This window comes from Methylobacterium sp. Leaf361, from assembly GCF_001424445.1.
Lineage (GTDB): Bacteria > Pseudomonadota > Alphaproteobacteria > Rhizobiales > Beijerinckiaceae > Methylobacterium.
This window is the reverse complement of record NZ_LMPY01000025.1, coordinates 1-45,529: the sequence shown is the minus strand read 5'-3', so window position 1 is coordinate 45,529 and position 45,529 is coordinate 1. Positions and strand designations below refer to the sequence as shown.

Here is a 45,529-nt window from a genome sequence, read left to right as displayed (position 1 = left end):
TTCGGCGGGTCCGTAGAGGTTGTGCACCCGCGCGCCGGTGCGGGCGGCGACGGCGCGGGCGAGGTCGGGCGGCAGGGCCTCGCCGCTGGCGACCAGTCGGGTGAGGCTGGCGGTGTCGTCGAGGGCGCCGGCGGCGAGGGCGGCCGAGAGCTGGGCGGGCACGAAGTGCAGGAGGGTGACGGCGTGCCGGCCGATGAGGCGTGCGATGGCGTCGGRGTCGCGGTGGGCGCCGGGTGGCGCCAGGACGAGGCGTGCGCCGGTGACGAGGGGCAGGAGGATCTCCCAGACGGCGACGTCGAAGGAGACGGGGGTCTTGTGCAGGATGGTGTCGTGGGCACCGACGCGCAGGTGGTCGGCCATCCAGGCGAGGCGGTTGGCGAGGGCGGCGTGGGTGTTGGCGCAGGCCTTGGGGGTGCCGGTGGAGCCGGAGGTGTGCAGGACGTAGGCGAGCGCGTCCGGGTGGGGSGCGCGGGTGCGGGGCCGGACGGGCCGGGCGGCGTCCGTGTCGGCGTCGGCATCCGGATCGGCATCCGGATCGGCGTCCGGATCGGCGTCCAGGACGAGGGGCGCTCGCCCTGCGGCGTCGGCGAGGGCGGGGTGYYGGTCGGCGAGTTCGGGCTGGGTGAGGAGGAGGYCGGCCTCTGCGGCGAGGGCGGCGAGGCGGGCTGSGGGCAGTTCGGGGTTGAGGGGGAGGATGRSGGCGCCGGTCCTGAGGACGGCGAGCCAGGCGGCGGGCAGGTCGCAGGTGCGCTCGAGGAGGAGTCCGACGACGCGCTCGGGTCGGGCGCCGGCGCGGGCGAGGCGTCGGGCGATGGCGGTGGCGCGGGCGTCGAGGCCGGCGCGGGTCAGGCTGGTCCGGGCGTCGGTCACCGCGATCGCGTCCGGGTCTTGCGCGCGGTGGCCTGCGAAGGCGGCGAGSACGTCGCCGGCGCCGTCCGGRTAGGCCCGGGCGGTCGCGTTCGCCGAGTCGATCACCGCCCGGTCGGAGGCCGTGAGCGCGCTCGCCGCGTGGATGGGCCGGTCCGGCGCCGCGACGAGGGTGCGCAGCAGGGCGAGGAACCCGTCGCGCCAGCGCCGGGCGGTGGCGTCCGCGATCAGGCCGGCATCGTACTCGAGCTGGCAATCGATGCCGGTCCCGTCGGCGGCGACGTCGAGGGCGACGTCGAACTTGGCGCTCGCCACGTCGACGTCGATCCGCGCCGCCGCGACCCCCGCGAGGTCGAGGGGGGCGGTATCCCGGCTGGGGCGGAAGTTGAACGCCGCCTGGAAGACCGGCGTGGTCGCGGCGTCGCGCGCGATCCCGGTCTCTGCCACGAGGCGCTCGAAGGGGACGTCGTCCTCGGCCAGGAACGCCATCGCCTCGCCGCGCAGCCGCGCGCAGAGATCGCGGAAGCTCCCGCGCGGATCGAGGCGGACGCGGTAGACCTGCGTGTTGACGAGGAAGCCGACGAGGTCCTGCAGCTCGGGGCGGGTGCGGGCGGCGTTCGGCACGCCGACGGCGAAGTCCGTCTGGCCGCTCAGGCGGGCGAGCAGCACCTGCCACGACGCCAGCAGCGCCACGAAGGGCGGGCACGCCTGCGACCGGCAGAACGCGGCCACCGCGCCGGCGAGGTCGGCGGGCAGGGTGAAGTCGACCCGCCCGCCCGGGCGGTTCGCCAGGGGCTGGCGGGGATAGTCGAGGGGCAGGTCCAGGGCCGGGACGGCGTCGCCGAGGTAGCGGCGCCCGCGCGCGATCGCCGCGGACCCGGCCGCGCCGTCGAACCGGGCGCGCTGCCACGCGGCGAAATCCACGAAGCGCAGGCGCGGGGCGGGCAGCGGCTGCCCGATCCGCGCGGGATCGGCGAGGGCCGCGCGGTAGGCCTGCGCCAGATCCCGGAAGAGCCGCGCCGTCGACCACGCGTCCACCGCGATGTGGTGCATCACCACGAGGAGGACGCGCCCGCCCGCCGGATCCGCCTCCGACAGGACCGCGCGCAGCGGCGGCGCGCGGGTGAGATCGAAGGGGCGGCGGCTCAGGGCGCGCAGCGCCGCGCCCGGGTCACCGTCGAGGGCCGGGACGCGCTCGAGTTCGAACGGCACGTGCGGGTGCAGGATCTGGCGCGGGCCGTCGGCGGTATCCGCCAGCGCCGTGCGCAGGACGTCGTGACAGGCGATCAGGCTCCGGAACGCGCCCTCGAGCGCCGGGACGTCGAGAGGGCCGGCGAGGCGGAAGGCCCGGGCCGAGTGGTAGGCCGGGCTCTCCGGGTCGTAGCGCTGGTGGAACCAGAGCCGCGCCTGCGGGAACGACAGGGACGCCGGGCCGCCGGCGTGCCGCGGGATGCCGTCGGCCGCCTCGGCGTCCTCCCGCAGCAGGCGGGCGAGGGCCGCTTGCCGCGCCGCGTCGCGCGCGCCGACCCCGGTCACGCGCCCACCCCGGCGAGGCCGGCGCGCTCGGCCTCGCTCAGGCCGGCGATTTCCAGGCGCAGGCTCGCCGTCTCCTCGATCGCGTCCGGCGGGGCGTAGGGCCCGAGCGCCGCGGCGAGGGTCGCGGGCGTGCTGTGGTCGAAGACCAGGCTCGGCGGGATCTCGACCTTGAGCAGCTTGCGGATGCGCGCCGTCAGCTTGATGACGAGGAGCGAGTTGCCGCCGGCCGCGAAGAAGTCGCCCGCGGCCCCGAGGCGCTCCGCCGGGAGGCCCAGCAGCTCCGCCATGGCGTCGGTGAGCACGGTCTCGAGCGCCGTGCGCGGCGGGACGCCCGTGCCCCCGTCCGGATGGGCGTCCGGAGTGGGCAAGGCGGCGCGGTCGATCTTGCCGTTGGCCAGCCGCGGCAGGCTGTCGAGGCGCAGGATCGGGGCGGGCAGCCACGCGGCGGGCAGGGTTTCGGCCAGCGCCGCGAGGAGCGCGGCGGGTGTCCGCTCGGGGTCGGCGACCACGTAGGCCGCGAGTCCGGTCGCGCCGTCCGGCCCCGTGAACGGGCGTACCGCCGCCTGGCTCACGCCGGCGAGGCCCGCCAGCGCGGCCTCGACCTCGCCCGGCTCGACGCGGTGGCCGCGCAGCTTGATCTGGTCGTCGGCCCGCCCGGCGAGCACGAGGCGGCCGCCGGGAAGCAGGCGGGCCCGGTCGCCGGTGCGGTAGAGCCGCCCCGCTCCGAAGGGGTTGGGCGAGAACGCGCCCGCGCCGCCGGCCTCCGTGCCCGGGAGGTAGCCGCGGCAGATCTGGGCGCCCCCGAGGTGGAGCACGCCGACCGCGCCGGTCGGCGCGAGCGCGCCCGCCGCGTCGAGGATGTAGGCCTCGCTGCCGGCGAGCACGCGGCTCAGCGGCAGGCTCTCGTCCGGCGGCGCGGTGGCCGCGTCCGGATGCACCAGCACGCCGACACAGGCCTCGGTGGGACCGTAATGGTTGGCGATCCGCGTCGTCGGCGCCGCCGCCCGGATCCGCCGGACTAGGGCGGCCGGCGTCGGCTCGCCGCCGAGCACCAGCAGGGCGGGCAGCGCGGGGTCCTCGACGCTGTCGAGGAGGGCGGCGAGGTGGGACGGGACCAGTTTCGCGCAGGCGACGGCGTTGCCGCGCAGGAAGCGTGCGAAGGCCGGGCCGTCGGCCATCTCGGCCTCGTCGGCGACCACGAGGCAGGCGCTGAGGCGCAGCGCCGCGAACAGCATGGTGTTGCCGAGGTCGGCCGCCACCGTGGAGGTCAGCGCGAAGCGCCCGTGACCGGACAGGTCGAGGGCGTCGATGACGGCCTCCGCGTAGGCGCGGATCTGGGCGTGCTCGATCACCACGCCCTTCGGCGTCCCGGACGAGCCGGAGGTGAAGAGCAGGCAGGCCATGTCGGAGGGGTCCCGGGCCTCGGCGGGGTGCCGGGCCTCACCGAGGCCGTCGAGGATCGCCCCGAGGGCGTGCCGGCCGGCCGCGGGGTCGGCCGAGAGCGCCACGGTCAGCGCGGGCCGGGCGAGCGCGATCAGGCGGTCGCGGCGGGCCTGCGGCCAGGCCGGGTCGAGGGGCAGGTAGGCGCCCCCCGCGCGCCAGACCGCGAGGATCGCCACCACGAGGTCGACGGAGCGCGGCAGGTCCAGGGCGACGACGCGCTCGGGACCGACGCCGCGCGCGGCGAACCAGGCGCCGAGGCGCGCGACGCGGTCCTCCAGCGCGGCGTACGACAGGGTGCGGCCGGCGCCCACGAGGGCGGGGGCGTCCGGCGCCGTCGCCGCGTGGCGGGCGACGAGGACCGGAAGGGTCTCCGCCGGCAGGGCGCGGGCGGCCGGGCGGCCGAAGGCGCGCAGGCGCACCTCCTCGCGCGCGCCGACGAGCGGGTAGGTCGCGAAGGGCGTCGCGGCCTTCGCGGGCAGGCGGGCGAGCAGCGTCTCGACCTGATCGAGCAGGGTCTCCAGGGCCTCCACCGCGTAGCGGCGCGGGTCGGCGTGCAAGGTCAGCGCGGCGAGGTGCCCCTCCGCGTCGAGGGCCGGCTCCAGGCAGAGCTCGAACCCGGCGGGTCCGGGCAGGAGCCGGTCCTGCGCGGCCCCCTGAGCCGCGAGCGCGAAGCCGACCGCGGGGCGGCGGTCGTCGCCGGCCGCGTCGAGGGGGCAGAGTTCCTGGAAGGCGCGGTGCTCGTCGAGCCGTGCGGCGAGACCGGCCGCGGCCTCCGAGACGCTGGTCTCCGGCGGGAGGACGAGGCGCAGGGGCAGCGTCTTGGTGAAGACGCCGACCGTGCCGGCGAAGACCGCGTAGTCGCGCCGGCAATCGTGCGCCCAGCCGCCGAGGATCTCCGTCCGCTCGGCGAGGCGCGCCACGAGCAGCCACCACGCGGCCTGGAGCACGGCCTCGGCGCCGGCCGCGGCGAGGTCCGGCCGGGCCAGCGCCCGCGCGAAGGCGTCCGTGACGGCGGCGTCGACGGCCCGACTCAGCCGGATCGCGGCGGCCGGCTCCTCCACCGCGTCGGCGGCCGCCCCGCGGCGATAGGGCAGCCGGAGGGGCGCCGCGCCCGCGCCGATCTGGTCCCGCCAGTAGGCTTGGCCCTCGCCGTCCGCGTCGTCGGCGGCGACCGCCTCGCGCCACTCCGCGTACTGGGCGTAGGTCGCGGCCTCGGGATCGGCGCCGGGCGCCGCGTCGTCCGCGCAGGCGGCCGCGACCTCCGACAGGACGCGGTCGAGGCTGCCGGCATCGACCGCGAGGGCGCTGGCGACGAGGCGCAGCCGCGGCGTCGCGCCCGGCAGGAGGACGGCCGCGAGGGTCCGGCCGCGCTCCGGCGCGAGGCCGACGGTCCCGACATCTCCCTGCGGCGCGCCGGTATCGAGCGGGATAGCGGGCGCGCCGGCCTCGGCCTGCCGCAGGCCGCGGAAGCCCGGTTCGCGCACGAAGGCGGTGCGCAGGACGTCGTGGCGGGCGGCGACCGCGGCGAGGCCGCGGCGGAGGCGGTCTGCCTCGACCGGCCCGGGCAGGTCGATCTCGGCGACGAGATTCGGCGCGGTGCCGGTCTCGTCGAGGCAGGCGCGCTGCTCGGGGGTCAGCGCCCGGGTCGGCGCCGCGAGGGAGGCCGGCGCCCCGGTCATCGCCGCGCCGGTCATCGCCGCGCCGGTCATCGCCGCGCCGGTCATGCCGCCGCTCCCGTGACCGCGCCGCGCTCGACCATGTCGCCCATGGCGACGACGATCCGGCGCGGCCCCTCGTAGGGGTCGCGGGCATGGGCGGCGAGCATGTTGTCGAGCATCACCACGTCGCCGGGGCGCCAGTCGAAGCGCACGGCGATCGCCTCGTAGAGGCGGCCGACCTCGTCCATCACCGCGTCCTCGATCGGCGTGCCGTCGCCGTAGTGCACGTCGCGCGGCATCCGCTCCGGCCCCACGAGGCCGAGGAGGTCGGCGCGCACCTCGGGGTCGAGGCAGCGCGGATGGTGCAGCTGCACCTGGTTGAAGAACGACTTCTCGCCGGTCAGCGGGTGGGTGATCACCGCCGGGCAGCGCGTGCGGGTCTGGAGCGTGTCCGCGTCGAGCCAGGCGAAGTCGACGCCCTCGGCCCGGCAGCGGGCCTCCACGGCCGCGCGATCCTCGGTGTGGAAGAACCGGCGCCAGTCGACGTCGAAGCGCTCCGTGAAGGTGCGGACGTAGATCAGCCCCAGGCGCTCGAAGCGGTCGGCGATCGCCGGCGGCAGCTGCCGGTACAGCGCGCGGCAGTCGACGATGGGCGTCGCGCCGCCCACCGGCGACGGCTGCTGGCAGAAGAACCACTGCTTGCGCGGCCAGGCATGCAGGTGGCTGCTCTCGTTGTGGTAGAGGATCATCTCCCGCTCGGGGTAGGGCGTCGAGCGGTAGGTGTTCTTCCCGCCCTCGTTCTTGGGTAGGTCGCCGTACCCGCCGTAGAGGCCGGGCTGGAGCGCCTCGGCGAAGGCCTCGAATTCCTGCGGGGTCGCGATGCCGAAGCCGCGCAGCAGCAGGCCGGCGTGGCGGCGCAGCTTGCCCTCGACCCAGTCGCGCTGGGCGGTCGCCCAGGCCACCGCGTCGACGTCGGCCGACAGCGGCTCGATCACGAGGGGGAAGTCGCGCCCGGGCGCCAGGGTCGAGAGGCGGGCCGGCTCGCCCGCGGCGGCGGCGGGTTTGCCGGCGCCCAGTCCCTTGAGCTTGTCGAGCTTCGCTTCCAGGCGGCCGGTGCGCGGGAGCGACGGGGCGGTGTTCGACATGACGGGGTCCTCCGGGTCTCGTGAGGGCGGGAGCGCGGGCAGAAGGTCGGGCAGGCCGGGCAGCAGGGTCGGGAGCGGGGCCGCGGGCGCGGCGGCGGCGGCGGCGAGCAGGGTCGCGTAGGCCTCCGCGAGGCGCGCGACGCGTTCGGGGGTGAACAGGGCCGTGGCGAAGACCCACTCGGCCGCGATCCCGCCCCCCGGCGCGGGCGGGTCGAGGAAGAGCGCCATCTCGAATTTCGAGCCGTGCGCGCTGGCCGCCCGGGCCTCGGCCGCGAGCCCCGGGACCCCGAAATCGCCGGGCGGCGCGTTCTGCATCACGAACAGGGCCTGGACGAGGGGGGGACGGGCGCGGGCGCGCGGGATGTCGAGGGCGTCGACGATCCGGTCGAAGGGCAGGGTGGCGTGCTCGAAGGCGGCGAGGACGTCCTCGCGGACGCGCTCGATCAGCGCGGCGAAGGACGGGGCGCCGTCGAGGCGCGCCCGGATCGGCAGCACGTTGACGAAGAAGCCGATCAGCCCGGCCAGCTCGGGGTGCGGCCGGCCCGCGACGTCGGTGCCGACCACGAAGCGTTCGGCCCCGCTCAGCCGATGGAGCAGGGCCTGGAAGCCCGCGAGCAGCACGACGAACGGCGAGGCGCCGCGCGCCCGGCCCAGCTCCGCCAGACGGGCGACCAGCGGCCCCGGCAGTTCGAAGCGGACGGAGCCGCCGGCCTGCGACGGGACCGCCGGCCGCGGCCGGTCCGTCGGCAGGGGCAGCAGGGCGGGCACCTCCGCGAGGTGCCCGCGCCAGAACGCGGTCTCGGCCGCCGCCGCGCGCTCCACGGCCGCCCGGTGCCAGCGCGCGAAATCCGCGTACTGGACGGGGAGGGGCGGCGCCTCCGCGCCGCGATAGGCGGCCCCGAGTTCGGAGAGCAGCACGCCGACCGACCAGCCGTCGCCGACGAGGTGGTGGAGGGCCAGGACGAGGCGGTGATCGTCGGCGGCCAGGCGCAGGAGCCGGGCGCGCAGGAGCGGCGGCACGGCGAGGTCGAACGGCGCGGCCGCCTCCGCGGCCTCGCACGCGGCGACCCGGATCTCGCGGGCGCCCGGATCGAGGTCGGTGAGGTCGTCGACGGGCACGTCGAGGGCGACCGCCTCGGCGATCCGGGGCTCCGGAAGGCCGTCCTCGCCGGTCGGATAGCCGGTCCGCAGCACGGCGTGCCGGGCGACGACCCGGCGCAGGGCCGCGGCGAGCCGGTCGGGCTCCAGCGGACCTTCGAACCGGATATGTCCGACCATGACGTAGGCGCCGCGCCCGGCCGGGTCGCCGAGCCGCTCGGCCAGCCAGAGCCGCTGCTGGCCGAGCGACAGCAGGGGCGGGCCCGCGCGCGGCAGGAGCGCGGGCGCCGGCACCGCGTCGCGGGGCAGCGCGTCGATCCGCGCCGCGAGGTCGGCGAGGGTCGGGGCCGCGAACAGGTCGCGCAGCGGCAGGGCGACCCCGAAGGCGGCGCGGACGCGGTCGACGGCGCGCATCGCCAGGAGCGAGTGGCCGCCGAGTTCCAGGAAGCCGCGCCCGCGCGAGACCTCGTCGAGGCCGAGGAGATCGCACCAGATCGCCGCGAGGGCGCGCTCCGTCGCGCTCCGGGGCGGCTCATCCGGCGACGCAGCACCCTGCGGCCGCCGGTAGAGGTGGAGGGGGGTGAGGTCGCCGGCCGCGAGGCCGTCCCGGCACGCGCCGCGCCGGAGCTTCCCGCTCGTGGTCTTGGGCAGGGTGCCCGGCGCCAGCAGGGCCACGAGTTCCGCCGGCTCGGCCAGCACCTCCGCCAGCGCGGCGTCGACCGCGGCGGCGATCTCCGGCGCGCGGGCGGCGGCGCTCCGGCCGATCTCGGCGGCGATCCCGATCGCCTCGCCCGCCGGGCCCTCGACCGCGAAGGCCGCGACCCGCCCCGGGCGGAGGGCCGGCACCCGCGCCTCGACCGCCGTCTCCACGTCCTGCGGATAGACGTTGTGGCCGCGCAGGATGATGAGGTCCTTGGCGCGCCCGGTTACGAAGAGCTCGCCGCCGTCCAGGAAGCCGAGGTCCCCGGTCCGCAGCCAGGTCGCGCCGTCGCGGGGCACGAAGGTCGCCCGGGTCGCCTCCGGGTTGTTCCAGTAGCCGCGCGCGACGCAGGGGCCGCTGAGCCAGATCTCGCCGACCGTGCCGTCGGGGCAGGGGAGGCCCGAGCGCGGGTCGACGATCCGCAGGTGCTCGGGCCGGACCGGCCGGCCGCTGCTCGCGAGGGCGGTCCCGGCCTCGTCGGCGACGGCGCGGCCGGCCGCCAGCGCCGCCGGCGCCACGCTCAGCCGGCGCCACGGCGTGCCCAGGGGCTTGGCCGCGACGAGGAGGGTCGCCTCGGCGAGGCCGTAGGCGGGGCTGAGCGCCGTCGGCGCGAAGCCCGCCGGGGCGAAGCACGCGGCGAAGCGGGTGAGGGTCCGGGGCCGGATCGGCTCGGCACCGCTGTAGGCGACGCGCCACCCGGCGAGGTCGAGCCCCGCCAGCGCGGCGGCGCCGACGCGCTCGCAGGCCAGCCGGTAGGCGAAGTCCGGGCCCCCGCTGATCGTGCCGCCATGCGCGCCGATCGCCTCGAGCCACGAGGCGGGCCGGGCGAGGAAGGCCTGCGGGCTCATCAGCACGAGCGGCGCGCCGGCGAAGATCGGCTCGATCAGCCCCGCGATCAGGCCCATGTCGTGGTAGAGGGGCAGCCAGGAGACGAAGACGTCGTCCGGGCCGGGCGCGATCGCCTCGGCGAGCCAGCGGGCGTTGGCGACGATGTTGCCGTGCGTGACCTCGACGCCCTTGGGATTCGCGGTCGAGCCCGACGTGTACTGCAGGAAGGCGAGGGTGTCGGGCGGGCACGGGACCGGCCGCCACGCCTCCGCCCCGGCGCTGCCGACCGCGTCGACACAGACGATCGCGCTTACGGAGCTGCCCGCGCAGGTCGCCGTCACGGTCTCGCGGTTCGCCCGATCGGTCAGGACGTGGCGCGGTGCCATGTCGGCGATCATCAGGGCGAGGCGGGCCGCGTGGTGCGGATCCCGCGTCTCCGGCGGGAAGGAGGGCACGGCGACGAGGCCCGCGTAGAGGCAGGCGAAGAACGCCACGACGTAGTCCGGCCCGCTCGGCAGGGCGATGAGCGCCCGCGCGCCGGGCTCGGCGTCGCGCTGGAGGCGCGCCGCGAGGGCGCGGACCCGCCGGTCGAGCTCCGCGTAGTCGAGGGACGCCCCGACCGCGCGCCCGTCCGTGAGGAAGCGCAGGGTCAGCCGGTCGGGCGTGGCGGCCGCCCGCGCCCGCAGGATCGCCACGAGGCTGTCGTCCGGCGCGGGCCGGTGCGGCGACGGCGCGCGGTGCGCGCGGCCCACGTGCAGGCTCTCGTGCAGGCTCACGTGCAGGCTCCCGCCTGGCGGCCGCGCGGCGCGGCGGCGCGGTGCTCCACCACGAGGCCGCGCTCGAGCTTCACGACCTGGTCGGCCCGGTCGAACCAGCGGTCGTCGTGGGTGACGACGAGGATCGTCCGCCCCTCGGCGGCCAGCTCCGGGAGGAGCGTCTCGTAGAAGGCCGCCCGGGAGTCGGGATCCTGGTCGGCGGCCCACTCGTCGAAGATCATCACGGGCCGGTCCTCCAGGCAGGCGACCAGGAGGGCGAGCCGCTTGCGCTGGCCCGTCGAGAGATCGCGGGTCGAGAAGACCCCGTCCCGGAGGCTGACGCGGCCGTCGAGGCCGAGGCGCGTCAGCCACGCGCGCGCTTGCGCCTCGCGCGCGGCGTCCGGCCGGCCGAGCAGCGTCTCGAACAGGTGGAAATCGGAGAAGACGGCCGCGACGTGCGCGCGGTAGCCGGCGAGGGCCGCGCCCGCCACCGGGCGGCCGTCCAGGCACAGCGTCCCGCCGGTCGGCGGGTGCAGTCCGGCGATCACCCGGGCGAGGCTGGTCTTGCCGGAGCCGTTGCCGCCGACCAGGAAGGTGATCTCCCCGGGGCGCAGCGTCAGGTCGACCGGGCCGAGGTCGAAGCGGTCGCCGGTCTGCGGATCGGCCCGGTGATGGGTCACGCCCCGCAGGGTCACGGTGGCGTCGCGCCGGGGCGCGGCCGGGCCTGTCCCCGGATCGCCGACCGGCTCGGGCGGCAGCTCGGCGAAGGCCGCCTCGATCCGCCGCGCGCCGACGCGGGCGAGGTTGACGAGCGGCATCGTGTTCAGCACCGCCTCGAGCGGCCCCATCAGGTAGAGCAGGGCGATGACGTACCCGGTCGTCACCGCCGGGCTCTGCGCGCCGGTCCCGGGGACGAACAGCGCGAGCCCGATCAGGGCCAGGAACAGGATGCGGCCCCAGCCCGCCGCCAGCGCGAGGAGGGCGAGGCCGCGCCGGCGGTGGTCGGCGACGCGGGCGATCGCGGTCGCCAGGACCGCGTCGAGGAAGTGGCGCCCCTTCTCCCGGTTGAGGCGCAACTCCTTGGCGCCGCCGTGCAGCGCCTGGAAATGTCCGACGAGGCGGTCCTGCTCCGCCCCGGCCCGGGCGAGGTGGCGCGTGACGCGGCCGTAGCAGGCGGAGTAGCCCGCGGCCCCCAGGGCGATCGTGAGGGCCGAGGCCAGGAACAGGGGGAACGACAGGTAGCCGAGATACGCGAGGGTCGCCGCGACCACCGCGCAGTTGGTGACGAGCACGGGCAGCGCCGTGAGGAAGTTGGCGACCTGGTTGGCGTCCTCGGTCACCAGCGCCTGCACCCGGGCGCTCCCCACAGCCTCGAGATCCGCGAACGCGGCGGCCTGGACGCGCGCGGCGATCGCGGACCGGAGATCGGCGAGCCCGCGCTGCCCGAGATCGGCGAAGAGGGCGCGCGAGACGACGAGCGCCGCGCAGGCGAGGAGGGCGGTCGCCGCGAAGGCGGCGACCCGGTCGGCCCGGGCGGGCTCGGACGCGTGGAGCGCCCCGTTGATGAGCACGATCAGGCCCGTCGTGGCGATCCCGCCGACGAGGCTCGCCGCGCCGGCCAGCACGAGCCGGGCGCGGGCGCCCCGCGCGAGGGCGCGCCACAGCGCGGTCCCTGGCGCGGACCCGGGCTCCGCGAAGGCGAACGCCGCCGCCATCACTGCGCGCGGCCGGCTTGCGCCATCGCCACCACGACCTTGCGCGGGCCCTTGAAGGGTGTCCGCGCGTGGGCGGTCAGCATGTTGTCCAGCATCACCACGTCGCCGGACTGCCAGGGGAAGACGACGGTGTGCGCGGCGAGCACGGCGCGGATCGCGTCGAGATCCGCGTCGGGGATCGGGCTGCCGTCGCCGTAGTAGACGTTGCGCGGCAGGTCCGGCTCGTCGACGAGGTCGAGGAGGGTCGCGCGCACCTCCGGCTCGAGGTTCGAGACGTGGAACAGGTGGGCCTGGTTGAACCACACCGGCTCGCCGGTCTCGGGGTGGCGGGCGGTGCCCTGGCAGACCTGCCGGGTGCGGAGGTCGCCGTCCGGCTTCCACTCGCAGGTGATCCCGTGGCCGGCGCAGTACGCCTCGACCGCCCCTCGGTCCTGCGTGCCGAATACCTGCTCCCAGGCCACGTCGAGCCCGTTGCCGTAGTTGCGCACGTACATCAGGCCCCGCTCGGCGAAGCGCGCGCGAATCGGCTCGGGCACGGCGCGGTAGATGGCGCGGCTGTCGGCCAGCGGCGTCTCGCCCCCCTCGGGCGCCGCCTGCTGGCAGTAGAACCAGATCTTCATCGGCCAGTCGCGGGCGTAGGCCTGCTCGTTGTGCAGCGGGATGTGCTGGTGGGGCGGGTACTCGGTCGAGGTGTAGACCCCCTGGGTCACGGGGCTGCGCGGCGTCGAGCCGAACTCGTAGCTCAGGAGGTCGTGGCCGAAGCCCGCCGCGAAGCTGCGGAACGCGTCGGGCCCGTCGAGGCTGAAGCCGCGGAGCAGCAGGCCGCCCGCGGCGTGGAGGTGCGCCTCGGCCGCGGCCCGGATCGCCGGCAGCGCGTCCGCGAGCGCCGCGCCCGCGGCGCCCTCCGGCGGCGTGACCAGGAGCGGCAGAGGACCCTCGTCCCGCAGGGGCTTGGTCACGAGTTCCATCACGGCGTCCTCCATGGTGACATCCCGTTCGTTCGCGCCGCCGGCCCGCGCGCCGCCGATGGGCGGGCGCGGCCGCCTCAGGCCGCGACCTCGGCCCGCGCGCCGATCCGCCGGCCGACGAGGTCGAGCACCGGCCCCCGCCGCGCGTGGATGAAGAAGTGGTCGCCCTCGAACAGCGCGAGGTCGAAGGGGCCGCGCGTCTCGCGGCCCCAGGCCTCGAGGTCGGCGCGGGCGACGTCGTCCCGCGTCCCGCCGAGCGCCTGGATCGGGCAGTCCAGCGCCGGGCGCGCCGCGTAGGTGTAGGCGCCGCGCAGCCGGAAATCGGCCCGGAGCACCGGCAGCACCAGGGCCATCAGGGCGGGATCGGCCAGCGCCTCCGGCGGCGTCGCGCCGTAGGCGGACAGCGCGTCGCGCAGGTCCGCGTCGCTGCGCGGGCGGCGGAAATACGCCCCGTCGCACACCGCCGGTCCGGCGCATCCGGAGGCGAACAGCGCGCGCGGCGCCGCGATCCCGCGGTCGCGGAGTTCGTGCGCCAGCTCGAAGGCGAGCAGCGCGCCCAGGCTGTGCCCGAACAGCGCGTAGGAGCCCGTGACGGAACCGGCGACCTCGTCCGCGAGGCGCCGCGTCAGCGCCCGCGGGTCGGTGCAGGGCGCCTCGCCGATCCGGGAGCCGCGCCCCGGCAGCTCGACGGGCCTGACGTCGACCGCGTCGGGCAGGCCGCGGCGCCACTGCGCGAACACCGCGGCGCTCGCCCCCGCGTAGGGCAGGCAGAACAGCCGGACTCGTCCCGGCACGGTCACGCCCGCGCGCCGCCCGCGTCCCGCTCCTGTGCCTCCATGTGTCGGCGCAGGCTCAGGGGCCGCATGTCGGTCCAGACCTCGTCGATGTAGGCCAGGCAATCGGCCTTCGCGCGCGGATCGCCCACGGCGCGCCACCCGTCAGGGATGTCGCGGTAGCTCGGCCAGATCGAGTATTGCTCCTCGTGATTCACCACCACGTAGAACAGCGTATCTTCGCGATCGAACGCCATCGATGCATCCCGTTCAGGTGAAAGCTGCGAGCAGCCTCGCCAATGAATCAATGAACTTCGCTTGTCGGCGCATAACATGGCCGAAAGATCGCCGGACTCAAGGGCCCTTTTACATATTTGAAATGTTCTAATTTAATTCATTACTGCTCGATCGTCAGAAGTGTTTTCCGGAGACCTTGAATCACTGTGGCGGTTCGCGCTACGCAGTGCGGCCGGCGGGTGTTCTGTGGTCCGGGGCTTGGCGGGGGACGCGGTCAGTGGCGTGTGCGCGAACCAGCTTCCGGTCGCCTGCGAGCGGTCCCGCCGGGGGAACGCGCGGCTCCCCCGAGGGAGGCGCCGCCCCCGTGCGCCGCGGCGGCGAGGATCGCTGCGCATCCCGGCGCGCACCCCGGCGTGCGGACGAGGAGACGATCGGATGACCGCGCGCGCCGCACCGCTCTGCGACGTCATCGGGGTCGGCTTCGGGCCGTCGAACCTCGCCCTGGCGATCGCCCTGGCCGAGACCCCGGCGGCGCGCGGCCTCCGGTACCGCTTCCTGGAGCGGCAGCCGCACTTCCGATGGCACGGCGGCATGCTGCTGCCGGGCAGCGACATGCAGATCTCGTTCCTCAAGGACCTCGTCACGCTCCGCAACCCGACGAGCCCGCTGACCTTCGTGAACTACCTGCACAGCCAGGGTCGACTGCACGATTTCATCGATCTCGGGACGTTTCATCCCAGCCGGATCGAGTTCAACGACTATCTCCGCTGGGTGGCGGACCATTTCGCCGACCGGTGCGACTACGGCGAGACCGCGGTCGCGGTGGAGCCCGGGCCGGGACCGGACGGGACGGTCGAGACCCTGTGGGTCGTCACCCGCGACGCCGCGGGCCGCGAGATCCGCCGCCAGACGCGCGACCTCGCCCTCGCGGTGGGCGGCGCCCCGCACGTGCCCGCCGCCTTCGCCGCCCTGGCGCGCGATCCCCGGCTCTGCCATTCGAGCCGCTACCTCGACCACGTCGACCGGCGCGGCCCGGGCAGCCCGCTCGACCTGTCGCGCCCGGGCGCCCGCGTGGCGGTGATCGGCGGCGGCCAGAGCGCCGCCGAGATCGGCCACGATCTCCACGCCCGCTTCCCGCAGCTGCAGGTCGATCTCGTCTTCCGCGGCCACGCCCTCCGACCGTCGGACGCGACGCCGTTCGTCAACGAGATCTTTCACCCCGACCGCACCGACTTCGTGTACGCGCAGCCGAGCGAGCGGCGGGCGGCGATCGTGCGCAGCTACCGCAACACGAACTACGCGGTGATCGACGCCGACCTGCTCAAGGCGCTCCACGTCATCGTCTACCGGGAGAAGGTCTCCGGGCCGCAGCGCCTGCACCTCCGGCCGCGCAGCGAGATCCTCTCGGCCGTCGGCGACGCGAGCGGGATCAGGCTGCGGACCGTCGACCGCTACGCCGAGGTCGAGGCGGAGCGCAGCTACGACGGCATCGTCCTGGCGACCGGGTACGCGCGCGACCCGAACCCGGCGATCCTCGAACCGCTCGCGCCCTACCGCGACGGGCCGGACCTGGCGCGCGACTACCGCGTGCCGACCCGCCCAGGCTTCGTCCCGCGCATCTACGTCCAGGGCTACTCGGAGACCTCGCACGGTCTGAGCGACACCCTGCTCTCGGTCCTGCCGGTCCGCGCGCAGGAGATCGTCGACAGCCTGCTCGATCAGGACGGGCACGGGGGCGCGGTCGCCCCGGCGCGCGCGCCCGCCGCCGGCGGGATCCGCGCCTGGGAGCGGCAGGGAGCGCATCCATGAGGCTCGCCGTCCCGCGGACCGGCCGGGCGCGGCGCGCGGAGGCGTGCCGCGGGCGGATCCGCCGCCCGCTCGCCCGAGTCGGCGCACGGGTCGGCGCATGGGGATGAGCCGCCCGCGCGGCGATCGTCGCGCCCTCCTCGCAGGCCTCGCCGCGGGCGTCCTGGGTCTCGTCCCGGGCGGCTTCGCCGCGTCCCCCGCGGGTGCGTCCGAAGACCCGCGGCGCGCGGAGACGGGCGGCGCGCCCGCCGCCCGCGTGGTCGCCCTCGACGGGTTGTTCGCCGAGACGCTCCTCGCCATCGGCCTCGTCCCGGTGGCGATCGCCAACCGGCCGCTCTACGAGAAGCTCATCGCGCAGCCGCCCCTGCCGGACTCGGTCCTCGACCTCGGCCCGCTGCAGGAGCCGAACCTCGAGTTCCTCAGCCTGATCGCCCCCGATCTCATCCTCGCCGCGCCGTGGCAGGCGCAGATCCAGGTCGCGCTGACCCGGATCGCCCCGGTCGTGGCGCTGCCCATCGTCGCGGGCGCGCGGGAGCCGATCGACCACCTCGACGCGCTGACCCGCGACCTGGGGGACCGCGTCGACCGCGCCGCGGCGGCGCGGGCGCTGGTCGCCGGGACCGACGGGGCGCTCGCCGAGGCCCGGGCCGCGCTCGCGGGCCGGACCGGGCGCCCGGTCTACATCTGCCGCTTCCGCGACGACGGGCGGCAGCTGGCCGTCTTCGGCACGCGCAGCACCGTCGGTGCGGTCGCCCAGCGCCTCGGCCTGACCAATGCCTGGACCGGCCGGCAGAGCGGCGCGGGCACGGTGCTCGCCGCGGTCGAGGACCTCGCGGAGGTGTCCGACGCGACGCTGATCCACTTCGACCGCGGCGCCGAGACCGCGCGCGCCCTCGGGCGCCTCGACGACAGCCCGCTCTGGCGGGCGCTGCCCGCCGTGCGCGCCGGCCGCGTGATCCGCATGCCGGTCGTCCATCCGAACGGCGGCCTGCCCTCGGCCGCGCGCTTCGCCCGTCAGGTCGCCGCGGCGCTCGGGAAGGCCCCGGCGTGAGCGCGGCCGGGGCCGGAGCGCGGCGGGCGCGAGCCGACGGGTCCGGGGCCTCGCCGCTCTGGCGCGGGGCGGGGCTCCTCGCCCTCGCGCTGGCGGTGAGCGCCGCGCTGCTGCACGCCAACCTGGCGGCCGTCCTGCCGCCCGGGCAGTGGTGGGCCGCCCTGCTCCACCCGACCGACGGCGACATGCCGCAGCTCGTCCTGCGCGACAGCCTGCTGCCGCGCCTCGCCATGGCGGTCCTGGCGGGCGGCGGCCTCGGCCTCGCCGGCGTGCTGTTCCAGCAGGTGCTCGACAACCCGCTGGCCGAGCCCGGCACCCTCGGCGTGTTCGCGGGGGCGAAGCTTGCCCTGGCCCTCGCGACCCTGTGGTGGCCGGCCCTCCTGATCTACGGCTACGAGCCCGTCGCCGGCGCCGGGGCGGCCCTGTGCACGGGCCTCGTGCTGCTGCTGAGCGGGCGCAGCGGCTACGCGCCGTCCACCGTCATCCTCGCCGGACTGGTGGTCGGGCTGTCCGCCGAGGCCGCCAACCGGATGCTGGTGCTCGCGCATTTCGACGCGCTCTCCGACCTCTACACGTGGCAGGCCGGCGCGCTGAACCAGAACAACTGGGACGGCGTCCGCGGCCTCGTCCCGCGCCTCGCCCTCGCGGCCCTCGCGGCCGGCCTGCTGGCGCGCCCGCTGACCCTGATCGAGCTCGGCGATGCCGGGGCGCGGGGCCTCGGCGTCTCCACCGCCGGCACGCGGCTCGCCGCCCTCGCCCTCGGCGTCGCGGTCGGCGCCAGCGTGACCGGGTATCTCGGGGTGATCGGCTTCGTCGGCCTGGCGGGGCCGGCCCTCGCCCGCTACGGCGGCGCCCGCCGGCTCCGCGACCGCCTGCTCTGGGGGCCGGTCGCCGGGGCGGTGCTGCTCGTCCTGACCGATCAGCTCGTGCAGCGGCTCATCGGCCGCAGCGGTGTCCCGACCGGCGCCGTCACCGCCCTCGTCGGCGCACCCCTGCTGGTCGGCCTCATCCTGGGTCTGCGCACGGCGCGCGAGGCGCCGCCGGCGCCGGGGCCTATCCCGGTCCGTCTCGCCCGGCCGTGGCCCGCCATCGGGGCGCTCGCGATCCTGGCCCTCGCGGCCGTCGGCCTGTCGCTCACCCTGGGGCGGGATGCCCAGGGCTGGCTGTGGAGTCCCGATCCGGGCGCCCTCCTGGCCTGGCGGGCGCCGCGCGCGCTGGCCGCCCTGGGGGCCGGGGCCATGCTCGCCTACGCGGGCGGGCTGCTGCAGCGGCTGACCGGGAACCCCCTCGCGAGCCCCGAGCTGTTCGGCGTCTCCGCGGGCGCGGCCCTGGTGGTGGTGCTCGTCCTGTTCCTCGCCCCCGGCCTCGGTCCGGCCGCGATGCTGGCCGCCTCCGCGGCGGGCGCGCTCGCGACGCTGCTGGCGATCCTGGCCCTGGGCCGCCGGGCGCGCTACGCCTCCGCCCGGATCCTGCTCGTCGGCGCGGCGCTGACCAGCCTGATCGGCTCGGTGATCGCGCTCCTGCTCGCCACGGCCGACCCGCGGACCGCCGCCCTGCTGACGTGGCTCTCGGGCTCGACCTACAACGCCACCGGGACCGAGGCCGGGCTCGCCTGCCTCGGCGCGGCCCTGGTGCTCGCGGGCACGCCGCTGCTCGCGCGCTGGCTCACGATCCTGCCGCTCGGGGCGGAGACGAGCCGGGCCGTCGGGCTCCAGGTCGCGCGGGCGCGCCTGACGGTCCTGTCGGTCGCCGCGATCCTGACCGGCGCCGCGACCCTGCTCGTCGGCCCCCTGAGCTTCGTCGGGCTGATGGGCCCGCACCTCGCCCGCAGCCTGGGCTTCAGCCGGGCCGCCGAGCAGCTGGTGGCGGCGACGCTCGCCGGCGGCCTGATCATGGTGCTGGCCGACTGGCTCGGGCGCGTCGCGGCCTTCCCGTGGCAGTTGCCCGCCGGCCTCGTCGCGACGGTTCTCGGGGGCGCCTATTTCGTCTGGCTGATGCTGCGCCGATGATTCTCTCCCCGCTGAACGCCCTGTTCGTCGGCCCCCTCGAGGGCTACCGGGATCGGATCGTGTCCGCGGAGGATCCGCGCCCCTCCGTGAGGGGCGCCGACCTGCTCGATCCGCGCGTCCTGACCGACCAGCTCGACCGGTTCGCCCGCACCTTCGCGGCGCCGGAGCCCCGCGCCGTCGCGTCGATCTGGGCGAAGCAGCACTTCTCGATGCTGGTGGTGCCCGCGCTCGCCGCCAACATCGTGCTCGACCTCGTCCTGCCCGTGGCCCTCGACGCCGTCGAGATCGTCCCGGACGACGGCGGGCTGACGCGGGCGCTCAAGCTGCGCGACCCCGCCGCGGGGAGCGACGGGCCCGGCGGGCAGACCCAGGAGAGGGCGCCGGCGGATCGCTTCGGCGCGCTGATCGACGCGCACCTGGCGCCCCTGGTCGGTGCCCTGGCGGCGGTCTCGGGCGTGGCGCCGCGCGTGCTGTGGAGCAATGCCGGCAACATCTTCGAGTTCGTGGTGCGCCGCACCGAGGGGCTCCCGCAGGCGGGCCGGACCGGACACGCGGCCGCCGCGAGCGTCCTGACGAGCCGCCGCCGGTCCGGCGCGCCCAACCCGCTGTTCGCGCCGATCCGCTACGTCCCGGAGGGGGGGGACGCGCCGGCGGGCGCGCCGCCGCGTCGGGTGCGGAAGGTCTGCTGCCTGCGCTACCTCATCCCCGACCAGAGCCTCTGCGGCGCCTGCCCCCTGCCGGCACGCCCCGAAGCGGGTCCGGCGGGAACGGACGGCCCGAGGAGGCCCGCATGAACGGTCCCGATGCGCCGGTCGTCGCGCGGCCGCGGGGCGCGCCGACGGCGGAAGCCGCGGGCGCCCCCCCGCTCTTCACCCTGCAGGGCGCGAGCTTCGGTCTCCCCGAACGCACCCTGCTGCATCCCCTCGACCTCGTGATCCAGCCGCGGCAGGTGGTGGGCCTGATCGGCCATAACGGGTCCGGCAAGTCGACCCTGATCAAGCTGCTGGGCCGCCAGCAGGCGCCGACCGCCGGCCGGATCGCGTTCGCGGATCGCGCCCTCAGTGCCTGGGAGGACCGCGCCTTCGCGCGCGAGGTCGCCTATCTGCCGCAGGCGCTCCCGCCGGTCCCGGGCATGACCGTGCGCGAGCTCGTGGCGCTGGGGCGCTATCCCTGGCACGGCGCCCTCGGCCGCGTCGCCGACCGGGATCGCGAGGCGGTCCGGCGGGCGCTCGCCGCCACCGGCGTCGCCGCCTTCGCGGACCGCTTCGTCGACACGCTCTCGGGCGGTGAGCGGCAGCGCGTCTGGCTCGCGATGATGATCGCGCAGGAGCCCGCCTGCCTGCTGCTCGACGAGCCGATCTCGGCCCTCGACGTCGCCCACGCCGTCGAGATCCTCGCCCTCGTGCGCGATCTCGCCCATCGTGACGGGCTCGGCGTCGTGGTGGTCCTGCACGACGTGAACATGGCGGCGCGCGTCTGCGACCGCATCCTGGCGCTGCACTCGGGACGCCTCATCGCGGACGGGCCGCCCGGCACGCTGATGAACCCCGACACGCTGCGCGCCGTGTACGACATCCCGATGGGCGTCATGCCGCATCCGGATACCGGTCGGCCGCTGAGCTACCTGCGCGGATCGTAGGCCGGCGCGCGACGACCAGCTGCTCGCGATCCGGCACGCTCGGACCCAGGGTCCGAGCGCGAATCGGCCGGACACTCGGGTGGCGGCGCGCCGCGGACCTCGTCGCCGCCCGGCGGTGACCTCGTGTCGTCTGGACGATCGAGGCGTCGGGAAGAGCGCGGCCGTTGCGGCGGCTCCGACAACGCTGGCGGGGACGGAGGGATTCCGAGACGGTGACCGGCCCCCGCGGGGTGGTCCCGTGTCAGGCTTGGGTGCGATCGGAGTGGCGGCTCTGGGCGGTTTCCTGCCGGTGCGCTTACCGACGGCATTGGTTGAGACGCGGGCAGAACCGCCGCGAAGCACCCGGCACCGCGGCGTTGAGATAATAGATTATATACAATAACTCTCCGGATCCGCAGTCGCGCTTCGGGACGGCGCGCTGCGTGCCGAGGCTACGCATGCAACCCTTCTTCTCGACAGAGGGAATTCACCCCAAGGACGCGTTCCGGCGCTGGCGCGAGACGATCTGCGAGCGATTGATCCCGATCGACCAGCAACCCCTTCACGGGGTTCCGTTTCAGGGCAGGCTGGACGTCACCAGCATCGGGCCTGTGCCGATCTCCAAGATGGCACACACCGCCATGCGGACTGAAGCGACCCCCGACGCGATTCGGCGCTATGGGCAGCCCGACCGCCTCTACGCGTCCATGAAGCTCTCCGGCCAGGACGCCATCCAGCAAGGCGATCGGGAGGCTGTATTCCGGACGGGCGACTTCGTCGTTATCGACGCACGCCCGGCCGTCTGCGAGGCCGACACGGGCATCTCCCTCGTCATCGATCTGCCGCGCGAGCGCTTCGAGGCCATGCTGGGCCCGTCCCGGCTGTAATGTGCACTCACGGTCGGCGCGGACCTCGCCTCCACGACTCTGGCAAACACCTTCCTCCAGGAGCTGGTGCGCATGGGCGATCAGCTCACGCCCGACGCGGCCGCGCGCATGGCGGCGATCGGAACGGACCTGATCATAGCGAGCCTCGCCGAACGGATGGCGCAGGAGGTACCCCGTTCCGTCCACGGCAACGTCACGGTCCAGCGCGCCAAGGCCTATGTCGAGGCGAACCTGAGCGACCCGAACCTGGATCCGCCGCAACTCGCCGCCGCGATGGGCGTGTCGCTGCGCCGGCTCCAGGAACTGTTCCACGAGCGCGGCCGGCACATCTCCGACTACATCTGGGAACGCCGCCTGGAGGCGGCAGCCAAGCGCCTGGGTGATCCGGCCTGCGCCCACCTGTCGATCGGCATGCTGGCTTACGGCTGCGGCTTCAGCAGCCAGGCGCATTTCGCGCGCCGCTTCAAGGATCGCTACGGCATGAGCCCGCGTGACTACCGGCAGGCGCACAGCCGAGACACGTAACCGGGCGCGTCCGCGTCCCGGCCGTCATTCTCGTGACCTGAGTGACCGGTTCGGGTCGAGGCTGTGTCAAAACTCGGATGTGCTGGGAAACCGTAGAACTGATGGCAACACGAGGTCCCTTAGCCCGATGTCACCCTGCTTCGAGAGAACGTTTTTCTACGAGGGCCGATAGCGTTCGGGTTTTGACACAGCCTCGGTCGCTCCCGGAACGGCAGTTCGGGGTGGTCTTCCGCCTGTCCGCTTCTGGGCATCAAGTGTGGGAAAGCCGACCTCGGCTTCCATTCGCGCCCAATCTCGAGAAGCGGCGGACTCCGCCACGATCCGGCGCAGGGGATTTCGCATCGCGCTTCGACTGTGCGCGGCGAACGCGCACCGTGTGCGCTGGCTTGCGGTACCGGTCATCCAACCCTCATTCGCCGAGGGCTGTCGGGCGCGATAAGGTTGATACCCTGCGGCGGGTCGCATCCCGGTCAGGGCAGGCGACGGTAGACACGGGCGAATTCCGTGCCGCGCCGGATTTCGCAGATGCCGGCTCGGCTGACCTTATCGAATACGCGAAGGGATGACTTCACCGTGCGGCGCGGACCTTCCGGATCGGATTCGCGGCCTTCTGCTCCTCTTGGTAAGCGGCGATAGCCATCGAGCAGTTCGGTGTCAGGAGGCCGGCTCTCTCGCGGAAGCAGGCCTGGACTTCCCCGCCGTCGGGCGAGAACTGGCCACAGTGTTCCAGGTAATCTCCTATGCAGTGGCGCTTCAGGTTTTCCTGGCTCGCCTGTGGCTGGGCAAAGGCCATGTCGGAGACGAGGCCGAGGACAGCGGTGAGGCAAGCGGTCTTCGAGATACTCATGGTCGGCTCCGTAGGGTGAGAGATCTACCGAGGAGACGCCTTCAGGCTCCGGTCATCGCCAGATACGGGATGAGGGAGGCGCAGGCGAAGTTGCCGGCGATGACCAGCAGGATGACGGACTGCATGCCCATGACGGCTCACCTCGTCTGCGCGAGGAGACCGGCTGCGGATGCGGGCGTCAGCATCGGCGCGCAGGCGATGGCGCCGATCACGCTGATGACGATCAGCAGTCGTGCGATGATGGTGGTCATGTCGGTACCCCCTCGTGGCCGTTCGGGCCTTTGGTTAATGAAGAATTTAAGAGCTCGGCCTTACGCGCGTGTTGCTTCGATTGTTGCGTCGAGCAGGGGCCGGCAGACACCGCTGGCGCGACCGCTTGCCGACCGCTGTGGGACAGGCCGCAAACTGACACGTGTCGTGAACGGTCAAGCATTCGCTCCGCCGTGCACTCTGCCGAAGGAGGCGGCGACCTGGCCGACCAAGGTCGCCCAGGGCATGTCCAAGGCCGCGTAGACCGGGCCCGCCTCCGGGCGGGCGTTGTCCTTCAGGATCTCGACCATCAGCGTCGCGTAGTCGGACAGGACCACGCCCGCCTGGGCCATACGGAGAAGGCCGGCCTGGCGCTTGGTCTCGCTGAACGTCCCGGAGGCGTCGACAGCCACGTAGGCGTCGAGGCCGCGGGCGACGGCTGTCATGGCCGGGAAAGCCGCGCAGACCTCCAGCGAGATGCCGGCGAAGATCAGCTTCTCGCGGCCCGTGGCCTCGATGGCCCGGGCGACGCGCGCGTCGTCGTAGGCGTTCACCGACGAGCGGTCGATGATCTCGTTTCCGGGCAACGCCGCGACCAACTCGGGGAAGGTCGGACCCCATAGGCTGTCGCGCGCCGTCGTGGTGACCACGATGGGCAGGCCGAGCGCCGCGGCGGCCTTCGCCAGGGCGATCACGTTGTGCTTGAGCTCGCCCGTCGAATAGTTCCGCACGCCCGTCATCAGGCCGACCTGATGGTCGACAAGGACGAGGGCTGCGTTCTCGGCGGTGAGCGGTTCGTAGGCGCGCGCGGTCATCGTGTCCTCCTGCTCAAGGCCCGTCGGGGCCGGCGACGAGCAAGAGCTATCGGCTGGACCGGCGGCCCAGAAGCCGCAACAATCTGAACCCAGCGTCCATAGGTTTGGACGATAAGGGGGCGGCGTGCTCGACCTGAACGACTTCTTCTACTTCGTGCAGGTCGTCGATCGCGGCGGCTTCACGGCCGCGGGGCGGACGTTGCGCGTGCCGAAATCCACTTTGAGCCACCGCCTCCAGCAGCTGGAGGGCGCCCTCGGCGTCCGGCTGTTGAACCGGACCTCGCGCCGGTTCGGCATGACGGATGCGGGGGAGGACTTCTACCGCCACGCGGTCGCGATGCTCAGAGAGGCGGAGCTGGCGGAGACGACGATCCGCCAGCGCCTGACGGAGCCGACCGGCACGGTGCGGTGCACGGCCGGCGTCGCGACCATGCAGTTCGCCCTGGCGGACATCATCGCGGACTTCCTCGTCCGCCACCCGAAGGTGAATGTCGTGGCCCACGGCGCGGACCGCACCGTCGACATCGTCGGCGAGAACTTCGACATCGCCGTGCGGGCCCATACGGACCCGCTGCCGGACTCGAACCTCGTCCAGCGTACCCTGGCGCCGGCGCCCTGGTTCCTGTTCGCGGGATCGGCATACCTCGACGAGAACGGCGCTCCGGACAATCCGGACGCCCTTCGGGACCATCCGTCCCTGTTCATGATGCGGACCGGGGTCGCGCCGGTCTGGCGGCTGCGGCACGCGAGCCGCGCCGGGGACGAGGCGGTACTGCCGTTGAGCCCGAGGCTGATGGGCGATGACATGGTCGGGCTGCAGCAGGCCGCCATCCGCGGCATCGGCGTGGTCGCTCTGCCGAGCTACATCTGTCGTCAGGCCGTCCGCTCAGGTGCCCTGCGGCGCGTTCTGCCCGACTGGGTCGCGGGCGACTCCACCCTGACGGCCCTCATTCCCTACCGCCAAGGCCTGCTTCCGTCCGTGCGGGCCTTTCTCGACCACCTCGCGGCGGAGTTTCCGAAGGCCGTGCTACTCTAGGCGCGGGCGATCTCGACGGGGTCGGTTGAGGGTGTGCGGGGCCGGGGCCGGTCGCCATCCGCCGCGAGCGCCACCGGATGCCGGATCCCGGCGTCCAAACGATCGGACGATAGGTCCGAAAATAGCTGCCTTCTCGGCCAGCGTTTGTTGCCACACCATCGGCACATCCACGCAGCGAGGCAGGACATGACAGCTCTCGAGACCATCCACGGGGCCGACGCGCTCCACCCGAGGCTCGGCGAGACCGTTCTCGGAGAGCCCCACCGCATCGGCTCGAACTTCTCCGCGACGCACTTCTCCGAGGAAGTCTTCGACGGGCGCATGGACCCGCTCCTGATGGTCGACCACTTCGTCATGACGGGGCCGACCTTCGAGCCGCACCTCCATGCCGGCATCTCGGCCGTGACCGTCATGTTCGAGGACGCGACCGGCCACTTCCTCAACCGGGACACGCTGGGCCGAGACGTCGCCCTCGAGCCGGGCGACCTCTACTGGCTCGCGGCGGCGTCGGGCGCCGCGCACGAGGAGAGGCCGGCCGAAGGGGCACGGGTCCACGCCCTGCAGGTCTTCGTCAATCTGCCCGCGCGCCTCAAGGCGCAGCCGGCGCGCGCGCTGCACGTTCGCGCGGCCGACATCCCGGTCCTCGAAGGCCGCGGCCATCGCGTCCGCGTCGTCCTGGGGCAGAGCGGCGACGTTGTCGGCGCGGGTGGCACCCCGGAGGAGATGACACTGCTCGACGGCTTCCTACAGCCGGGCGGCGCCTTCGCCCACGCCCTGCCCGAAGGGCGGCAAGCCTGGATCTACGCCGTGTCGGGGCGCGTGTCCGTCCGCTGCCGTGAGGAGGAGCGCCTCCTGCCGGAGGGCGGCGCCCTGGCGGTGGGCGCCGGTTCCGCCGCGGAGATCATCCTCGAAGCCGCCGAGGCTGCGCATGTCGTGCTGATGGCCGGGCGGCCGATCCGCGAGCCCTTCGTCAAGCGCGGTCCGCTGGTGATGTCCACGGTCGCCGACGTCGAGCGCGCGCTCGCCGGCTACGCCCGGGGCGCGTTCGGCCGCATCCCGGCCTGAGATCCGATCGTCCGACATACGAACCCCGCGCGGCGCCGAGCGACGCGCGGACGGCGGAGCCTTGCCCGGCGGCGGTCGGGCCGATGCACCAGCGGGAACTGCGATGCGCGACGACACCTTCGGCCCCGATCCGGCGCCAGGGACGATCACCATTCCGCTCGCCGACGATGAACGGCGGCGCGAGGACGCCCTGCGGGACCTGTTCGCGCGCTTCTGGGGCAACGCGACGGGAGAGCCGCGGGCCGTCTACGACACCTTCATAGCCGGCAGCCCGCGCGCGGACGGCGTCGCGTTCGACCCCGTGGACGAGGCCGGCATCCGCGGCTGGTGGGTGCGCCCCGCGGATGCCGCGCCCGGCCAGGCGATCCTCTTCCTGCACGGCGGCGGCTACGTCCAGGGCACGGCCGCGGCCTATCGCGGCTTCGTCAGCCAGATCGCGAGCCGGGCCGGCGTCGCCGCGCTCGCCATCGACTATCCTCTGGCGCCGGAGGCGACGCTGCCCGCTGCCCCGGAGGCGGCGCTGGCTGCCTGGGATTGGTTGATCGGCCAAGGCTACGACCGGATCGCCGTCGTCGGGGACTCGGCCGGGGGCGGGCTGAGCCTCGTCACCCTGGCGAGCCTCGCCCTGCGCGCGAGCGGCCCTGCGCCGGTGGCCGGCGTCGTCTTCTCGCCCTGGACCGACCTGACGCTGTCCGGCCCCTCCATGAACGATCCTTCGGTGCAGGACCCGCTCATCGGCCGTGCGTACCTGCAGGACTGCGCGCGCAAGTATGCCGGCGCGCGCGATGTCCGCCACCCGCTGGCTTCACCGCTCCTCGGCGACCTGCGCGGATTGCCCCCGCTCCTGATCCAGGTCGGCACCGACGAGCGCCTCATCGACGACGCGACGCGCTACGCCCGGCGCGCCGAACAGGCTGGCGTCGCGGTGTGGCTGGAGGTCTGGGAGGGCCTGCATCACGTCTTCCAGCTCGACGTCGCCCACCTCGACAGCAGCCGCCGGGCCCTCGACCGAGCCGCCGCCTTCCTGCGCCGCGCCTCCGCATCCTGACCATCGCCGCTCTCGAAGAGGACATGTCCGCCATGCCCACCCGCGCCCCCATCCCGGATCAGGCCTTCGACGTCGTCATCGCCGGCGGAGGCTCCGCGGGCGCCGTGCTCGCGCGCCGGCTCAGCGAGAATCCGAACCGGACGGTTCTTCTGCTGGAGGCCGGACCGGCCTACGCGCCGGGGGCGTATCCGGACGTCATCGCGAACGCGAACCGGGTCGGCGGCGACGCGGCGCACGACTGGGGCTACCACACCCAGGACCGCTCCGGCCTCGGCCACGACGTGCGCGCGATCCGCGGCAAGGTGCTCGGCGGCAGCTCCGGCGTGAACGCCGCAGTCGCCATGCGGGCGCGGCCGTCCGATTTCGCCCGCTGGACCGCGCGCGGTCTCGACGGCTGGTCGTGGGACGAGTGCTCCCGGTCTTCAGGGCACTGGAGAACACGCCGGCCGGCGACGACGCTCGGCGCGGGCGCTCCGGGCCCTTCCCGATCCGCCAGCGCACGATGGAGGAGATCACCCCCTCCATGCGCACCTTCGTGCTGGCCGCGGAGGCGGCCGGCCTGTCCCGCATCGCCGACTTCAACGGCGCGGAGCAGCACGGCGTCTCGCCCTACCCGCTGAACGTGGTCGAGGGCCGACGCGTCAACACGGGCATGGCCTACCTGAGTGAGGAGGTTCGGCGCCGACCGAACCTCGCCATCGTCGGGGGCGCCGAGGTCGACGCCGTGCTGTTCGACGGCCGGCGGGCGCGCGGCCTCCGGCTTCTGGACGGCGCGACGGTGGAGGCCGGACGGGTGATCCTCTCGGCCGGGGCATTCGGCAGCCCCGCCATCCTGATGCGGTCGGGCATCGGGCCGGCGGCGCACCTGCGCGACCTCGACATTCCCGTGCTGCAGGACGCGCCGGTCGGCGAGCGGCTCAAGGAACATCCGTTCTACTACAACGTCTACGCGCTCAAGCGGGAGGTGCGGGCGATGGACCCGGTCGCGGGCGCGATCATCTGGACGCAGTCGCGTGAGGCCGCCCCGGACGAGTTGGACCTTCACATCTCGGGGACGCACATCTTCGATCCGGCGCAGAGCCCGACCGGCGGGGCCATCGTACTGGCCTGCTCGGTCACGCTGCCGAGGTCCGTCGGCTCGGTTCGGCTGGCGAGCCGCGACCCCCGCGCCATGCCGCTCATCCGCTACAATTTCTTCGAGGACCCGGCCGACCTGCGGCGCATGTTGGAAGCGGTACACCTGTCGCGGCGCATCGGCCGGACGGCCCCGTTCAGCGACGTGGTCGCGGCGGAGATGTATCCCGGTCCCGATGTCCGTGACGACGACGCGCTGCGGCGAGCCGTGCTCTCGGCAGTCGACGGCTACGCCCACCCGACCTCCTCCGTCCCGATGGGCGGCCGCGACGACCCGTGGGCAGTGGTCGACGGGAGCGGGGCGGTGCGCGGGGTGGACGGCCTGAACGTCGTCGATGCCTCGATCATGCCCGACATCGTCTCGGCGCCGACGAATGTGACCACGATCATGCTCGCCGAGGCGATCGGCCGGAGGCTCGGCTAGAGCCGTGCCCGATCGCGTTGCAATCGGGCACGGCTCTAAACCTTTGTCTCGACGCGCTCTCTTACGCCGAACCGGTATCCACTTCGGCGGAGAGCGCTCTAGCGCTCGGCCGGGGGACGGCCGAAGTCGGGACGCCGCCTTCGAGAAGCCGGGCCGCGCGCCTCGGCACGTCCGGCCCACCGCCTCCCCCGGCTTCACACGAGAACGGTCACAGACATGGCGCGCTCGACCTCGAAGCGTCTTGCCCCAACCCGCTCCCGCACGGGAGCGGGGGCATGGCGCGGCTGCCTCGAACGAGGCGCCTTCCTGATCGTCGCGATACGGTCGGAAGCGGCGCCAGCCGCATGACCGTCCGCGCAGACCCTCGCAGAGGGTGCTTGCGCGGACGGCGTCCGCTACAATCGGCGCTTCCGGCAATGGAAAAGGGCGATCCAGGCATGGGCGACATCACGACGGTAGCAAAGGCCTTCTTCGACGCCTGCGAGACCGGCGGAGGCTGGGAGGCGTGCGCGCGCTACTGTGCCCCGCATGCGACCTTCTCCGCCCAGGCCGATGCCCTGGCCGGCGTGACCTCCCTGCGGGACTACACGGAGTGGATGAAGGGGCTCCTGACCTTCATCCCCGACGGTCGGTACGAGGTGCGATCCTTCGCGACGGACGAGGAGCGCCGGAACGTGACGGCCTACGGGGTCTTCCACGGGACCCACACTGGCGAGGGCGGACCCTGCCCGCCCACGGGCAAATCCACGTCGACCGACTACGTGTATGTCATGCAGTTCGAGGGGGACCGCATCATCGGATTGACGAAGATCTGGAACGACGCCCGGGCCGTGAGAGAGCTCGGCTGGGCTTAGCCATCGCAGCGGCGAGCCTCGTCTTCCGCTGAACAGCGTGACGAGGCCGCCCGACAGATGCGCATCGCGCGGACGAGCTTCCTGGCCTGCCGCTTCTCGCAGGTCTCCGTGACGGCACGACCGGCGACCTTGACCATGAAGTGCCCATCAGCGGCCTTCTCCTCGGTGACGTGAGACATGCCGGCGGTCTCCTGTCGTTCGGGGCTCGGATGTCGGGCGGCCCATCTCCGGGGCTGGGTCGGGTGCGGCAAGGGCCCGTGCGCGGGTGCCCAGGATTGCCTGGGATCGCGGTTGGACAGGCGGGTTCGCCCCGCAACCCGCCTCCCGCCTTCGTGATCCTGCGTCAGGAGCCTTCGCCTCACCGACCGGAGGCGCCGCCGTGGGCCGCGACTTCAGAAGCCGCCCGGGCGAGATCGCGTTCGAAGCGCGGGTCGTGGAACAGCGCCTCGGCGATGACGGCCGCGGCGATTTTGCCGGCTTCGAGGTCGGACGGGAAATGGGTGCCGGCGATCACGCGGTTCTCCCCGTAGGTCTCGGCGAACGCGAACAGCGCCTGGCGCTTCTCGGGCACGAGGCGCGACAGCACCGTGGCCGCGAGATACCCGAACGTGGCGTGGCCGCTCGGGTAGGACGTGCTGTCGGAGCGATGTCCGAACGTGGCGAGGTCCGGCTTCACCGTGTAGGGCCGCGGCCGCGCGATGGCGGCCTTCGCCGCCAGCACGGCGAGTTCCCCGTCCTGGAACACACTCTCGATCAGCGCCGCGGTGTCCGGCATCGTCTCCGCCGTGAAGGCTGGGCCGAGCACACCGGTGAAGCGGTCGAGGGTGCACGGCAGGTTCGCGGTGATGCGCCGCTCGTCGTCGGGCGTGCGGGCGCGGACCGCGGCCTCCACGGCCTGCATGTCCGCCTTGGCCGATTCCGAGCCGGCTTCGGGCGGGGGCGGCAGGACGCGCTGCAGCGCCATCGCCGCCGGGTCGACGTAGGTGCTGTGGAGCGTCGCGGCGGTGACGGGCAGGGCAAGGGAGAGGAGCACGGCCAGCGTCGCGGTGAGCCGCCGGACGCCCCGGCCGGAAATCCGATCTTTCACCACCCCTCCTCAAGCCGTGCCAGGTCTCACCGCTCGCAGCCACGCCGCCGGGCCGCCCCGAGGCTTCTCCGGGGCTTCTCCGGGACTGTCTCGGGCAGCAGCGTCACGAGCACCCCGAGCGCGACCGCCGCGACGGCGGCGCACGCGAGATAGGCGGCATCGAACCCCGCCTGCTGGACCAAGGTTCCGGCGATCACGAACGACAGCGAAGCGCCGGCGCCCTGCACGGTCCCGATCAGGCCGTGGGCGGCGTTGTAGCGGCCGGTTCCTCGGGTGATGTCGGCTATGACCAGAGGCTTCACCGCGCTGAGCAGGCCGGCACCGACGCCGTCGAGGCACTGGACCGCGATCAGCCAGTACGGGTCGCGCCAGACGAGATAGAGCAAGGCGCGCACGGGCAGCGCGGCGAAGCCGATCACGAGCAAGGGCTTGCGACCCCAGCGCTCGGCCCGGCGGCCGACGATGAGCCCCATCGGCACCATCACTCCCTGCGCGCCGACGATGCAGACGGAGACGATGACGGACGACCAGTCCGGGCGCGCCTGTCCGATCTCCTGGGCGACGAGGGTCAGCAGCGGCGCGTTGGCGAAATGGAAAAGCCCTACGCTGGCCGCGAAGACCATGAGCGGCCGGCAGGTCAGCAGGGTCCGCAACCGGGCCGGGGCTTGCTCCCCCTCGCCGCCGCCGCGGGCCCGGCGCGCGTCGATGGCATCGCGCGGGATGGAGTAGAGTGCCGCGGCCGAGACGATGGCGCAGGCCGGGACCAGGAGGAACACCGCGCGGTCCGGGAACAGCCAGCCGACGAGCCCGATCAGCACGGCGATGGCGACGTTCCCGGTCCGCTCCAGGGCGGCGTTGCGGCCGAAGCGCCCGGCGATCCGGTCGGATGGGAACAGGCCGAGCGTGAGCGTCGCGATGGCCGGGCTCAGCATGCCCCCGACGGCGGCCAGCACGCAGGAGGCCGCGAGCACGGGCCAGAAGTACGGGAAGAGCGCGACGAGGAGCGTGGCCAGCGAGAGCGCGACCAGGGCGCCGAGCAGGATCACGCGCTTGTCGCGCACCGCGTCGATGGCGGTCCCGATGGGCGTCTGCACCACGATGCCGACGATGCCCGACACCGTGCTGACCAGCCCGACCGAGGCATCATTCCAGCCGCGGTGCACGTAGAGGTAGACGTTGAGGTAGGGCTTGATCGCCCCGTTCACGTCGATGAGCAGGAGGTTGAGGAGGTCCAGGGACCTGGAGACGGATGGCCGTCGCGAAGCGGGCGGCCGCTCCCCCTCGCCGATGTCCTGCTCCATGCGGTCCGCTCCCCTTTCAGCCAACCTAGAGCGGCGCGGCACCGAACCGAAGTGACCCCGCCCCGAATGAGCGTGACCGCCGGTAGAGGCGCTCCGGCCCGGCGACCGCGGCGCCGACCCGCCCGAAGCCCGCGACGCACGCGACCGTCCCGGCCTATCGCGTTGAGCCTCCGGACCTGTTGGCGGAACACGACAAGCATCCGCGTCCTGGCCTGGACCGGCCGTCACGCCCCGGAGGGAGCATGGCTGCGCGCACCGGAAGCCGCCGCGGCGAGGTCGTCGCCGTCGGGGGGGGGGGCGAGAGCCCCGGCATCCGACGCCCAGCCCCGCGTCCGCGCTGCTCCCGGAGGGTGGCTCGTTGGCGGTGCTTCATGCGAGACCCGGAGCCGGCCCCGCATCGCAAGTCCGGGCTCGACCTCCCGGTCGCCCGAGACCGTCACCTTGGGACCTGCCTCGTGGGCAAATCCGGCGTCACGCCTCGGCGACGAGATCCCGGATACGCGTGCCGAGCGCGTCCATGGCGAAGGGCTTCGTCAGCACCTGCATGTCCGGCCCGAGGCTGCCTCCGCCCATGACCGCGCACTCGGCGTAGCCGGTGATGAACAGCACCTTGAGGTCCGGCCGGCGTCCGCGGGCGGCATCCGCCATCTGGCGTCCGTTCATCCCGCCGGGCAGGCCGACGTCGGTCACGAGCAGGTCGATGCGCGCGTCGGACTGGAGGATTGTGAGCCCCGCGGCGGCGTCGGCGGCCTCGACGGTGGCGTAGCCCATCTCGGTCAGCAGATCGACGACCAGCACGGTCTCCCCCCGACCGACGCGTGCGAGCCGGGCGGCCTCGCCGGCGCCGTCCTCGGCAACGGCCTCGCCGTGGTGGCGCGGCAGGTAGAGGCAGACGGTCGTGCCCAGCCCGACCTCGGACTGGATGCGGACGTGGCCGCCGGACTAGCGGGCGAAGCCGTAGATCATCGACAAGCTCATCGACAAGCCGAGGCCCGTCCCTTCGCCCAGGGGCTTGGTCGTGAAGAACGGTTCGAACACCCGCGCCACGACCTCGGGCGGCATGCCGGTGCCGGTGTCGGTCACGCAGACGGAGAGGTACTGGCCCTGGGGTATGTCGTAGCGGCTCGCGTAGGACGGATCCACGAGCCGATTGCCCGTCTCGATGGTGATGCGCCCGCCGGTCGGCATCGCGTCGCGGGCGTTGATGCACAGGTTGAGCAGCGCGTTCTCCAGCTGGGTCGGGTCGATCAGCGTCGGCCAGAGGCCGGCCGCCCCGACCACGTCCAGGGCGACCTGCGGCCCGATGGTGCGGCGGACCAGTTCCTCCATCCCCACCACCAGCCGGTTCACGTCGGTGGGCTTCGGGTCGAGGGTCTGGCGCCGCGAGAAGGCGAGCAGGCGGTGGGTCAGCGCGGCGGCGCGCTTGGCCGCCCCCTGCGCGACCGACATGTAGCGCCCGACGTCGCCGAGCCGGCCCTGGCCCATGCGGGTCTGCATCATCTCCAGCGAGCCGGAGATGCCGGCGAGCAGGTTGTTGAAGTCGTGCGCCAAGCCGCCGGTCAGTTGCCCGATGGCCTCCATCTTCTGCATCTGGCGGAGCTGCCCCTCGGCAGCCAAGAGTTCGTCGGTCCGCTCCCGGACACGCGCTTCGAGCGTCTCGTTGAACTCGCGCAGACGGGCCTCGGACTGCCGCAGCCGTTCCTCGCTCGCGCGCAGGGCCTCCTCCGCCATGGTCCGTTCCAGCAGATCGGCGGCCTGCCGGGCCAGGATGTCCAGCAGACGGAGATCCCGGTCGGTCGGCTCGTGCGGCTCGACCCAGTGCGTCGATATCATCCCCAGCAGCCCGCCGTCCCGGGATAGGAGCGGCGTCGTCTGGGCGGACCGGATGCCGGCGCGGCGGAAGGCGAGCAGGTCGTCGGTGCCGGCGATATCACCCCACGCCTCGAAATCCGGGACGACAAACCGGGCGCTGAGCCTCAGCGCGGCCGTGCAACTCGTGATCGCCCTGGGATCGACCCAGGCCCAGTGGCCCTCGGCCTCAGACGTCAGTCCGCGCGCGTACAGCAGTTCGAGGTGGCCGGGATGGGTCGGATGGTCGGGCGGGCAGAGCCGCTGCATCGTCCCAAACTGCGAGCCGGTGATCCTGACGGCGGCATCGACGATCTTGCCGCACAGCGCCCCGAGGTCGTTCTCCCCGATCAGGTCGACGCAGAGCGGGTGATCAGCCGGCGCGGCCAGCCACCGCGCTTCGGTCCGGACTGCACGATGAGCGGGTCCTCGACGGGGCCGACGCGCGTGGAGCTTTCCCGTGCCCATCATGCCCAGGATCAACGACGCCCTCTCTGCCGGCGGCTTCGCCGGCTTCGTGGCGCGACAGGCGCGCGGTCTCGGGTGCTCCGGCCTGCCGGGTCTCGAACGCCTCCCTCGACCTTTCGGGCCCGGCGCCGTGACTCACGAACCGCCGTCGTTCACCCCGCCTTCGGGCGAGGAGCCGCGCCCGACATCGCCCCAACCACCGGTAACCTGACCACCGACCCGTCAAGCACCGGCTCGCGGGCTCAAGCCGGGAAGGCGCGCAGGAGGTCCTCCGCCCCGTAGGGCTTCTTCACCACCGGCACGGCGGCGAGGTCTTCCGGAATGCGGAAGCCGTCGCCGTAGCCGGTGGCGAACGCGTAGGGGATGCCCAGTTCGAACAGCCTGCGCGCGACGGCGATGCTGGTCTCGGAGCCCAGGTTGACGTCGAGCAGGGCCCGGGCCGGCGGCGCCGCGTCGATCAGCCGGAGCGCCTCGCGCGTCGACGAGGCCATGTCCACGTTCGTGGCGCCGAGCGACGTGAGCAACTCCTCGGCCTCCAGGGCGATGATCATGTTGTCCTCGACGACCAGCACGGACCCGGCGAGACCGCGCAGCGCCTCGGCGTGAACCGCCCTGACAGCCTTCGGCGCGGCGCGTGAGGCATTCTGGACGAAGGCCGGGGGGATGGTGAAGCGCGCCTCGACGCCCGCCAGTTCGTAGCGCACCTCCGCCTCGCCCTTGAGTTCGTACGGGATCGACCGCTCGATGATGGTCGTGCCGAAGCCGCGCCGGGTGGGCGCCCGCACGGCCGGGCCGCCGGTCTCGCGCCATCGGATCACCAAATGGTCGAGGGCGTCCCGCTCCCAGCGCAGGTCGACCCGCCCGAGGCTGTCGCAGAGCGCGCCGTACTTGGCCGAGTTCGTCATCATCTCGTGGACGACCAGGGCGACGGTCGAGAACGCCTGCGGCTCCAGCAGGACGTCGGCGCCGTCGAGCACGACCCGGCCGGCCTTGGGTCCGAGGTAGGCGCCGGCCTCCAGCATGACGAGATCGCGCAGGGATCCCGGTCCCCAGTTGCTCGAGGTGATCTGGTCGTGCGCCCGGGCGAGCGCCTGGATGCGGTCGCCGACCGTGTTCGCGAAGGCGCTGTCCGTCCCGTCCGCCGGCCGGCTCTGGGTCACCACTCCGCGGATCAGGTTCAGGATGTTGCGGACCCGGTGGTTGAGCTCGGCGATGAGAAGTTCCTGACGCTCCTGCGCGACCTTGCGCTCCTTCTCGGCGGAGTCGGTGAGGCGCAGGATCACCTCGAGCAGGGTGATGCGCAGGGCCTCGGCGGTCCGCATCTCGACCTCGGCCCAGGGGAGCGAGCGCCCGTGCACGGTCTCGCGCCACGCCTCGAAGCTCTTGCGCGGGGTCAGGCGGACGCCGTTCGGCCCCGGGGTCGCGGGCTTCACCGGGTTGCCCGCCCAGGTCACGGTCCGCGAGACCTCGCGCCGGAAGTAGACCAGAAAATCCCGGGGCGTGCGCGACACCGGGATGGCGAGCATGCCGGCCGCCCGCTCGGTGAAGTCGCGGCCCGGTTCGTGGACGCGCCCGATCTCGTCGGTCGCGTAGGCCTTGCTCGCGGCTGTGCGGTTGAGGAAGCGCACCAGGCCGGCGAACTCCTCCGCGGTCGGGGTCGAGCCCTGGAGCGTGATCTCGCCGTTCACCCACAGGCCGATGCCGTCGCAGGGCAGGATCGCCGCCAGGTCGTCGAGGAAGTCGGAGAGGCTTTCCAGGTTGGTGCCGCCGGTGGCCAGCGCGCCCAGCAGGCGATTGTGCAACTCGCGCGAACGGACCTCGCGCTCGGCGTCGGCCTGCCGCTCGCGGGCCTCCAGCAGCCAGGAGAACATCTGGCCGAACAGCTCGGCGCCGGTCCGGCGCTCGAGGGAGATGTGGCGCGGCTCGGTGTGGTGGCAGGCGAACAGGCCCCACAGGCGACCGTCGCGCAGGATGGACACGGACAGCGAGGCCGCCACGCCCATGTTGCGCAGGTATTCGAGGTGGATCGGCGAGACCGTCCGCAGGGTCGACAGCGACAGGTCGAGGGGCTGGCCGGCCGGATCGCGCGGGGGCAGCACGGCGGCGCCGGTGTCGTCGACGTCGGCGATGATGCGCAGCCAGTTGCGCGCGTAGAGGGTGCGGGCCTGTTTGGGGATGTCGGAGGCCGGGTAGTGCAGCCCCAGGTAGGGAGCGAGGCCGGACCGGGCCGCCTCGGCGATGACCTCCCCCGAATGGTCCGCGGCGAAGCGGTAGACCATAACCCGGTCGAACCCGGTCAGCGCGCGCATCTGGCGGGCGGCCTCGCGGCAGAGGGGGTCGAACCCCACGGTCTGCTGGAGACGGGTGACCATGCTGCGCACGAGGTTGCCGGCGCTGAGGTGTTCGGTGGCGCTCGGCTCGGCCTCGATGACGATGGTGTCCCCGGACCGGTGGAGGGCCACGTCGAACGGCTCGCCGCCCGGCACGAGCCGGAGGCCGAAGACCCGGTCGACGGCGTCCGGCCCGCGCAGGGTCTGCAGGTGCCCGCGCAGGGTGTGGATGGCCTCGCGGTCGAGGACGGCATCGAGGGGCAGGCCGAGAAGCGCCGCCGCACCCTGGCCGAGCCAGGTCGCGACGTTGTCCGAGGCGCGGGTGACGATCCAGTCCGGGGAGACCCCGATGAGGAAGCCGAACCCCTGCACCGCGCCGAGGATGTGGATGGGCTCGCGGTCGCAGGACGAGAGGTCGATCTCCGGCGTCGGTTGCGACGCGTTCAGCTGGTCCATGGGCCCACGATGCTGTGCGCAGGCAAGGGTCCGGCTGCGGTTCGGATATTGTCTTCGCAGATCAACGCGGCACGGCGCACGGGCGTTGCAGGACCGGCCTATGCCAGCACCCACGATCCTTTCCTTCGACGCGTTGCCGCGACCTCGGGATGCCCGGAGCGTGGAACCGCCCCGGGCGGCCGGATCAAACCTTGCCGGTGAGCTTGTCGGCCACGTGCTTGGCGCCGTCCTTGACGTTCCCGGGCGTCTTCTGGGCTTCGCCGTTCAATTCCTGCGCCATGCCCTCGGCCTTCAGCTTGTCGTTGTCAGTCGCGCTGCCGATGCCCTGCTTCACGTTGCCGACGGCCTGGCTGGCCAGGCCCTTGATCGTGTCGGTGCTGCTGCTCCTGGCGGTTCTCCTTCGCGACCAGGCCTTCGCGACCAGGGCGGCCACGGGGATTGGGAACGGCTCCCGCCCGGGCGCCGTTCCACGCCGTCGGTCACGGTCACGGTCACGGTCACGGTCACGGGAGGGTCGTGACGCGTGCCCAGCGGGTGCCCGGATCGACGCGACGGTCTGATCTCGACTGGCCGGTAGGGAAGGGCCCTCCGCGCGAGCGGGATCCGCTAGGGATGTGCCTTCGCCCTCGCGCGCGCGCCTGTTCAGTGCGGCTCCTTCTGACGCGACTACGCCCATGTCAGCCGGTGCCGGAGCCGGCGTACCCGCCTGGACGCCACCGGGACGGAGCAATCCGACGCGCATGCCGGGTGACATCATCCCGCCTCCGGATCGCAGGCAGGACGACGGCACCGGCGCGGCGTGGTTCTCGGAGTCGGTACCTACGCTGACGATCTGGCGACCCGGGCAGTCAGGTCTCGCAGAGAATGCTGCCGAAGCAGGATGCGACGATTCGGTCGATCACATTTCTTCGGACGGAGCTCTTCGCAAGCGAGCCAGGAAGCAGTCGTTCCTCCGCTTAAGCTCGAACCACACTCCGTCGTGAAGATCGGGCGCGCCGAGTGGGCATTCCTTCGGCCGTTGGCCGAGCCAGTTTCCGCGGGGAGAAATCAAAACTCGACGTGCGGAAAATCGCTGTCAATCCAGCGACTTAGATCGAGTTGAGCAGTGCTGGCGTAGAAGGGGAATTAGCCGCTGTCGGCTCATCCCTCCGTCTCCGCCATAAAGCCCTAAGACGTTGTAGAACCAGGGTTTTTCTCGCTTCTCCCAACCAGCTTTGGTGACACAGTGTCACCGTAGCCGAGACGGGATGAGGCCAGCGGTGCGGCGCGCCGACCACCTGCAATGCCGCCGTGGGCGCTGGTCCGTGCGACTCAGGGTGCCTGCCCACCTCGTCGCTACGGTCGGTCAGACCCATCTCGTCCGATCTCTCGACACCAGCAGCGAGGCTGTCGCGCGACAGCGACGGTGGATCGCGCTCGCGCTGCTCTGGGAGTGGATCGGTGCGCAGACCGTTTCGGACGGTTGGGAGCCCGCCTGGGCGGCTACCCTGACCGGTTTAGGACGGTCCCGCGATGATGACGGACGAGAGTGCCCGGACCATGCTCCTCGTTCTCCTCCCAAGAGACGTCCGCGAAAGGGTAGCCAGGATCATGCTCCCCCAGCGGGCTCATCGCGCCAGACCACGATCCTCACGACGATGGAGCGATGGTTGAAGGAGATCGAAGGGGTCAAGCGTCTTGGGATTTGCCTCTGGTAGGCGAAGCTTGACGCTGGGCACCTACCGCGAGCGTCCGCTGTCGACCGAGGCTGTGTCAAAACTCGGATGACACGAGGTCCCTTAGCCCGATGTCACCCTGCTTCGAGAGAACGTTTTTCTACGAGGGCCGATAGCGTTCGGGTTTTGACACAGCCTCGACCCAACCCCGTCGTGCACAGTCGACAGTGCGGCTCCCAAAAGCAGACCCGCAGCTTGCAGCCATTTTCGCCCAACGTCCGCCTCGTTGACTGCACGGGCGGCAGCTCGGTCCCGGTCGCCGCACAAATCCGGACAGACTGTGATCGATTTCAGTACGTATCGAACATCCGCTGCATCTCGCCCGCGTCATTCGTCTTCGTCAGGCCCAGCATGACCAGCACCCGCGCCTTCTGAGGATTAAGACTGTCGGCCGTGACGGTACCCAGCAAAGCGTCGTCGTGCTCGCCATTCCGCTCGACCACGCCGCCATTTACGCGGGACGCCCGGACGACGACGACACCGCTCTTGGCGGCCGAGGTGGCGGCGGGCTGGAGCACCTTCGGGATGCTGCCGTTCCCGGTCCTAGCGTATACGACGCCCTTGGACCCGGACTTCACTGCCGCCTCGAACGGTTCAGCGTCCACGCCGACGTAGGAGTAGACGATGGCGACCTTGGGGAGAGCGGTTAGGCGTCGTTGGTCGACTGCGCCATGTTGACGTCGTCGTTGGGGTGAAGCGCGGCGTAGTCGCCGGGCTTCCTGCCCATCAGGCCGAGGGCGACGTTGGCGATGACCTCGTTGGCGTTCATGTTCGTCGAAGTGCCGGCCCCGCCCTGGATGGCGTCAACGACGAAGGATTCGGCGTAGCGGGCCTCGGCCGCGACCTTGATGCAGGCGCGATCGATGGCGTCGGCCTTCGTCGCATCGAGATACCCGAGGCGCTTGTTGGCTCGGGCCGCCGCTTGCTTGACCAGCGCGAGGCCCCGGACGAACTCCGGAAAGTGAACGACCGGGACGCCGGTGATCGGGAAGTTCGTCACCGCGCGCTTGGTGTGGATGCCCCAGAGGGCGTCGGCCGGGACATCGCCGTCACCGAGCAGGTCGTGCTCGGAGCGCGTCTTGGCGGTGTCGAGATCCACGGTGCGGACGGTGGCGACCGCGAGCTCGGTGGGCGGATTTCGCTCCATCGGGACTTCCGCGACCGGAGCACTTTCGTCCTGGCTCACGTCAGTCTGTGTCTTGGACATGTGGGTGGCCCCCTGTCGGAAATGCTCGGCCCGCAATCGCCGCGTCGAACCCATCGTCGTCTGCCGCCGGTCAGAAATCGACCGAGTCGCTCGGGTGCGAGACGCGCTCCTTCAGGGCGTCGGACATCGGGAAGTTCAGGTTCTCGTTGTGGGGCGGGATCGGGCTCTCGAACCACTTGGCGTAGAGCTTGGTGAAGGCCCCGGAGGCCATCATGCCCTTCAGGACGTCGTCGGCGAGCGCCTTGAACTCGGGGTCGTCCTTGGGCAGCATCAGCCCGTAGGGCACCAGCGCGTAGGTCTCGGGCAGGAAGGCGTACGCGACGGGATCGGGCGCCCGAGCCTTCAGGCTGGCGAGCAGGATGTCGTCTTCCATGAAGGCGGCGGCGCGCCCGCTCTGGAGCGTCAGCATGGACTCCGCGTGGTCCTTGCCCTGGATGATGTTGAACGTGCCGCCCTTGTTCTTGATGCCGAACGCGAAGCCGGTGGCGTTCGAGCCTTGCGTGACGACCACGGTCTTGCCGTCGAGCCCCTTCACGTCGTGGATGCCGGAGGAGACCTTGGTCAGCCACCGCGCCGACGAGACGAAGGTCGCGACCGTGAAGGAGACCTGCTTGAGCCGGGCGGGGCTGCTCGACGTCGCCCCGCATTCCATGTCGATGGTCCCGTTCTGGATGAGCGGGATGCGGTTGGACGAGTCGACCGGCTGAAGCTTGACCGCGAGCTTGTCGAGCTTGAGATCGGCCTTGATCCTGTCGACGACCTGCGCGCACAGGTCGAGGGAGAAGCCTACGGGCTTCTGGCCGTTGTCGAGATAGGAGAACGGGATCGAGGACTCCCGGTAGCCGAGAGTCACGCTGCCGGTTCGCTTGATCTTGGCCAGCATCGGGCTCTCGGCCGATGCCGCCGTGGCGGCGAGGCCGAGTGCGAGCGCGCAAGACAGCCGTACGAAGTCCTTGCCCTGAAACATCGATCATCTCCTCTGGATGGATGCGGACCTCGGTCGGGTCTCGCGGGGCCTGAGCACGCGGCGCGCGCCGCGTGACAGGTTTGGTCGGCTAGGCTGAAGCACCTTGGGCCGCGCCGGTCGGCGTCACGACGCCGACCGGGGACAGGGACTCGGCATCGTCCTCGACCGGGGCGCCGAGCTCGTTCTCCCACTTGGCGACGACGGCAGTCGCGACACCGTTGCCGATGACGTTCGTCATGGTGCGCCCCATGTCGAGGAAGGCGTCGATGCCGACCAGCAGGACGAGACCGGCGGTGGGGAGATTGAACGAGGGGATCGTCGCCGCCACCACGACCAGGGAGGCCCGGGGCACACCGGCGATGCCCTTGCTGGTCACCATCAGGACCAGCAGCATGGTGATCTGCGTCGAGAGGTCCATCTCGATGCCGAAGGCCTGCGCGACAAATAGGGCCGCGAAGGTCTGGTACATCATCGAGCCGTCGAGGTTGAACGAGTAGCCCAGCGGCAGCACGAAGCCGGTGATGCGCTCCGAGACGCCGAACTTCATCAACTGCTCGACCATCTTAGGGAAGGCGGCCTCGCTGCTCGACGTGGAGAAGGCGATCATCATCGGTTGCCGCAGCAGGCGCAGCAGGGTTTTGATCGCCCCGCCGAGCACCACGGTCCCGGCCGCGATGATGACGACCCAGAGAACCGCCAGGCCGAAGTAGAAGGCGCTAACGAACTTCCCGTAGGTCACCAGCACGCCAACGCCCTGCGTGGTGATGACGGCCGCCATCGCGGCGAACACGCCGACCGGCGCGAAGCGCATCACGTAGTCGGTGAACTTGAGCATGATCGGCACGATCTCGTCGATCGACTTGGCGACGGTCGGCGCGAGCGAGGTCTTCACGGAGCTCAGGGCGAAGCCGAAGAAGACGGAGAAGACGAGGATCTGCAGCACCTCGTTGGTCGCCATCGCCTGGACGATGCTGACGGGAACGACGTGCGCCACGAAATCCTTGAGGTTCAGGGCACCGGTCTGCAGGTTCGTGGTGGCGCCGGCCTCGGGGGGCGGCAGGTTCAGGCCGTGACCGGGATGCAGGAGGTTGGCGAGCAGGAGGCCGATGGACAGGGACACCACGGAGGCGGTGATAAACCAGCCCAGCGCCTTGAACGCGACCCGGCCAACGGCGCCGCCGCTCGCGCCGAGGCTGGAGATGCCGGAGACGATGGTGGCGAATACCAGCGGTGCGATGATCATCTTGATCATGCGCAGAAAGACGTCCGACACGATGGTAAAGTACCCGGCAATCGCCTTGGCCTCGGCCGGCGTCGCGAAAAGGTTGCACAGGTAACCGGTCGCTATTCCGAGGACCAGGCTGACCATGATGTAGGTAGTCAGCCTGTTCGAGGCGTGAGATTTTCTGCTCACCTGCATGACGTCGTTCTCCGCGCCACCGAGTGGAGCGGCAACCGAGCGTGGCGCTTGTTGTTTTTGCGTCTCGGCTGCCGGCAACGATCAGGATTGGAGAGACTCGTCGGCCTATCCGAGCTTCGACAGCACGGCTGTGCGGGCCTGCGTCGAGGGCACGTTGCGGGCGCGGACCGCCTCGACCAGCCGGTCGATGTCCGCCGTGGTGTTGAACATCCCGAGGGACACCCGGATGCCGTCGCGCTCGGGCGAGATGCGGATGCCGTTCTGCGTGAAGTAGTCGAGCCACTCGGCCGCCGGCAGGGCGATGACGTAGATATGCGGCGCGCGGTGCTGACGGTCGCGCGGGCCGACCAGGCCGACATCGAGTTCGTCGAGGCGCTCGATGAGGTAGTCGCCGAGGTCGAAGCAGTGGCCCTCGATGTTCTCGATGCCGACCGTGTTGATGAGGTCGATGGCGGCACCCAGGCCCTGGATGGCCGGGAGGTTGTAGTTGCCGAGCTCGAACCGGCCCGCCGTCGCCGGCAGGGCCATGTTGTCCTCCCGGGCGATGAAGTCGGTCGGCGGCTCGGCGAGGCTGGCCGCGGCGAGGTAGGCCGGCTCCATCTCGATCTTGGAGGAGTCCCAGTAGAGCAGGCCCAACCCCTGGGGCACCAGCAGGCCCTTGTGGGTGCCCGAGCCGATGAAGGTCGCCTTCATCGTCTTGGCGTTGATGGGCGTCACGCCGATGCCCTGCATCACATCGACGACGAAGTAGAGGCCGTGCCGCTCACAGAGCTCGCCGACGCTCTCGACATCGAACCGATGGCCGGCGTGGAAGGTCACGTGCGACATGGAGATCGCCCGCGTCCTATCGTCGATGTGCGAGCGGAAGCTGTCGGCGTTCACCACCGGGGTCATCGGGATGAACACGACCTCGACGCCCTTCTTCTTCAGGTTGAGGAAGGCGTAGGCGTTGTTCGGATGGTCGCCGTGAATCATCAGCACCTTGTCGCCGGCCTTCAGCGGCAGCGCGTTGGCGGCGATGTTCATGCTCTCCGAGGTGTTCTTGGTGAACGCGATCTCGTGGGGCTGCGCGCCGAACAGCGTCGCGACTTTAGCGCGAGTCTCTTCGAGGCGGCTGAGCCAGACCTGCTTGGGGCCGGCGGTCTCGAACCCTTCGTGCAGGAAGCGCTCGTACGCCTCCTTCACGGGGCGGGAGAGCGGGGTCTGGAAGCCGCTGTCGAGATAGACCACGTGCTCGGCGGCCGGAAATGCCTGACGAACGGCGGCGACGTCGTAGTGCTGGGTCATGATACCCTCCGGTAGCGCAGACGCGACGGGGCGTTGCGCCGGAAGTCCCGGCGAGCCTTCGACCCATCTCAAGCTTTGAATGGCGGCAGTGCTACTTTACCTGCCAATCCGTGCCCAAAATCCGGGCATGTCGGTGGCATGACAAGAAAATACACTACGTCCGCTACGCGTCGAGCCGGATCATCATCCAGCGGTATTTTTCATTCCGAAAATTGAGAATTATCGAAATCGTCGTTGTCCTGCAGGATGGTGCTGGACAGAAGGGCGGCCGCTTCCTGCAGGGGCCCGATGAACGCGTCGAGGTCCTCGAAGCCGACGCGGGCGGAGGGCACCGACACGCCCAGGCAAGCGATCAGGTCCCCCTTCGGCGAGACGATGGGCACAGCGCAGCCGACGACGCCGAGGACGTATTCCTCGTTGGTTTTCGCCCAGCCCCTGCGCCGGATCACGTCGAGCTGAGCGAGAAGCGTCTTCGGGTCCGCGATGGTCGTCGGAGTGTACTGCGCGAGCGGAAGGGAGTGGGCGAGTCGTTGCCGGACCTTGGTGGGCAGCCGGCTCATGTAGATCTTGCCCGTCGAGGTGCAGTGGAGCGGCGCGGCTGATCCGGGATTGAACTGCAGGCCCTGCTGTTGCTTCGTCTGGACGCTGTCGACGTATGCCACCGCGTTGTCGCGGACGATGCCGATCTCGCACTGCTCGCCGATCCGGTCGGCCACCGCGCTCAGGACCGCGTGCCGCCGCACCGTGCGGAAGGCTGCCCCGATGGTCTTGGCCGAGAGGGTGACCAGCGTGCTCCCGACGACATAGCGCTTCGTGCCGAGGGCCTTCTGGATTAGACCGCGGTCCTCAAGGTTGCCGATAAGTCGATGCGCGGTGGGAAGCGGCAGGGCGAGGGCCGAGGCGATCTCGGCCGCCGACAGTGCCTTCCGTTGCTCGGCCACGAAGGTCAGGATGGCCAGGGCCCGATCCAGTGGCGCGTCGCGCGACCTGTCAAGTTCATCGGCCACGTTGGCTTCCTCGTACGGCTTACGCTCGGCTGTGCCCTAGTTGCACGAACATGCAAGGGCTACCGACCGGCGGGGATGCCTCATCGAGACCTGAGCTCAAAGCGCACACTCTCGCCCTACCGCCTCCGGGAAGGCTGCGTCCGCCTCGGTGTCTTTCTGCTGGAAAGCAGATGGGGTGGATGGCTCCCGCTCTGACTGACGGCATCTCGATGCCAAGATGTGGTTGCTGTCGAAGCAGCAGCCACGCAGATGCAGGAGCCATTCTCATGGAGATCACCACCGTCGGCATCGATCTGGCCAAGAGCATCTTTCAGGTTCACGCCGTCGATGCAGCTGGGCACGTCGTCGTTCGTAAGCCGCTGCGGCGGGCGCAGGTCACGCCATTCTTCGCCAAGCTGCCGCGCTGCCTGGTCGGCATGGAGGCGTGCGGCACGGCGCATCACTGGGCCCGGGAACTCATGAAGCTCGGCCATGACATGCGGCTGATGCCGCCGGCTTACGTGAAGCCGTACGTCAAGCGCGGCAAGACCGATGCGAACGGTGCCGCAGCCATCTGTGAGGCGGTCACGCGCCCAAGCATGCGCTTCGTGCCGGTGAAGTCGACCGAGCAGCAGGCGGCGCTGGCGCTGCACCGGACGCGCGACCTGCTGGTCAAGCAACGCACGCAGCTGGTGAACATGATCCGCGGCCTGCTCGCCGGGGATCGAGATGGCGCGGGGCCTGCGGCACGCGCTCGAACTGGCGGCCCGGCTCTCGGCCGGAGACGCGGCCGAGGTGCCGCCGTTAGCCCAGCGCGTGGTGACCGGGCTGGCCGATCAGATCGGTGCCGTGCAGATCCAGTTCACCCGGCTGGAGAAGGAGTTGCTGGCCTGGCATCGGGACAGCGACCTGTCGCAGCGGCTTGCGACGATCCCGGGTGTCGGCATCGTCTCGGCGACCGCGCTGGCCGCCTCGGTGAGTGAGCCCGAACGCTTCCGCTCCGGTCGGCAGTTCGCGGCCTCGTTGGGCCTGACACCGCTGCAGAACCGCAGCGGCGGCAAGGAGCGCCTGGGCCGGATCTCGCGCATGGGCGACCGTTACCTGCGCCGGCTGCTCGTAGTCGGCATGACCTCTCTGATCCGGCGCGCGAAGGCGACGCCGACCTCGGTCGACCCGCGGCTGCCGGCGCTGCTGCAGCGCAAGCCGGTGCGCGTGGTGACCGTTGCGGCGGCCAATCGCACGGCGCGGGTCGCCTGGGCGATCATGACCCTGGCCTGCCCCCATGCGGTGGCCCAGGTTCGAAGTTAGTGCATCGTCGGTCGCGTGACGATGGCTGGGCGAGCGAGCGGCGCTGAAGTGCTCGGTT

Annotated in this window: 29 protein-coding genes and 5 pseudogenes; 13 read left to right on the top strand and 21 right to left on the bottom strand. The window is 72.3% G+C overall.

The window, feature by feature from the left end; all coding sequences use genetic code 11:
- The 7 genes from ASG32_RS34540 to ASG32_RS19240 form a co-directional block, all read right to left on the bottom strand.
- Nucleotides 1–2,403: condensation domain-containing protein (locus ASG32_RS34540; RefSeq protein ID WP_199866136.1), on the bottom strand; the 2,403-nt coding region annotated here is incomplete at its 3' end.
- Nucleotides 2,400–5,570 carry an amino acid adenylation domain-containing protein gene (locus tag ASG32_RS19265; protein WP_056529532.1) on the bottom strand — a complete coding sequence of 1,057 codons (3,171 nt, stop codon included), beginning with the start codon at nucleotides 5,568–5,570 and terminating at the stop codon, nucleotides 2,400–2,402. The genes ASG32_RS34540 and ASG32_RS19265, both read right to left, overlap by 4 nt.
- On the bottom strand, nucleotides 5,567–10,051 hold the full coding sequence (locus tag ASG32_RS19260; RefSeq protein WP_056529528.1) for a TauD/TfdA family dioxygenase: 4,485 nt from the start codon (nucleotides 10,049–10,051) through the stop codon (nucleotides 5,567–5,569). The genes ASG32_RS19265 and ASG32_RS19260 overlap by 4 nt, the downstream gene beginning before the upstream one ends.
- Nucleotides 10,048–11,745: a cyclic peptide export ABC transporter gene (locus tag ASG32_RS19255; RefSeq protein WP_056529525.1), complete on the bottom strand. Its 1,698-nt coding sequence runs from the start codon at nucleotides 11,743–11,745 to the stop codon at nucleotides 10,048–10,050. Before ASG32_RS19255 ends, ASG32_RS19260 begins: the two co-directional genes overlap by 4 nt.
- On the bottom strand, nucleotides 11,745–12,728 hold the full coding sequence (locus tag ASG32_RS19250) for a TauD/TfdA family dioxygenase (protein WP_056529523.1): 984 nt from the start codon (nucleotides 12,726–12,728) through the stop codon (nucleotides 11,745–11,747). The genes ASG32_RS19255 and ASG32_RS19250 overlap by 1 nt, the downstream gene beginning before the upstream one ends.
- A gap of 62 nt (nucleotides 12,729–12,790) precedes the next feature.
- The gene (locus ASG32_RS19245) at nucleotides 12,791–13,507 is read right to left on the bottom strand and encodes an alpha/beta fold hydrolase (protein WP_199778774.1); all 717 of its coding nucleotides are present in this window, start codon (nucleotides 13,505–13,507) and stop codon (nucleotides 12,791–12,793) included.
- 2 nt (nucleotides 13,508–13,509) lie between these two features.
- Nucleotides 13,510–13,743 (bottom strand): MbtH family protein, encoded by a 234-nt coding sequence (locus ASG32_RS19240; RefSeq protein WP_020094344.1) that lies wholly within the window; start codon nucleotides 13,741–13,743, stop codon nucleotides 13,510–13,512.
- Nucleotides 13,744–14,158: 415 nt separating this feature from the next.
- On the opposite strand from ASG32_RS19240, the gene ASG32_RS19235 reads away from it, so the two are divergent.
- The 6 genes and pseudogenes from ASG32_RS19235 to ASG32_RS19210 all read left to right on the top strand — a co-directional run bounded on the left by ASG32_RS19235 (nucleotide 14,159) and on the right by ASG32_RS19210 (nucleotide 21,619).
- Nucleotides 14,159–15,532, top strand: a complete 1,374-nt coding sequence (locus ASG32_RS19235) for a lysine N(6)-hydroxylase/L-ornithine N(5)-oxygenase family protein (RefSeq protein WP_056529520.1) — start codon at nucleotides 14,159–14,161, stop codon at nucleotides 15,530–15,532.
- Nucleotides 15,533–15,635: 103 nt separating this feature from the next.
- The gene (locus tag ASG32_RS19230; RefSeq protein WP_244492057.1) at nucleotides 15,636–16,580 is read left to right on the top strand and encodes an ABC transporter substrate-binding protein; all 945 of its coding nucleotides are present in this window, start codon (nucleotides 15,636–15,638) and stop codon (nucleotides 16,578–16,580) included.
- On the top strand, nucleotides 16,577–18,589 hold the full coding sequence (fhuB, locus tag ASG32_RS19225; protein ID WP_082557961.1) for a Fe(3+)-hydroxamate ABC transporter permease FhuB: 2,013 nt from the start codon (nucleotides 16,577–16,579) through the stop codon (nucleotides 18,587–18,589). The genes ASG32_RS19230 and fhuB overlap by 4 nt, the downstream gene beginning before the upstream one ends.
- Nucleotides 18,586–19,383 (top strand): siderophore-iron reductase FhuF, encoded by a 798-nt coding sequence (fhuF, locus tag ASG32_RS19220; protein ID WP_056529513.1) that lies wholly within the window; start codon nucleotides 18,586–18,588, stop codon nucleotides 19,381–19,383. Before fhuB ends, fhuF begins: the two co-directional genes overlap by 4 nt.
- Nucleotides 19,380–20,228 carry an ATP-binding cassette domain-containing protein gene (locus ASG32_RS19215; RefSeq protein ID WP_170855236.1) on the top strand — a complete coding sequence of 283 codons (849 nt, stop codon included), beginning with the start codon at nucleotides 19,380–19,382 and terminating at the stop codon, nucleotides 20,226–20,228. Before fhuF ends, ASG32_RS19215 begins: the two co-directional genes overlap by 4 nt.
- A gap of 437 nt (nucleotides 20,229–20,665) precedes the next feature.
- A pseudogene (locus tag ASG32_RS19210) lies at nucleotides 20,666–21,619 on the top strand (helix-turn-helix domain-containing protein).
- A gap of 568 nt (nucleotides 21,620–22,187) precedes the next feature.
- Here ASG32_RS19210 and ASG32_RS19205 read toward each other — a convergent pair.
- Complete coding sequence (locus ASG32_RS19205) at nucleotides 22,188–22,466, bottom strand: hypothetical protein (protein WP_056529510.1); 279 nt, start codon at nucleotides 22,464–22,466, stop codon at nucleotides 22,188–22,190.
- A gap of 425 nt (nucleotides 22,467–22,891) precedes the next feature.
- Nucleotides 22,892–23,530, bottom strand: a complete 639-nt coding sequence (locus ASG32_RS19200) for an isochorismatase family protein (RefSeq protein WP_056529507.1) — start codon at nucleotides 23,528–23,530, stop codon at nucleotides 22,892–22,894.
- A gap of 124 nt (nucleotides 23,531–23,654) precedes the next feature.
- On the opposite strand from ASG32_RS19200, the gene ASG32_RS19195 reads away from it, so the two are divergent.
- The 6 genes and pseudogenes from ASG32_RS19195 to ASG32_RS19175 all read left to right on the top strand — a co-directional run bounded on the left by ASG32_RS19195 (nucleotide 23,655) and on the right by ASG32_RS19175 (nucleotide 29,091).
- Complete coding sequence (locus tag ASG32_RS19195; protein WP_056529504.1) at nucleotides 23,655–24,566, top strand: LysR substrate-binding domain-containing protein; 912 nt, start codon at nucleotides 23,655–23,657, stop codon at nucleotides 24,564–24,566.
- 186 nt (nucleotides 24,567–24,752) lie between these two features.
- On the top strand, nucleotides 24,753–25,631 hold the full coding sequence (locus ASG32_RS19190; protein ID WP_056529501.1) for a pirin-like C-terminal cupin domain-containing protein: 879 nt from the start codon (nucleotides 24,753–24,755) through the stop codon (nucleotides 25,629–25,631).
- A 103-nt stretch (nucleotides 25,632–25,734) separates the two neighbouring features.
- Nucleotides 25,735–26,679 carry an alpha/beta hydrolase gene (locus ASG32_RS19185; RefSeq protein ID WP_056529498.1) on the top strand — a complete coding sequence of 315 codons (945 nt, stop codon included), beginning with the start codon at nucleotides 25,735–25,737 and terminating at the stop codon, nucleotides 26,677–26,679.
- 23 nt (nucleotides 26,680–26,702) lie between these two features.
- A pseudogene (locus tag ASG32_RS35180) lies at nucleotides 26,703–27,041 on the top strand (GMC family oxidoreductase N-terminal domain-containing protein); the annotation flags it as partial.
- A 38-nt stretch (nucleotides 27,042–27,079) separates the two neighbouring features.
- On the top strand, nucleotides 27,080–28,237 hold the full coding sequence (locus ASG32_RS19180; protein WP_244492055.1) for a GMC oxidoreductase: 1,158 nt from the start codon (nucleotides 27,080–27,082) through the stop codon (nucleotides 28,235–28,237).
- Between the two features lie 437 nt (nucleotides 28,238–28,674).
- A complete protein-coding gene (locus ASG32_RS19175) occupies nucleotides 28,675–29,091 on the top strand; it encodes an ester cyclase (protein ID WP_056529496.1) in 417 nt (138 codons plus the stop codon).
- Here the strand turns inward: ASG32_RS19175 and ASG32_RS19170 are convergent.
- The 12 genes and pseudogenes from ASG32_RS19170 to ASG32_RS19110 all read right to left on the bottom strand — a co-directional run bounded on the left by ASG32_RS19170 (nucleotide 29,088) and on the right by ASG32_RS19110 (nucleotide 44,184).
- Nucleotides 29,088–29,270 (bottom strand): hypothetical protein, encoded by a 183-nt coding sequence (locus tag ASG32_RS19170; RefSeq protein ID WP_056529492.1) that lies wholly within the window; start codon nucleotides 29,268–29,270, stop codon nucleotides 29,088–29,090. The genes ASG32_RS19175 and ASG32_RS19170 overlap by 4 nt on opposite strands.
- Before the next feature lie 179 nt (nucleotides 29,271–29,449).
- Nucleotides 29,450–30,178 carry a phosphatase PAP2 family protein gene (locus ASG32_RS19165; protein ID WP_056529489.1) on the bottom strand — a complete coding sequence of 243 codons (729 nt, stop codon included), beginning with the start codon at nucleotides 30,176–30,178 and terminating at the stop codon, nucleotides 29,450–29,452.
- A 26-nt stretch (nucleotides 30,179–30,204) separates the two neighbouring features.
- On the bottom strand, nucleotides 30,205–31,479 hold the full coding sequence (locus tag ASG32_RS19160) for an MFS transporter (protein ID WP_056529484.1): 1,275 nt from the start codon (nucleotides 31,477–31,479) through the stop codon (nucleotides 30,205–30,207).
- A 471-nt stretch (nucleotides 31,480–31,950) separates the two neighbouring features.
- Nucleotides 31,951–33,795 (bottom strand): annotated as a pseudogene (locus ASG32_RS19150) (ATP-binding protein).
- Nucleotides 33,796–34,037: 242 nt separating this feature from the next.
- The gene (locus tag ASG32_RS19145; protein WP_056529476.1) at nucleotides 34,038–36,581 is read right to left on the bottom strand and encodes an HWE histidine kinase domain-containing protein; all 2,544 of its coding nucleotides are present in this window, start codon (nucleotides 36,579–36,581) and stop codon (nucleotides 34,038–34,040) included.
- A 184-nt stretch (nucleotides 36,582–36,765) separates the two neighbouring features.
- Nucleotides 36,766–37,014 carry a CsbD family protein gene (locus tag ASG32_RS19140; RefSeq protein ID WP_244492053.1) on the bottom strand — a complete coding sequence of 83 codons (249 nt, stop codon included), beginning with the start codon at nucleotides 37,012–37,014 and terminating at the stop codon, nucleotides 36,766–36,768.
- A 1,572-nt stretch (nucleotides 37,015–38,586) separates the two neighbouring features.
- A complete protein-coding gene (locus ASG32_RS19135; RefSeq protein ID WP_280141592.1) occupies nucleotides 38,587–38,922 on the bottom strand; it encodes a hypothetical protein in 336 nt (111 codons plus the stop codon).
- Nucleotides 38,923–38,945: 23 nt separating this feature from the next.
- Nucleotides 38,946–39,443 (bottom strand): annotated as a pseudogene (locus tag ASG32_RS19130) (lyase family protein); the annotation flags it as partial.
- A gap of 130 nt (nucleotides 39,444–39,573) precedes the next feature.
- Nucleotides 39,574–40,470, bottom strand: coding sequence for an amino acid ABC transporter substrate-binding protein (locus tag ASG32_RS19125; protein ID WP_056529467.1), 897 nt, complete (start codon nucleotides 40,468–40,470; stop codon nucleotides 39,574–39,576).
- 88 nt (nucleotides 40,471–40,558) lie between these two features.
- Nucleotides 40,559–41,890: a dicarboxylate/amino acid:cation symporter gene (locus ASG32_RS19120; protein WP_056529464.1), complete on the bottom strand. Its 1,332-nt coding sequence runs from the start codon at nucleotides 41,888–41,890 to the stop codon at nucleotides 40,559–40,561.
- A gap of 105 nt (nucleotides 41,891–41,995) precedes the next feature.
- A complete protein-coding gene (locus ASG32_RS19115; protein WP_082557957.1) occupies nucleotides 41,996–43,177 on the bottom strand; it encodes an aminotransferase class V-fold PLP-dependent enzyme in 1,182 nt (393 codons plus the stop codon).
- Nucleotides 43,178–43,377: 200 nt separating this feature from the next.
- Nucleotides 43,378–44,184, bottom strand: a complete 807-nt coding sequence (locus ASG32_RS19110) for an IclR family transcriptional regulator (RefSeq protein WP_056529459.1) — start codon at nucleotides 44,182–44,184, stop codon at nucleotides 43,378–43,380.
- A 266-nt stretch (nucleotides 44,185–44,450) separates the two neighbouring features.
- Here ASG32_RS19110 and ASG32_RS19105 point away from each other — a divergent pair.
- Nucleotides 44,451–45,471 (top strand): annotated as a pseudogene (locus ASG32_RS19105) (IS110 family transposase).
- The last annotated feature ends 58 nt before the right edge of the window (nucleotides 45,472–45,529 follow it).

Coding starts and splice junctions, on each gene's coding strand:
- ASG32_RS19265 (WP_056529532.1), bottom strand. CDS start 5,570: ATGACCGGCGCGGCGATGACCGGCGCGGCGATGACCGGCGCGGCGATG.
- ASG32_RS19255 (WP_056529525.1), bottom strand. CDS start 11,745: ATGGCGGCGGCGTTCGCCTTCGCGGAGCCCGGGTCCGCGCCAGGGACC.
- ASG32_RS19250 (WP_056529523.1), bottom strand. CDS start 12,728: ATGGAGGACGCCGTGATGGAACTCGTGACCAAGCCCCTGCGGGACGAG.
- ASG32_RS19240 (WP_020094344.1), bottom strand. CDS start 13,743: ATGGCGTTCGATCGCGAAGATACGCTGTTCTACGTGGTGGTGAATCAC.
- ASG32_RS19235 (WP_056529520.1), top strand. CDS start 14,159: ATGACCGCGCGCGCCGCACCGCTCTGCGACGTCATCGGGGTCGGCTTC.
- ASG32_RS19230 (WP_244492057.1), top strand. CDS start 15,636: ATGAGCCGCCCGCGCGGCGATCGTCGCGCCCTCCTCGCAGGCCTCGCC.
- fhuF (WP_056529513.1), top strand. CDS start 18,586: ATGATTCTCTCCCCGCTGAACGCCCTGTTCGTCGGCCCCCTCGAGGGC.
- ASG32_RS19215 (WP_170855236.1), top strand. CDS start 19,380: ATGAACGGTCCCGATGCGCCGGTCGTCGCGCGGCCGCGGGGCGCGCCG.
- ASG32_RS19205 (WP_056529510.1), bottom strand. CDS start 22,466: ATGAGTATCTCGAAGACCGCTTGCCTCACCGCTGTCCTCGGCCTCGTC.
- ASG32_RS19200 (WP_056529507.1), bottom strand. CDS start 23,530: ATGACCGCGCGCGCCTACGAACCGCTCACCGCCGAGAACGCAGCCCTC.
- ASG32_RS19190 (WP_056529501.1), top strand. CDS start 24,753: ATGACAGCTCTCGAGACCATCCACGGGGCCGACGCGCTCCACCCGAGG.
- ASG32_RS19185 (WP_056529498.1), top strand. CDS start 25,735: ATGCGCGACGACACCTTCGGCCCCGATCCGGCGCCAGGGACGATCACC.
- ASG32_RS19175 (WP_056529496.1), top strand. CDS start 28,675: ATGGGCGACATCACGACGGTAGCAAAGGCCTTCTTCGACGCCTGCGAG.
- ASG32_RS19170 (WP_056529492.1), bottom strand. CDS start 29,270: ATGTCTCACGTCACCGAGGAGAAGGCCGCTGATGGGCACTTCATGGTC.
- ASG32_RS19160 (WP_056529484.1), bottom strand. CDS start 31,479: ATGGAGCAGGACATCGGCGAGGGGGAGCGGCCGCCCGCTTCGCGACGG.
- ASG32_RS19145 (WP_056529476.1), bottom strand. CDS start 36,581: ATGGACCAGCTGAACGCGTCGCAACCGACGCCGGAGATCGACCTCTCG.
- ASG32_RS19125 (WP_056529467.1), bottom strand. CDS start 40,470: ATGTTTCAGGGCAAGGACTTCGTACGGCTGTCTTGCGCGCTCGCACTC.
- ASG32_RS19120 (WP_056529464.1), bottom strand. CDS start 41,890: ATGCAGGTGAGCAGAAAATCTCACGCCTCGAACAGGCTGACTACCTAC.
- ASG32_RS19115 (WP_082557957.1), bottom strand. CDS start 43,177: ATGACCCAGCACTACGACGTCGCCGCCGTTCGTCAGGCATTTCCGGCC.